General features: G+C 70.7%; 44 protein-coding genes and 3 tRNA genes (1 of these 47 only partly in view). 32 read left to right on the top strand and 15 right to left on the bottom strand.

The annotated features are described in order from the left end of the window. The 3 genes from ACFWZ2_RS30530 to ACFWZ2_RS30540 form a co-directional block, all read left to right on the top strand. A tRNA-Glu gene (locus ACFWZ2_RS30530) sits at window positions 1-56 on the top strand (it extends 117 nt beyond the left edge of the window). A gap of 31 nt (window positions 57-87) precedes the next feature. Continuing rightward, window positions 88-159 (top strand) — tRNA-Gln (locus ACFWZ2_RS30535). 28 nt (window positions 160-187) lie between these two features. Next, window positions 188-260, top strand: a tRNA-Glu gene (locus tag ACFWZ2_RS30540). Window positions 261-350: 90 nt separating this feature from the next. On the opposite strand, the gene ACFWZ2_RS30545 is transcribed toward ACFWZ2_RS30540, so the two are convergent. After that, window positions 351-1,058 (bottom strand): MerR family transcriptional regulator, encoded by a 708-nt coding sequence (locus ACFWZ2_RS30545; protein ID WP_384551125.1) that lies wholly within the window; start codon window positions 1,056-1,058, stop codon window positions 351-353. A 107-nt stretch (window positions 1,059-1,165) separates the two neighbouring features. Here ACFWZ2_RS30545 and ACFWZ2_RS30550 point away from each other — a divergent pair, with 107 nt between their 5' ends. Beyond that, entirely contained in the window at window positions 1,166-1,651 is a 486-nt protein-coding gene (locus ACFWZ2_RS30550) for a DUF4188 domain-containing protein (RefSeq protein ID WP_384551128.1), read from the top strand. A gap of 99 nt (window positions 1,652-1,750) precedes the next feature. Here ACFWZ2_RS30550 and ndgR read toward each other — a convergent pair whose 3' ends face one another. Continuing rightward, window positions 1,751-2,467: an IclR family transcriptional regulator NdgR gene (gene ndgR / locus ACFWZ2_RS30555; protein WP_058942291.1), complete on the bottom strand. Its 717-nt coding sequence runs from the start codon at window positions 2,465-2,467 to the stop codon at window positions 1,751-1,753. Window positions 2,468-2,648: 181 nt separating this feature from the next. On the opposite strand from ndgR, the gene leuC reads away from it, so the two are divergent. From leuC to ACFWZ2_RS30575, 4 genes are all read left to right on the top strand, one after another. Further along, complete coding sequence (leuC, locus tag ACFWZ2_RS30560; protein WP_384551130.1) at window positions 2,649-4,073, top strand: 3-isopropylmalate dehydratase large subunit; 1,425 nt, start codon at window positions 2,649-2,651, stop codon at window positions 4,071-4,073. Between the two features lie 5 nt (window positions 4,074-4,078). Continuing rightward, window positions 4,079-4,672 (top strand): 3-isopropylmalate dehydratase small subunit, encoded by a 594-nt coding sequence (gene leuD / locus ACFWZ2_RS30565; protein WP_384551131.1) that lies wholly within the window; start codon window positions 4,079-4,081, stop codon window positions 4,670-4,672. Window positions 4,673-4,909: 237 nt separating this feature from the next. Beyond that, a complete protein-coding gene (locus tag ACFWZ2_RS30570; RefSeq protein ID WP_384551133.1) occupies window positions 4,910-5,146 on the top strand; it encodes a hypothetical protein in 237 nt (78 codons plus the stop codon). A 162-nt stretch (window positions 5,147-5,308) separates the two neighbouring features. Continuing rightward, window positions 5,309-5,998 carry an HU family DNA-binding protein gene (locus ACFWZ2_RS30575; RefSeq protein WP_384551135.1) on the top strand — a complete coding sequence of 230 codons (690 nt, stop codon included), beginning with the start codon at window positions 5,309-5,311 and terminating at the stop codon, window positions 5,996-5,998. Between the two features lie 118 nt (window positions 5,999-6,116). Here the strand turns inward: ACFWZ2_RS30575 and ACFWZ2_RS30580 are convergent, their stop codons facing one another. Beyond that, window positions 6,117-6,320 carry a hypothetical protein gene (locus ACFWZ2_RS30580; RefSeq protein ID WP_361180435.1) on the bottom strand — a complete coding sequence of 68 codons (204 nt, stop codon included), beginning with the start codon at window positions 6,318-6,320 and terminating at the stop codon, window positions 6,117-6,119. A gap of 13 nt (window positions 6,321-6,333) precedes the next feature. Further along, window positions 6,334-6,969, bottom strand: a complete 636-nt coding sequence (gene cofC, locus ACFWZ2_RS30585; protein ID WP_384551137.1) for a 2-phospho-L-lactate guanylyltransferase — start codon at window positions 6,967-6,969, stop codon at window positions 6,334-6,336. 211 nt (window positions 6,970-7,180) lie between these two features. Here cofC and ACFWZ2_RS30590 point away from each other — a divergent pair, with 211 nt between their 5' ends. Genes ACFWZ2_RS30590 through ACFWZ2_RS30600 form a run of 3 tightly spaced genes read left to right on the top strand, consistent with a single transcriptional unit; the run spans window position 7,181 to window position 10,204 of the window. Then, entirely contained in the window at window positions 7,181-7,963 is a 783-nt protein-coding gene (locus ACFWZ2_RS30590; protein ID WP_384551139.1) for a lysophospholipid acyltransferase family protein, read from the top strand. Beyond that, window positions 7,960-8,988, top strand: coding sequence for an NAD(P)H-dependent glycerol-3-phosphate dehydrogenase (locus tag ACFWZ2_RS30595; protein WP_384551141.1), 1,029 nt, complete (start codon window positions 7,960-7,962; stop codon window positions 8,986-8,988). Before ACFWZ2_RS30590 ends, ACFWZ2_RS30595 begins: the two co-directional genes overlap by 4 nt. A 34-nt stretch (window positions 8,989-9,022) precedes the next feature. Then, the gene (locus ACFWZ2_RS30600; protein WP_384551143.1) at window positions 9,023-10,204 is read left to right on the top strand and encodes a D-alanine--D-alanine ligase family protein; all 1,182 of its coding nucleotides are present in this window, start codon (window positions 9,023-9,025) and stop codon (window positions 10,202-10,204) included. Between the two features lie 34 nt (window positions 10,205-10,238). Here the strand turns inward: ACFWZ2_RS30600 and ACFWZ2_RS30605 are convergent, their stop codons facing one another. Beyond that, entirely contained in the window at window positions 10,239-10,736 is a 498-nt protein-coding gene (locus ACFWZ2_RS30605) for a DUF3515 domain-containing protein (RefSeq protein WP_384551144.1), read from the bottom strand. A 20-nt stretch (window positions 10,737-10,756) separates the two neighbouring features. Then, on the bottom strand, window positions 10,757-10,990 hold the full coding sequence (locus tag ACFWZ2_RS30610; RefSeq protein WP_016642988.1) for an Lrp/AsnC family transcriptional regulator: 234 nt from the start codon (window positions 10,988-10,990) through the stop codon (window positions 10,757-10,759). Window positions 10,991-11,199: 209 nt separating this feature from the next. Between ACFWZ2_RS30610 and ACFWZ2_RS30615 the strand changes: the two genes are divergently transcribed. Both ACFWZ2_RS30615 and thiD read left to right on the top strand, forming a co-directional pair. Next, window positions 11,200-12,168 (top strand): thiamine-phosphate kinase, encoded by a 969-nt coding sequence (locus tag ACFWZ2_RS30615; protein WP_384551147.1) that lies wholly within the window; start codon window positions 11,200-11,202, stop codon window positions 12,166-12,168. Continuing rightward, a complete protein-coding gene (gene thiD, locus ACFWZ2_RS30620; protein ID WP_384551148.1) occupies window positions 12,165-12,959 on the top strand; it encodes a bifunctional hydroxymethylpyrimidine kinase/phosphomethylpyrimidine kinase in 795 nt (264 codons plus the stop codon). The genes ACFWZ2_RS30615 and thiD overlap by 4 nt, the downstream gene beginning before the upstream one ends. Here thiD and ACFWZ2_RS30625 read toward each other — a convergent pair. The 3 genes from ACFWZ2_RS30625 to rpmB form a co-directional block, all read right to left on the bottom strand. After that, window positions 12,932-14,200: an FAD-dependent monooxygenase gene (locus ACFWZ2_RS30625; RefSeq protein WP_384551150.1), complete on the bottom strand. Its 1,269-nt coding sequence runs from the start codon at window positions 14,198-14,200 to the stop codon at window positions 12,932-12,934. The genes thiD and ACFWZ2_RS30625 overlap by 28 nt on opposite strands. A 34-nt stretch (window positions 14,201-14,234) precedes the next feature. Beyond that, on the bottom strand, window positions 14,235-17,249 hold the full coding sequence (locus ACFWZ2_RS30630; protein WP_384551152.1) for a BTAD domain-containing putative transcriptional regulator: 3,015 nt from the start codon (window positions 17,247-17,249) through the stop codon (window positions 14,235-14,237). Between the two features lie 128 nt (window positions 17,250-17,377). After that, entirely contained in the window at window positions 17,378-17,563 is a 186-nt protein-coding gene (gene rpmB, locus ACFWZ2_RS30635; protein ID WP_030195073.1) for a 50S ribosomal protein L28, read from the bottom strand. Between the two features lie 239 nt (window positions 17,564-17,802). On the opposite strand from rpmB, the gene ACFWZ2_RS30640 reads away from it, so the two are divergent. From ACFWZ2_RS30640 to mutM, 9 genes are all read left to right on the top strand, one after another. Then, window positions 17,803-19,512: a DAK2 domain-containing protein gene (locus ACFWZ2_RS30640; protein ID WP_384551154.1), complete on the top strand. Its 1,710-nt coding sequence runs from the start codon at window positions 17,803-17,805 to the stop codon at window positions 19,510-19,512. Window positions 19,513-19,573: 61 nt separating this feature from the next. Then, window positions 19,574-21,796, top strand: a complete 2,223-nt coding sequence (gene recG / locus ACFWZ2_RS30645) for an ATP-dependent DNA helicase RecG (RefSeq protein ID WP_384551156.1) — start codon at window positions 19,574-19,576, stop codon at window positions 21,794-21,796. A 70-nt stretch (window positions 21,797-21,866) separates the two neighbouring features. Beyond that, on the top strand, window positions 21,867-22,460 hold the full coding sequence (gene rsmD / locus ACFWZ2_RS30650) for a 16S rRNA (guanine(966)-N(2))-methyltransferase RsmD (RefSeq protein WP_384551158.1): 594 nt from the start codon (window positions 21,867-21,869) through the stop codon (window positions 22,458-22,460). A 26-nt stretch (window positions 22,461-22,486) separates the two neighbouring features. After that, window positions 22,487-22,966 (top strand): pantetheine-phosphate adenylyltransferase, encoded by a 480-nt coding sequence (coaD, locus tag ACFWZ2_RS30655; RefSeq protein ID WP_384551196.1) that lies wholly within the window; start codon window positions 22,487-22,489, stop codon window positions 22,964-22,966. Window positions 22,967-23,074: 108 nt separating this feature from the next. Further along, the gene (locus tag ACFWZ2_RS30660) at window positions 23,075-24,169 is read left to right on the top strand and encodes a cell division initiation protein (protein ID WP_384551160.1); all 1,095 of its coding nucleotides are present in this window, start codon (window positions 23,075-23,077) and stop codon (window positions 24,167-24,169) included. A gap of 145 nt (window positions 24,170-24,314) precedes the next feature. Further along, window positions 24,315-25,001, top strand: a complete 687-nt coding sequence (locus ACFWZ2_RS30665; RefSeq protein WP_384551162.1) for a YceD family protein — start codon at window positions 24,315-24,317, stop codon at window positions 24,999-25,001. 2 nt (window positions 25,002-25,003) lie between these two features. After that, window positions 25,004-25,177: a 50S ribosomal protein L32 gene (rpmF, locus tag ACFWZ2_RS30670; protein ID WP_026165248.1), complete on the top strand. Its 174-nt coding sequence runs from the start codon at window positions 25,004-25,006 to the stop codon at window positions 25,175-25,177. 7 nt (window positions 25,178-25,184) lie between these two features. After that, window positions 25,185-26,015 carry a ribonuclease III gene (rnc, locus tag ACFWZ2_RS30675; protein WP_384551164.1) on the top strand — a complete coding sequence of 277 codons (831 nt, stop codon included), beginning with the start codon at window positions 25,185-25,187 and terminating at the stop codon, window positions 26,013-26,015. A gap of 135 nt (window positions 26,016-26,150) precedes the next feature. Continuing rightward, a complete protein-coding gene (mutM, locus tag ACFWZ2_RS30680) occupies window positions 26,151-27,011 on the top strand; it encodes a bifunctional DNA-formamidopyrimidine glycosylase/DNA-(apurinic or apyrimidinic site) lyase (RefSeq protein WP_384551166.1) in 861 nt (286 codons plus the stop codon). On the opposite strand, the gene ACFWZ2_RS30685 is transcribed toward mutM, so the two are convergent. Then, window positions 26,984-27,385: a winged helix-turn-helix transcriptional regulator gene (locus ACFWZ2_RS30685; RefSeq protein WP_384551168.1), complete on the bottom strand. Its 402-nt coding sequence runs from the start codon at window positions 27,383-27,385 to the stop codon at window positions 26,984-26,986. The two genes, mutM and ACFWZ2_RS30685, sit on opposite strands and share 28 nt — an antisense overlap. Window positions 27,386-27,529: 144 nt before the next feature. Between ACFWZ2_RS30685 and ACFWZ2_RS30690 the strand changes: the two genes are divergently transcribed. Beyond that, entirely contained in the window at window positions 27,530-28,120 is a 591-nt protein-coding gene (locus tag ACFWZ2_RS30690; protein ID WP_384551170.1) for a flavodoxin family protein, read from the top strand. 377 nt (window positions 28,121-28,497) lie between these two features. On the opposite strand, the gene ACFWZ2_RS30695 is transcribed toward ACFWZ2_RS30690, so the two are convergent. Next, window positions 28,498-29,382: a CAP domain-containing protein gene (locus ACFWZ2_RS30695; protein WP_384551172.1), complete on the bottom strand. Its 885-nt coding sequence runs from the start codon at window positions 29,380-29,382 to the stop codon at window positions 28,498-28,500. A 129-nt stretch (window positions 29,383-29,511) separates the two neighbouring features. Here ACFWZ2_RS30695 and ACFWZ2_RS30700 point away from each other — a divergent pair, with 129 nt between their 5' ends. The 4 genes from ACFWZ2_RS30700 to ACFWZ2_RS30715 all read left to right on the top strand — a co-directional run bounded on the left by ACFWZ2_RS30700 (window position 29,512) and on the right by ACFWZ2_RS30715 (window position 35,841). Next, entirely contained in the window at window positions 29,512-29,793 is a 282-nt protein-coding gene (locus ACFWZ2_RS30700; RefSeq protein ID WP_384551174.1) for an acylphosphatase, read from the top strand. A gap of 404 nt (window positions 29,794-30,197) precedes the next feature. Next, entirely contained in the window at window positions 30,198-30,401 is a 204-nt protein-coding gene (locus tag ACFWZ2_RS30705; RefSeq protein WP_098245029.1) for a hypothetical protein, read from the top strand. Between the two features lie 219 nt (window positions 30,402-30,620). After that, window positions 30,621-34,172, top strand: a complete 3,552-nt coding sequence (gene smc, locus ACFWZ2_RS30710; RefSeq protein WP_384551176.1) for a chromosome segregation protein SMC — start codon at window positions 30,621-30,623, stop codon at window positions 34,170-34,172. A 244-nt stretch (window positions 34,173-34,416) separates the two neighbouring features. Beyond that, window positions 34,417-35,841, top strand: coding sequence for a sugar porter family MFS transporter (locus ACFWZ2_RS30715; protein WP_384551178.1), 1,425 nt, complete (start codon window positions 34,417-34,419; stop codon window positions 35,839-35,841). A 52-nt stretch (window positions 35,842-35,893) separates the two neighbouring features. Here ACFWZ2_RS30715 and ACFWZ2_RS30720 read toward each other — a convergent pair whose 3' ends face one another. The 3 genes from ACFWZ2_RS30720 to ACFWZ2_RS30730 all read right to left on the bottom strand — a co-directional run bounded on the left by ACFWZ2_RS30720 (window position 35,894) and on the right by ACFWZ2_RS30730 (window position 39,093). Next, entirely contained in the window at window positions 35,894-36,877 is a 984-nt protein-coding gene (locus tag ACFWZ2_RS30720; protein WP_384551180.1) for an LLM class flavin-dependent oxidoreductase, read from the bottom strand. Window positions 36,878-36,992: 115 nt separating this feature from the next. Further along, window positions 36,993-37,349: a hypothetical protein gene (locus ACFWZ2_RS30725; protein ID WP_384551182.1), complete on the bottom strand. Its 357-nt coding sequence runs from the start codon at window positions 37,347-37,349 to the stop codon at window positions 36,993-36,995. Between the two features lie 271 nt (window positions 37,350-37,620). Beyond that, a complete protein-coding gene (locus tag ACFWZ2_RS30730) occupies window positions 37,621-39,093 on the bottom strand; it encodes a purine-cytosine permease family protein (protein ID WP_384551184.1) in 1,473 nt (490 codons plus the stop codon). 193 nt (window positions 39,094-39,286) lie between these two features. Between ACFWZ2_RS30730 and ftsY the strand changes: the two genes are divergently transcribed. Further along, window positions 39,287-40,519, top strand: coding sequence for a signal recognition particle-docking protein FtsY (gene ftsY, locus ACFWZ2_RS30735; protein ID WP_384551186.1), 1,233 nt, complete (start codon window positions 39,287-39,289; stop codon window positions 40,517-40,519). 105 nt (window positions 40,520-40,624) lie between these two features. On the opposite strand, the gene ACFWZ2_RS30740 is transcribed toward ftsY, so the two are convergent. Further along, window positions 40,625-41,287, bottom strand: coding sequence for a bifunctional DNA primase/polymerase (locus tag ACFWZ2_RS30740; RefSeq protein ID WP_384551188.1), 663 nt, complete (start codon window positions 41,285-41,287; stop codon window positions 40,625-40,627). Between the two features lie 460 nt (window positions 41,288-41,747). Here ACFWZ2_RS30740 and ACFWZ2_RS30745 point away from each other — a divergent pair, with 460 nt between their 5' ends. The 4 genes from ACFWZ2_RS30745 to ACFWZ2_RS30760 all read left to right on the top strand — a co-directional run bounded on the left by ACFWZ2_RS30745 (window position 41,748) and on the right by ACFWZ2_RS30760 (window position 47,859). Beyond that, the gene (locus tag ACFWZ2_RS30745) at window positions 41,748-43,220 is read left to right on the top strand and encodes a hypothetical protein (protein ID WP_384551189.1); all 1,473 of its coding nucleotides are present in this window, start codon (window positions 41,748-41,750) and stop codon (window positions 43,218-43,220) included. Between the two features lie 348 nt (window positions 43,221-43,568). Continuing rightward, window positions 43,569-44,927: an ammonium transporter gene (locus ACFWZ2_RS30750; protein ID WP_384551191.1), complete on the top strand. Its 1,359-nt coding sequence runs from the start codon at window positions 43,569-43,571 to the stop codon at window positions 44,925-44,927. Further along, window positions 44,924-45,262, top strand: a complete 339-nt coding sequence (locus ACFWZ2_RS30755; protein WP_190084750.1) for a P-II family nitrogen regulator — start codon at window positions 44,924-44,926, stop codon at window positions 45,260-45,262. Before ACFWZ2_RS30750 ends, ACFWZ2_RS30755 begins: the two co-directional genes overlap by 4 nt. A gap of 53 nt (window positions 45,263-45,315) precedes the next feature. Then, a complete protein-coding gene (locus ACFWZ2_RS30760; RefSeq protein WP_384551193.1) occupies window positions 45,316-47,859 on the top strand; it encodes a [protein-PII] uridylyltransferase in 2,544 nt (847 codons plus the stop codon). Window positions 47,860-47,960 lie beyond the last annotated feature (101 nt).

The raw sequence follows: 47,960 nt of genomic DNA on the forward strand, positions 1-47,960 counted from the left end.
GCCTAGCACGCCGCCCTCTCAAGGCGGTAGCGCCGGTTCGAATCCGGTCGGGGGTACTGTAGGTCCTAGACTTGGTCTAGACCACATTGGGCTATGGTGTAATTGGCAGCACGACGGTTTCTGGTTCCGTTAGTTTAGGTTCGAGTCCTGGTAGCCCAGCTGGATCGTGTGGCAACACAAGATCCTCGCCCCCGTTGTGTAGCGGCCTAGCACGCCGCCCTCTCAAGGCGGTAGCGCCGGTTCGAATCCGGTCGGGGGTACAGAAGCGACAAGGGGCCTTCCCATCAGGGAGGGCCCCTTCGCCGTGTCCGGGGGTGGATCTCCTCATCTCCTGATCACGCCCCGGCTGATCACCCCTCGGTCGCCTCCGCCTCCGCCTCCGCCTCCGCCTCCGCCTCCGCCGCCTCGGCCGAACCGCCCGCTCTGTAGCGGCGATTGGACTCCTCGGCCTGTGCGATGCGCCGCAGGCTCAACAGCACCGGCTCGTACAGCACCGTGAGCGCGACGGCCGCCTCCACCTGCCGGTCCGGCGACTCGTACCGCTCGATCAAGTCCAGATCGGCGACGGCCAGTTGATGCCCCGAGCGGGCATAGGGCGCCAAGTCGCCGACGGCGCACGGATATCCGAGCCGGGACAGCGTGGCCACCGCGGTCACCAGCATCCGATAGGCCGGTGACGCGTCCGCGTACTCCTGCGCGTGTGCCCAGCCAAGACCTTCGAGCAGTGCGTCGACCGTGTCGCGCGCCTCCTGCGCGGCCCGGTCGCCCTCGGTGGACTCCGGGCCGTGCGGCAGGGCCCACACGGCCGTGCCCAGGCGGGAGTTGTGGTCCAGCGACTCGTCCTCCAGAGCGGCGAGCACCTCGCGCGCCGAGGCGATCGGCACCCGGCCCACCTGTATCAGCGCCCGCACCAGGCGCAGCCGCTGCAGATGCGAGTCGTCGTACTCGGCCTGTGTCGCCGTCACACGGCGGCCCGGCGGCAGTAGCCCCTCGCGCAAGTAGTACTTGATCGTGGCCGTGGGGACCCCGCTGTGCCGACTCAGCTCCGCCAGTCTCATCGACTCGTGCCTCCCTCTTGCGCCGCCGTTTGGAGAGTGGCACTATCCAATCATGGATAGCGGAACTATCCAATGCTCGGCCAGGGCTCTACGAAGGGGGAACCGTCATGAGCAGCAAGCCGATCGAAGGGCGCATGACCGCCGACGCGCGGGACGGAGTGGTCGTCTTCCACATCGGGATGCGCATCAACAACTTCCGTGCCGTACGCAGCTGGTGGCCCGTCTTCGTCGCGATGCCGCGCATGCTCAAGGAGCTGTCGAAGGACCGGGGGAGCGGGATGCTCGGATACCGGCTGCTGTTCGGCGGCACGCGCCTGGTGTACGTCGTCCAGTACTGGGAGTCGCAGGAGAAGCTGCTGGCCTACTCCGCGGCGCAGGACAAGGAACACCGGCCCGCGTGGGCGGCCTTCAACCGGCGCATCCGGGAAGGCAAGGGGAAGGTCGGCTTCTGGCACGAGACGTTCGTCGTGCCGGCCGGGGCCCATGAGGCCGTGTACGTCAACATGCCGGAGTTCGGCCTGGGCAAGGCCACGGGCGTGATTCCGGTGGGCCGTCGCGGGGAGCGTGCGGCCGATCGCCTCAGGGCGGTCTGAGGGTTCCGCGGGGCCAGGGGGCTACGGGGGTTCTGTGGGGGAGCGTGGCCGGGAGGGGCGCCGCGGCGTTGAGGCGCCTCCTCCTGGTCGCTCCATGTGTCAGCCCGAGCGGCGCAGGGCCTCGGAGAGGCGTCCGGCCGCGTCGATGACCGCCTGCGCGTGCATACGGCCCGGGTGGCGGGTCAGGCGCTCGATCGGTCCGGAGACCGAGACGGCGGCGACCACGCGGTTCGAGGGGCCGCGCACCGGCGCGGAGACGGACGCGACGCCCGGCTCCCGCTCGCCGATCGACTGGGCCCAGCCCCTGCGTCGTACGCCCGAGAGGGCCGTGGCCGTGAAACGGGCGCCCTGGAGGCCGCGGTGCAGGCGCTCGGGCTCCTCCCAGGCCATCAGGATCTGGGCCGACGAGCCCGCCTTCATCGTGAGCGTGGAGCCGACGGGGACGGTGTCCCGCAGGCCCGAGAGGCGCTCGGCCGCGGCGACGCAGATGCGCATGTCGCCCTGGCGGCGATAGAGCTGCGCGCTCTCGCCGGTCACGTCCCGCAGGTGCGTGAGGACCGGCCCCGCCGTCGCCAGCAGGCGGTCCTCGCCCGCCGCGGCGGCCAGTTCGGCCAGGCGCGGGCCGAGGATGAAACGGCCCTGCATGTCCCGCGCCACCATCCGGTGGTGTTCCAGTGCCACGGCCAGTCGGTGGGCCGTGGGTCGTGCGAGCCCGGTGGCCGCGACCAGTCCTGCGAGGGTGGCCGGACCGGACTCCAGGGCGCTCAAGACAAGAGCCGCCTTGTCGAGAACGCCGACGCCGCTAGAGTTGTCCATGCGTCGATACTCGCGTCTCACTCTGTGAAACGCAAGTTCAAATTTCCGTGGAACGCGCCACTCTGTACGAGCGATCCGCGGACCAACGGATTTCGCGGTCGACGCGCGGTACGAGGGGTACGCGCGTCGGCGAACAGATTCTCTAGTTGGGCCGGCGAAGCGGCCGGTCGGAGGGAAAGCGATGGGTAGGACACTCGCGGAGAAGGTCTGGGACGACCACGTCGTCCGGCGCGCCGAGGGCGAGCCCGACCTCCTCTACATCGATCTGCACCTGCTGCACGAGGTGACCAGCCCCCAGGCCTTCGACGGCCTCCGCCAGGCCGGCCGTCAGGTGCGGCGGCTCGACCTCACCATCGCGACCGAGGATCACAACACCCCGACCCTCGACATCGACAAGCCCATCGCCGACCCGGTCTCGCGCGCCCAGCTGGAGACGCTGCGCAAGAACTGCGCCGAGTTCGGGGTGCGCCTGCACCCGCTGGGCGACGTCGAGCAGGGCGTCGTCCACGTGGTGGGACCGCAGCTGGGACTGACCCAGCCCGGCACGACCGTGGTCTGCGGCGACTCGCACACCTCGACCCACGGAGCCTTCGGCGCCCTGGCGTTCGGCATCGGCACCTCCCAGGTCGAGCACGTGCTCGCCACCCAGACGCTGCCGATGGCCCGCCCGAAGACCATGGCCATCACGGTCGACGGCGAGCTGCCCGACGGCGTCACGGCCAAGGACCTGATCCTCGCCATCATCGCGAAGATCGGCACCGGCGGCGGCCAGGGCTACGTCCTGGAGTACCGCGGCCCGGCCATCGAGAAGCTCTCGATGGAGGCCCGCATGACCATCTGCAACATGTCGATCGAGGCGGGCGCCCGCGCGGGCATGATCGCCCCCGACGCGACCACCTTCGACTACATCAAGGGCCGCGCCCACGCCCCGCAGGGCGAGGACTGGGACGCCGCCGTGGCGTACTGGAAGACCCTGAAGACGGACGACGACGCGGTCTTCGACGCCGAGGTCTACATCGACGCCACCGCCCTCGCGCCGTTCGTCACCTGGGGCACCAACCCCGGCCAGGGAGCGCCCCTTTCGGCGAGCGTCCCCGACCCGGCTTCGTACGAAGACGCTTCGGAGCGCAACGCCGCCGAAAAGGCCCTGGAATACATGGGGTTGACCGCCGGGCAGCCGCTGCGCGACATCAAGGTCGACACCGTCTTCGTAGGTTCGTGCACCAACGGCCGCATCGAGGACCTGCGCGCGGCCGCCTCCGTCGTCGAGGGCCGCAAAGTCGCCGACGGCGTACGGATGCTGGTCGTCCCCGGCTCGGTCCGGGTCGCCCTGCAGGCCGTCGAGGAGGGCCTGGACAAGGTGTTCACCGCCGCGGGAGCCGAATGGCGGCACGCGGGCTGCTCGATGTGCCTGGGCATGAACCCCGACCAACTGGCCCCCGGCGAGCGCTCGGCGTCCACCTCCAACCGCAACTTCGAAGGCAGGCAGGGCAAGGGCGGCCGCACCCACCTGGTCTCCCCGCAGGTGGCCGCCGCCACCGCGGTCACCGGCCACCTGGCCGCGCCCGCCGACCTGTCCGACGCCCCCGTGACCGCCGGAGTCTGAGAATCATGGAAGCTTTCACCACGCACACCGGCCGGGCCGTACCGCTGCGCCGCAGCAACGTCGACACCGACCAGATCATCCCCGCCCACTGGCTGAAGAAGGTCACCAGGGACGGTTTCGAGGACGGGCTCTTCGAGGCCTGGCGCAAGGACTCCGAGTTCGTGCTCAACAAGCCCGAGCGGCAGGGCGCCACGGTCCTGGTCGCGGGTCCCGACTTCGGTACGGGTTCCTCCCGCGAGCACGCCGTGTGGGCGCTGCAGAACTACGGCTTCAAGACCGTCATCTCCTCCCGCTTCGCCGACATCTTCCGCGGCAACTCGCTGAAGAACGGCCTGCTCACCGTCGTGCTCGACCAGAAGGTCGTGGACGCGCTCTGGGAGCTGACCGAGAACGACCCGCAGGCCGAGATCACCGTCGACCTCCAGGACCGCCAGGTCCGTGCGGAGGGCATCACCGCCGACTTCGAACTCGACGAAAACGCCCGCTGGCGGCTCCTGAACGGCCTCGACGACATCAGCATCACGCTGCAGAACGAGCCCGACATCGCCTCGTACGAGACCCGGCGCCCCTCGTACAAGCCGCGAACCGCGCAGGTCTGACACCCCGCAACACCCCCGTGTACCCCCAATCGTGGACGGTTGGGGGTACATCTGTGTGCGCTCCTCCAGGGGCCCCGATGACCTGAATGGGTGGTCTCAACTCCCTTGTTCCGGAAGGGAGAAGAGGCTTGAAATCCCCTTGTACTCGGCTTGAGCAGGTACCCTCAGGAGAGCGGCGGACGGCGGTAGTTACCCCCTGCGGAGGCGACAACTCGCCCTAGATGGCACAATCGGTGCATGGGACGTGACAGCCAACTCGAGCTCTACGGGCTCGTCGCGGACCAACTGAAGGAAGCGCACTCACGGGTGCGTGCACTGCAAGTCCCGGAGGGCGTACGGATGGCGCTGACCCGGAAGCTGCTGGTCATTACGGCCGCGGCCAAACACGATCTCGCCGATGCGGCAAGGCGTCTGGAGCGATTGATGGCGTCCCTCGACGAAGTTGACGAGGGCCGATTCCCCGAAGACGCCTGAGCCACAAGCCTCAACATGCCTTCGAGGAACTCCGAGATGGTCTAGTTCGTTGCGGCACAAGGGTGATTAGCCCGTTTCGTGTTTGATTTGCGGTATATATCTGCCTAACGTGCGAAAAAGCCGGAGTATTTCGCTCCCGGCAATGTCTCCGAAGGGGAAGACGTGAACAAGGCGCAGCTCGTAGAAGCGATTGCCGACAAGGTTGGCGGCCGTCAGCAGGCCGCCGACGCCGTGGACGCGGTCCTGGACGCCATCGTCCGTGCCGTTGTCAGCGGGGACCGCGTTTCGGTCACGGGCTTCGGCTCGTTCGAGAAGGTCGACCGCCCGGCCCGTTACGCCCGCAACCCGCAGACCGGGGAGCGCGTGCGGGTCAAGAAGACCTCGGTTCCGCGGTTCCGCGCGGGCCAGGGCTTCAAGGACCTGGTGAGCGGCTCGAAGAAGCTCCCGAAGAACGACGTCGCGGTCAAGAAGGCGCCCAAGGGCAGCCTCTCGGGTGGCACTTCCACCCGCTCGACCGTCAAGAAGGCCGCGGCCAAGAAGGCCACCGCCAAGAAGACGGCGACGAAGGCAGTGGCGAAGAAGACCACCGCCAAGAAGACCACCGCGAAGAAGACCACGGCGACGGCGAAGAAGACCGCCGCCAAGAAGGCCACCGCCAAGAAGACGGCGACGAAGGCCACGGCCAAGAAGGCGACGGCGAAGAAGACCACCGCCAAGAAGGCCGCGCCCGCCAAGAAGGCCACCGCCAAGAAGACGGCACCGGCCAAGAAGGCCACGGCGAAGAAGGCGCCCGCGAAGAAGTCCACGGCGCGCAAGACGACCGCCAAGAAGGCCACGGCCCGCAAGAAGTAAGGGCACGAGGGCACTCACGCGCCGGGCCGGACTCCCACGGGGGAGCCCGGCCCGCGTCGTGTGTCCGGACGGCTTTTCGGCGCCCCCGGAGGGCGCCTTGGGGCGTCCGGGGCCCGTCTCAGAACGTCTGCAGCGTCACCAGCGTGATGCGGCGCGCCTCGCCCTCGCCGTCCACCTCGATGCGGACGCGCTGACCGGGCCGGAGCAGCCGCAGCCCGCCCGCGTCGAACGCGGGGGCCGCGAAAGGCACCGGGGTGCCGTCGTCGAGCAGCACGCTGCCGCTGCGGGTCTCGGAGTCGTACGTGTACGCGGTCGCCTGCATGGGGGCAGCGTACTCAGTCGGCGATGAGCAGCCGGGCCGCGGCCGCCGCGGTGCGCGGGCCGACGCCGAGCGCGAGTGCGGCCCGCAGGTCGTCGCCGGTGTCCACGTCCTGGCGTACGGAATCGACGCCGTCCAGCGCGAGTTCCACCGCCCCGGACGCCGTGTGCCGGGCGCGGGACGCCCCGCCGAATACCGGCCGCAATTCCGTTCCGGCCACGGCCGAGAGCAGTGTTGTGCCGATTCCCGCGGCATCGGGCAGGAATGCCCGGGGGAATTGGGCGGCCCCGTCGAGGACCCGGGCCAATTCCAGCGGGCGCAGCGCCGGCAGATCGGCGTTCAGGGCCGCGACAGCCGCTTCGGGCCGTTCGGCGCGCACGGCGGCCGTTCCGTGCCGCAGAGCGGCGTTGAGGCCCCCTCCCGGCGCATCGGGGACGATCCGCGCGCCCAGCGCCGCCAGCTCACGGCCGGCCAGGGCGTCGTCCGTGACGACCGCCACATCCCGTACCGCGGGGCAGGCCGCCGCGGCGGCCACGGTGTCCTGCGCGAACGCCAGGGCGAGGCCGGGCCGCAGGCCGTCGCCGGCGCTCGCGGCGAGCCTGCTCTTGGCGCGCGCCAGCGGCTTCAGGGGTATGACCAGGGTCCACTGCACGAGCGCTCCGTCCTTCGCGTCGCGCCCATTGTGACCTGCTGGGGGATCCGGGCACCGAGGCCGGGGAAAGGTACGTCGCGCAGGGGCTCGTTGGAGGGGCTCATTGGAGGGGCGGTGGCGGGAGACGGGTGGGCGTACGGTGTTCTCGACAGACAGGCAGCCTGGGGCGACACTTGTGCGGCCGACCAGGTTCATGGAGGAAGGTGTCCGCGTGTCCCGCCGCAGAATCGGCTTCTGGTACCGCCTTGCGGCGGTCATCGCAAAACCGCCGCTGGTGGTTCTGTTCAAGCGGGACTGGCGTGGAATGGAACACATTCCGGCCGACGGCGGATTCATCACGGCGGTGAATCACAACTCACATATCGACCCGCTCTCGTACGCGCACTTCCAGTACAACACCGGACGGGTGCCGCGTTTCCTGGCAAAGGACGGCCTTTTCAAGGGCGGTTTTGTCGCGAAGGTGATGAAGGGCACGGGCCAGATCCCGGTCTACCGCGAGACCACAAACGCCCTCGACGCCTTCCGCGCCGCGGTCGACGCCATCGAACGCGGCGAGTGCGTCGCGTTCTACCCCGAGGGCACCCTCACCAGGGACCCCGACATGTGGCCGATGACCGCCAAGTCCGGTGCCGCGCGGGTCGCCCTGAAGACGAAGTGCCCGGTGATTCCGGTCGCGCAGTGGGGCGCCAACCTCGCACTGCCGCCTTACAGCAAGAAGCCCTCCTTCTTCCCGCGCAAGACCCTTCAGGTGAAGGCCGGAGCCCCCGTCGACCTGTCGCGCTTCTACGACAAGGAGCCGACCGCCGAGGTGCTGCGCGAGGTGACCGAGACCATCATGGCCGCGATCACCGAACTCCTTGAAGAGGTCAGGGGCGAGAAGGCCCCTCAGACGCCGTACGACCCGCGCAAGGCGCGGCGTGAGCAACGACGCAAGGCCGCGGGCCGCAGCACCCCGCAGAGCACCGAAAAGAGCACCCCGGAGGACAGCAAGTGACGAACCCCGTGAACTCGGCAGGCCCTGTGAAGGCCGCCGTCTTCGGAACGGGCTCCTGGGGTACGGCCTTCGGCATGGTGCTCGCCGACGCGGGGTGCGACGTCACCCTGTGGGGCCGTCGCACCGAACTCGCCGAAGCGGTCAACTCCACGCGGACCAACCCGGACTACCTCCCCGGCGTCGAGCTCCCGGAGAACCTCAGGGCGACCACCGACCCCGCGGAGGCCGTGGCGGGCGCCGACTTCACGGTGCTCGCCGTGCCCTCGCAGACGCTGCGCGAGAACCTCGCCGCGTGGGCGCCGCTGCTCGCCCCCGACACGGTCCTCGTCTCGCTCATGAAGGGCGTCGAACTCGGCTCCGCGATGCGGATGAGCGAAGTCATCGAGGACGTCACGAAGGTCCCCGCGGACCGCGTCGCCGTCGTCACCGGGCCCAACCTCGCCCGCGAGATCGCCGCACGGCAGCCCGCGGCCGCCGTGGTGGCCTGCCGGGACGAGGCGGTCGCCCAACGCCTCCAGACGGCCTGCCACACCCCGTACTTCCGCCCGTACACCAACACCGACGTGGTCGGCTGCGAACTCGGCGGCGCCGTCAAGAACGTCATCGGGCTCGCCGTCGGCATCGCGGACGGCATGGGCCTGGGGGACAACGCCAAGGGCTCGCTCATCACGCGCGGCCTCGCCGAGACCACCCGGCTCGGGCTCGCCATGGGCGCCGACCCGCTGACGTTCTCCGGACTGGCGGGCCTCGGCGACCTCGTGGCGACCTGCTCGTCGCCGCTCTCGCGCAACCACACCTTCGGCACCAACCTCGGCAAGGGCATGACCCTGGAGGAGACGATCGCGGTCACCAAGCAGACCGCGGAGGGCGTCAAGTCCTGTGAGTCGGTGCTCGATCTGGCCCGCAGGCACGGCGTCGACATGCCGATCACGGAGACCGTCGTGGGCATCGTGCACGAGGGCACCCCGCCGATGGTCGCCCTCAAGGAGCTCATGTCGCGCAGTGCCAAGCCCGAGCGTCGCTGACTGATTTTGGGACAGCGGGTACTCTCGACGCGATATGAGCAGCGAGAACCTCCCCCAGAGCCCTGAGCAGCGCCCCGAGTCGAGCTCTGAGCAGTCGCTCCGCAAGCCGCGTGTGGCCGTCGTGTTCGGCGGCCGCAGCTCGGAGCACGGCATCTCCGTCGTCACGGCGGGCGCCGTGCTGCGCGCGATCGACCGCTCCAAGTACGACGTGCTGCCGATCGGCATCACCACGGACGGCCGTTGGGCGCTGACCGCCGACGAGCCCGAGCGGATGGCGATCGCCGACCGCCAGATGCCGAACGTGGCCGACCTCTCCGACTCCGTCGACGGCGGCGTCGTACTGCCCCTGGCCCCCGGCAACCGTGAGGTCGTCTACAGCGAGCCGGGCTCCGTGCCCAAGGCGCTCGGCGAGGTCGACGTCGTCTTCCCGATGCTGCACGGTCCCTACGGAGAGGACGGCACCCTCCAGGGGCTGCTCGAACTCTCCGGAGTGCCCTACGTCGGCTCCGGAGTCCTCGCCTCGGCCGTCGGCCAGGACAAGGACTACATGAAGCGGGTGTTCACGTCCTTCGGGCTGAACGTCGGCCCCTACCTGGTGATCCGCCCGCGCGAGTGGCGGCAGGACGAGTCGGGCGCCCGGCAGCGCATCGCGGACTTCGCGGGCGAGCACGGCTGGCCGCTGTTCATCAAGCCCGCGCGCGCGGGCTCTTCGATCGGCATCACGAAGGTCGACTCCTTCGAGGGCCTCGACGAGGCGATCGCCGAGGCGCAGCTCCACGACCCCAAGATCCTCGTCGAGGCGCTGCTGCGCGGCCGCGAGATCGAGTGCGGCGTCCTGGAGTTCGAGGACGGGCCGCGGGCGAGCGTCCCCGCCGAGATCCCCCCGGTGCAGGCGCACGACTACTACGACTTCGAGGCGAAGTACATCGACTCGACGCCCGGCATCGTGCCCGCCCCGCTGACGCCCGAGGAGACCGCGGAGATCCAGCGGCTCGCGGTCGAGGCGTTCGAGGCGGCGTCCTGCGAGGGCCTGGTGCGCGCGGACTTCTTCCTCACCGAGGACGGCCGGTTCGTGATCAACGAGATCAACACGATGCCGGGCTTCACGCCCATCTCGATGTACCCGCAGATGTGGGAGAAGAGCGGCGTCAGCTACGAAGAGCTGGTGGACCGCCTCATCCAGGCGGCGCTCAACCGCTCGACGGGCCTGCGCTAGCGGCCCTCCAGGAGGCGGGACGGTTCCCCGGGGGTCAGGCGATCCCCGTGGGGACGGTCTTCTTGATGGGTCCGGCGAAGTCCGTGAGCGGCCCCAGGCCGTCCCCCGTCCGCTCCTTGGGCAAGGTCACCTCTACGTAGGCGAGGCGCGCCCCTGTGGTGAAGGTGTACGACCCGTCGTCGTTCTTCTGCAGCAGCCAGGCGACACCGTTCACCTTCACGCCGTTCTGCGCGGCGTAATCGGGGTCGATCATCTCGGGGGGCCGCTGCACACCGCAGCGCAGTATGATCGCCGGGTCTCCCCAGCCGGCGGTCAGCTCGGACTCGGGTCCGGGGTCGGTGCGCTCCAACCCGTCGATCTTCTTCGGGAGCTGTTCGTGCAGGTTCCGGCAGAGTCCCGCGGTCTTAGCGTCCGGGGACGGAACCGCCACTGACGCCTCGTCGTCCGTAACTGAACAGGCCGCTGTCGTGATCAACAGGGCGAGGGCGGACGTTCCTGTGAGGCAGCGGCGCCGGAGACGGGGGATGTTCACCGGGCCAGGGTAGACGGGGGCTACAAGTGCACGACCGGGCAGGTCAGAGTTCGGGTGATGCCGTCCACCTGCTGAACCTTCGCGACCACCATGCGGCCGAGCTCGTCCACGGTGTCGGCCTGGGCGCGCACGATGACGTCGTAGGGTCCGGTCACGTCCTCGGCCTGAATCACTCCTGGGATCTTGCCGATCAGCTCGGCGACGGTCGACGCCTTGCCGACCTCTGTTTGGATCAGGATGTACGCCTGTACCACGGAACCTCCAGGGCGGCCACGAGGATCATGTGGGGAGAAGGGACGCCACGGTACCGCGTCGCCGCTCGCCACGGGGAGACCCGGGTGAGCTGTGGCGCGCACATGGTGGTGGACGGACAACACAAGTTGACGGTCACGTCGACCGTACCGATGACAGTGGCGGCTCGCGACCGGGGGCCGAGCAGCGTGAAAGGGCATGGTGAGACTCGGTGAAGGGAACCGTGGGCGAGTTGGGGGAGTTCGGGCTCATCAGAGAGCTCACCTCCCGGCTCACCTCCACTCCGGCCGTACGGCTCGGCCCGGGCGATGACGCCGCGGTCGTGTCCGCTCCGGACCGCAGGGTCGTGGCGAGCACGGACATCCTCCTTGAGGGGCGGCACTTCCGCCGCGACTGGTCCACCGCGTACGACGTGGGCCGCAAGGCCGCCGCCCAGAACCTCGCGGACATCGCCGCGATGGGCGCCGTCCCCACCGCGCTGCTGCTCGGCCTCGTGGTGCCCGCCGAACTCCCCGCCAGCTGGGCCGTCGAGCTGATGGACGGACTCCGGGACGAGTGCCAGGTCGCGGGCGCCGCCGTCGTCGGCGGCGACGTCGTGCGCGGCGACACCATCACCGTCTCGATCACCGCGCTCGGCGATCTGCGCAACCACGAGCCGGTCACGCGCGCGGGTGCCCAGCCGGGCGACGTCGTCGCCGTGACGGGCTGGCTCGGCTGGTCCGCCGCCGGGCACGCGGTCCTCTCGCGCGGCTTCCGCTCGCCCCGCGCCTTCGTGGAGGCCCACCGCAGGCCCGAACCGCCGTACCACGCGGGCCCCGCGGCCGCCGGGCTCGGCGCGACCTCCATGACGGACGTCAGCGACGGGCTCATCGCCGACCTCGGCCACATCGCCGAGTCCAGCAAGGTGCGCATCGACATCCGCTCCGGAGACGTCGACGTGCCCTCGCAGATGAACGACATCGGTCAGGCCGTCGGCGTCGACCCGCTCCAGTGGGTGCTCAACGGCGGCGAGGACCACGCGATCGTGGCGACGTTCCCCGCCGACGTGAAGCTGCCCGCCCGCTGGAAGGTCATCGGCGAGGTCCTCAACCCCTCGGCGCTGCCCCAGGTGACCGTCGACGGCGCCCCGTGGACCAGCAAGGGCTGGGACCACTTCGGGGACAACGGGGACGCGGAGTGACCGCGCCGCCGCGGGTGCTCACCGTCGCCGGGTCCGACTCCGGGGGCGGCGCGGGCATCCAGGCCGACCTGAAGACGATGCTGGCCCTCGGCACGCACGGCATGAGTGTCGTGACGGCCGTGACCGCGCAGAACTCCCTGGGCGTGCAGGGCTTCTGGGAGCTTCCGGTGGAGGCGGTGCGGGCCCAGTACCGCAGCGTCGTCGACGACATCGGCGTACAGGCCGTGAAGACCGGCATGCTCGCGTCGGCCGAACTGGTCGAGGCCGTCGCCGAGTTGCTCGCGGGCACGGACGCGCCCGCGGTCGTCGACCCGGTGGGCGTCTCCAAGCACGGTGACGCGCTGCTCGCGGCGTCCGCCCTGGACTCCGTCCGCACGAAGCTGCTGCCGGTCGCCACGGTCGCGACGCCCAACCTCGACGAGGTCGCCCAACTCACCGGCGTGCACGTCGAGTCGGAGGACGATATGCGGCGCGCCGCGGCCGCCGTCCTCGCGTACGGGCCGCGGTGGGTGCTCATCAAGGGCGGCCATCTCAGCGGCGACGCCGTGGACTTGCTCACCGACGGCTCCGAAGAGCACGTGCTGCGCGCCCCGCGCCACGACAACCGCCACACGCACGGCACGGGCTGCACGCTCGCCAGCGCGATCGCCGCGCAGCTGGCGAAGGGGCAGAGCGTCCCCGAGGCCGTCATGGCGGCCAAGGAGTACGTCACCGGGGCGATCGCCGCCGGGTTCGCACTCGGCGACGGGATCGGCCCGGTGGATCACGGCTGGCGGTTCAGGGAGGCATAGCCCCGCGCGGGCTGCCGGGCGTAGTCCTTGAGCGTCAGGTCGCTCGCGGCCTTCTCGGTGAGCCTCTTGAAGAAGCCCGCCAGGAAACGGGAGCTGAGCATCCGGTACATCCGGTCGCGGCTGCGGATCTTCTTCTCGGTGGCCGGGGCGAGGAAGGGCCCCGCGTTGCCGGAGCTCTTCTGGCAGCCCTTGGCGTAGGCGCGGATCTCCGCCTCGTACGCGGCGAAGCCGGTCCGGTGGTCGCCCCGCGCGGCCGCGAGCTCACCGGCCAGGACGTACGCGGAGACCAGCGCGGTGCCGGTCCCGATGCCGCCCATCGTGGCGCCGTACCCGGCGTCGCCGAGCAGGACCACGCGGCCCTGTGAGAGCCGGTCGATGTGGATCTGGGCGATGGCGTCGAAGTACAGCTCGTCGGCGCTCTCCAGGCCGTCCAGGGCCTTTGCCGCGTGCGTCCAGCCCAGGCCCGCGAACCGGTCGGCGAGGATCTCCTTCTGCCGGCCGATGTCGTGCCGGTCGTAGTCGAGCCGTTCGGACTTGAAGACCAGGCACGCGCCCGCCGCCGACGGGTCGCCGTCATAGTTGTTGATCATGATGCTGCGGCCGGGCTCGCTGTAGATGCGGGCGGTGCGGTCGAGGCCGAGGTGGTTGGGGATGCCGAACCCCGCCACGTAGTAGCCGAGGAAGCGCAGGTACCGCGACTCGTCGCCGAAGACCAGACGGCGGGTGTGGGAGTGCAGTCCGTCGGCGCCGACGACCAGGTCGAAGCGGCGGGGAGCGCCGTGGTCGAAGGTCACGTCGATGCCTTCGGAGTCCTCGGTCAGCGAGGCGATGGAGTCTCCGAAGACGTACTCCACACGGTCCTTGGTCCGCTCGTACAGGATCTTGGAGAGCTCGCCGCGGAAGATCTCCACGTCGCCGCTCATCAGGAACGCGGGCAGATCCACCCGCTCCCGGTCGTCGGCCTCGACGATGGTCTGGCGGCCCATGTGCGTCTGCCGGCGGTGGACCTCGTCCCAGATGCCCATGCGGCGCAGCACGGTGCGGTGCACCTCGCCCCTGAAGTCGACCGCGAAGCCGCCCTCGCGCAGGGCGGGCGCCTTCTCCAGGACGGTGACGCGGGCCCCGTAGCGGGCGAGCCAGAGGGCGAGCGCGGGGCCAGCGACGCTGGCCCCCGAGATCAGGACGTTCAGGTGGGTGAGGCTGTGGGTGGCGGTCTGCGGGGTGCTCGTCGAGTTCGTCATGGGGGAAGCCTCGACGCGGCCGCTGACCGTGCGCCTACCGTTCCCTGACCGCCGCTGACCGAAGGCCGCGGCCCTGCTCGAAGGCCTTCTCGTACGCCTCCGGAGTCAGCCGCGCGCGGGCCGCCTCCTCGACGTGTACGACGTCGGGGTCACCGGCGATCAGGGTGCCGCGCAGGCCGTGCGCGGCGCCGAGGAACCGGGCGGCCTCCTCGGGGTCCTCGGCGACGGCCGCCAACGCCTCGGCGACCTCGGCCAGTTCACCGGTGTCCGAGGCCAGGACGCGGGCCTGCTCGATCCAGTCGGCGGCCTCCTCGGGACGGGACTCGGCGAGCGCGGTACGGCCCAGACCCACGAGGGTCCGCACGCTCTGCGCGAGGCTGAACCAGTTGGCGGCGTACGTCTCCAGAGCCGCTTCGTAGTGCTCACGCGCGCGTGCCGTGTCACCGGACAGGCGGGCCGCGTCACCGAGGCCGCGCCGCGCGGTCGCCACCTTGTCGGGGACACCGGTGGTGCGGGCCAGATCGGCGGCGCGCCTGTAATGGGCGGCGGCCTCCTCGAAGTCGCCCCGGTGCAGCAGGACCCTGGCGCGCTGCTGCAGCAGGTCGGCGGTCTCCTCGGGGGCCGCGAGCTCGCGCACGTACACGAGACCCTCGTCGATCAGGGCGAGCGCCCGGTCCCGCTCGCCGCGCCAGTCCGCGAACATCCCCAGCGGATCGAGGCAGTTGGCCATGCCCCAGCGGTCCCCGGTCTCCCTGAAGCCCGCGAGGGCGCTGGCGAAGGCCGCCTCGGCGGCCCCGGGGCGGCCTTCGAACTGCTCCTGGAAGCCCAGGCCGAGATCCAGCAGCGCCACACCCCAGGGATGCACGCCGACCTGGGCACGCACCCGCTCCGCCATGCTGTGGTCCGGGCCGCCCGCCACCGACCACTGCACGACCAGATGCGGCAGCCTGAGCGGCTGCTCGAGCCCGGCGACGAGCCGGTCGGCGTGGGCGAGGCGCTCCGGCTCCCCGGGGTCGTCGCCGTCGCCCGCGATCGTGTTGATCACACACAGGACGTACTCCTCGAAGAGGCCGTCCGGCGGCTCCGTGCCGACGGCGTCGAGGAGTTCGACGGCGCGCGCCCTGCGCTCCCCGTACAGCCCCCGCAGCCGCCAGAACCAGGACAGGGCGGCCAGCAGCCGGAGACCGCCGTGCGGGGCGGTGCGGGTCAGATGGCGCAGCGCGCCGTCCAGGTTGCCGCTCTCGGCGGAGAGCCCGGCCAGCCACGGCAGTTGGTCGCCGCCGCGCAGCATCGGCTCGGCCTGCTCGGCCAGGCGCAGGAAGTACGCGGCGTGCGCGTCCCGCAGCCGGTCCTCCTCGCCCGCGTCGGCGAGCCGCCGGGCGCAGAACGCGTGGATCGTCCTGAGCATGCCGTAGCGCCCGTCGGCCGCCTCCAGGAACGACTTCTCCACGAGCGAGGCGAGCAGATCCTCCGGGTACGGGATCCCGCAGACGGCCTCCACCGCGTCGAGCGTCGCCCCCGCGGGGAACACCGTCAGACGGCGGGCGAGCTCCCGCTCCTCGTCGTCGAGCAGCTCCCAGCTCCACTCGACGACCGCGTGCAGGGTGCGGTGCCGGGGAGCCTTCGTGCGGTCGCCGCGCGAGAGCAGCCGGAAGCGGTCGCCGAGCCGCGCGGCGAGCTCGTCCAGGGTGAGGGTGCGCAGCCGGGCCGCGGCCAGCTCGATGGCGAGCGGAAGACCGTCGAGGGCCGTGCAGATCTCATCGGTCAGGCGCCGTTCGTGTGCGTCGCGGGGGCCTTCCAGATCGGGGCGCACGGCCGCCGCCCGGTCGGCGAAGAGCCGGGCGGCGGGCTCGGCGGCCAGCGGCGGAACCGGCCACAGGACCTCGCCGGTGATCCCCAGACCCTCCCGGCTCGTGGCGAGGACCCGCACTCCGGAGCAGGCGCCCAGCAGCAGTCCGGTCACCGAGGCCGCCGCGTCGACGAGGTGCTCGCAGTTGTCCAGGACGAGCAGCAGCTCCCGCCCCTGCAGCGCGGAAAGCAGCCGCTCGGTGGCGTCGCCGCCCGGGGTGTGCAGGCCGTCGCGCACCCCGAGCGCGGTCAGGATCGCGTACGGCACCTGGGCCCCGTCGGCGAGCGGCGCGAGTTCCACGAAGCAGACGTCCGGCAGTACGCGGGCGGCCTCGACGGCGAGCCGCGTCTTGCCCGCACCACCGGGCCCGGTGAGCGTCACCAGGCGGGCATCCGCAAGGAGCGCACCGATCCGGGCGAGCTCGTCGGCCCGCCCGATGAACCGCGTCAGCTGCGCGGGGACGCCCCGCGGGCCGGCCGGTGCCTGCCCCCGCAGCAGCTCCAGATGGAGCGCGGACAGCTCGGCCGACGGGTCGGTGCCGAGCGCGTCGGCGAGGGCCCGCCGCGCCTCTTCGTAGACCGTGAGCGCCTCCGCGGGACGCCCGCCCGCGTGCAGCGCCCGCATCAGCTGCCCGTACAGCCGTTCGCTCAGCGGATGCCCGGAGATCAGCTCCCGCAGTTCCGGTACGAGGTCGGGGCCGCCGCCCACCGCGAGATCGGCGTCGACGCGGTCCTGCACGGCGGCCAGGCGTATCTCTTCGAGGCGGGTGACGAGGGGAGCGGCGTCCGGCAGATCGGCGAGGGCCGGGCCCCGCCACAGGCCGAGCGCCTCCCTCAGGAGCACGGCGGCCCCGGCATGATCACCGGAGCCGAGCAGCCGCCGCCCTTCGCGGGCGAGGCGCTCGAAACGGTGGAGGTCGACGTCCTCGGGGGAGACCGTGAGGCGGTAGCCGGTGGGCACGGCCTCGATGCCCAGGCCCAGACGCTTGCGGAGCCGGGAGACCTGGGACTGCAGGGCGTTCGCGGCGCCCGTGGGCGGCTCGTCCCCGTAGAGCCCGTCGGTCAGCCGCGCCACGGGGACCGTGCGGCCCGCGTCCAGGAGCAGCAGCGTGAGCAGCGCGCGGGGGCGCGGTCCGCCGGGGTCCAGCGGGGTGCCGTCGGGGGCGCGTACGTCGAGCGGGCCGAGGATGCCGAAGCGCATCCGTCAGATTCTGGCAGCAGCCACGCACGCGTGAAGGCCTGATGGGGCACGGAAGAGGGCATACGAAAAAGCCGGCTCCCCGAAGGGAACCGGCTGATTCAGCAACCAGCTAGGTGGCCGCGCTGGCGTCAGCGCGAGACCTTGCCGGCCTTGATGCACGAGGTGCAGGCGTTGAGGCGCTTCGGCGTCCCGCCGACCACGGCACGCACACGCTGGATGTTCGGGTTCCAGCGACGGGGCGTACGGCGGTGCGAGTGCGAGATGTTGTTGCCGAAGCCCGGCCCCTTGCCGCAGACGTCGCAGTTGGCAGCCACGGGTCACTCCAAAGACTTCAGATGCACTTACGGTTAAACCCGGCATGCCGGGATCAGTGCAATGATCGGAGTGGCGTTGCCAGGAGGAATGTCCCGATGCGTATCGGGCAACCGGAGCAGCATACAACGACTGCTTCGGTACAACGAAACTACCATGGCTCGCCCGGCCCCCGCCCCGGGCCCCCTGTTCACCCTGGGTCTACGCTGCGTCCATTCCGGATGGTCAAGGAGGCGAACAGGTGCCGCAGAACCTCGACGCGGTCGCGGTGCGCGCCTGGTGCCGACTGGCTCTGGACGCCCTCGGCAGGGCCCGCGAGGAGATCGACTCGATCAACGTCTATCCGGTCGCGGACGGGGACACGGGAACGAACCTCTATCTGACCGTGGAATCCGCCTCCCAGGCGGTCGACGCGGTGTTCACGGGCCACGAGCCGTCCCGCCCCTCACTGGCCGAGACCGTGCGCGCGATGGCGCACGGAGCACTCATAGGCGCCCGCGGGAACTCGGGCACGATCCTGTCGCAGCTGCTCCGGGGCATGGCCCAGGTCCTGGGCGGCGCCGACGGCGAGGACGCGAGTGAGGCAGATCACGCCGACGGGCCGACCCTGGAGCGCGCGCTGCGGCAGGCCGCCGAGTCCGCGTACCAAGCCGTCGCCCACCCGGTCGAGGGCACCGTCCTGACGGTGGCGACCGCGGCGGCGAACGCGGCCTCCGGGGCCGAAGGCGACTGCGGGGCGGTGGCCAGGGCGGCGTACGAAGGGGCCTGCGCGGCCCTGGACGAGACACCGGGACAGCTCGCGGCGCTGGGCCGCGCGGGAGTGGTGGACGCCGGGGGACGGGGACTCGTGGCGGTGCTGGGGGCGCTGGTGGGTGCCCTGTCGGGCGAGACGGTGGTCCTCAAGAGCACGGCGCCCAAGAGCGCGGCCCTCAAGAACAGCGCGGCCCCCAAGGGCGCGGCCTTCAAGAGCACCGGGAGCGGTCACGCGCGCGTGGAGGCCGTCGTGTGCGAGGACCTGCCCGGCGACGTGGGTGGTCCTGCCTTCGAGGTGATCTACCTCCTGGAGGCGGACGACACCGCCGTCGCACGGCTGCGGACCCGGCTCGACCGGCTCGGCGACTCGCTCGTCGTGGTCGGCGGCGACGGGCTCTGGAACGTCCACGTCCATGTCGACGACGCGGGAGCTGCCGTGGAGGCGGGCGTGGAGGCGGGCCGCCCGCACCGCATCCGGATCACCCACTTCGGAGTGGGCGACGCACACACAGGACCGCAGCCGCCCCGGGAACGCGCGCAGCGGGCCGTCGTTGCCGTCGTGCCAGGGGAGGGCCTCGCGGGGCTCTACGCCGAGGCCGGGGCGACCACCGTGCCCACGCGCGTGGGGGAGCCCCCGGCGAGCGGCGAGCTCGTCGACGCGATCCGCAGGGCGCACGCCCGCGAGGTGGTGCTCCTGCCGAACGACGCCGACCTGCGGCACACCGCGGCCGCCGCGGCCGCACAGGCCCGCACGGAGGGCGTGCGCGTCGCGCTGATCCCCACCCGCTCGGCGGTCCAGGGCATCGCGGCGCTCGCCGTGCACGAGCCGGACCGCCGCTTCGACGAGGACGTCGTCGCGATGACGTCGGCGGCCGGCACGACCCGGTACGGCGAACTGACCGTCGCCGAGCGGCAGTCGTGGACCATGGCGGGCATCTGCCAGGCCGGGGACGTCCTCGGCCTGATCGACGGCGATGTCGCGGTGATCGGCTCGGAGGTCGCCCGCACCGCCGCCGAGGTCCTCGACCGCATGCTCTCCGCGGGCGGCGAGATGGTCACGCTCGTGCTCGGCGAATCCGTGCCCGACACGGTCGCCGAGCAGCTGGAGAAGCATGTCCGCGAGACCTATCTGGCCGTCGACACCGTGGTCTACCGCGGGGGCCGCCAGTCGGCGCTCATGCTGATCGGCGTCGAGTAGCGCGGCCGTCGGCCGGGGGATTCGGGGGACGTACGGCGGATTGTCAGTGGCGTGGTGTGCAATGGATCTCGTGCCTGCGCTCGATGAACCCCTGAAGAAAGTGGTCGGCCCCGCCACCGCGAAGGTGATGGCCGAGCACCTCGACCTGCACACGGTCGGCGACCTGCTCCACCACTACCCCCGGCGGTACGCCGAGCGGGGCGAGCTCACCCGCCTCGCCGACCTGCCGCTGGACGAGCACGTCACGGTGGTCGCCCAGGTCGCGAGCGCGCGGATCCTGACGTTCAACGGCGGCAGGGGCCAGCGCCTGGAAGTCACCATCACCGACGGCAGCGGCCAGGTCCAGCTCGTCTTCTTCGGCCGCGGCATCCACAAGCCGCACAAGGACCTGCTCCCCGGCACCCGCGCGATGTTCGCGGGCAAGGTGTCCGTCTTCAACCGCAAGATGCAGCTGGCCCACCCCGCGTACGAACTGATCAAGGCCGAGGGCGACGAGGTCGGCGAGGCCGTCGGGTCCTGGGCCGGTGCCCTCCTGCCGATCTATCCGGCCACCGCCAAGCTGGAGTCCTGGAAGATCGCCAAGTCGGTCGACATGGTCCTGCCCAGCGCCCAGGAGGCCGTGGACCCGCTGCCGCCCGCCCTCCGCGACGGCCGCGGTCTCATCCCGCTCCCCGAAGCACTCCTGAAGATCCACCGGCCGCACACGAAGGCGGACATCGCCGCCGCCCGCGACCGCCTGAAGTGGGACGAGGCCTTCGTCCTCCAAGTGGCCCTGGCCCGGCGGCGGTACGCGGACGCGCAGCTGCCCGCCGTGGCCCGCAGGCGCAAGGAGGGCGGCCTCCTCGACGCCTTCGACGCCAAGCTGCCCTTCACGCTCACCGAAGGGCAGGAGAAGGTCTCCAAGGAGATCTTCGACGACCTCGCCACCGAGCATCCGATGCACCGGCTCCTCCAGGGCGAGGTCGGTTCCGGGAAGACGATGGTCGCCCTGCGCGCCATGCTCGCCGTGGTGGACGCGGGCGGGCAGGCCGCGATGCTCGCGCCCACCGAAGTCCTCGCCCAGCAGCATCACCGTTCCATCGTCGAGATGATGGGGGAGCTGGCCGAGGGAGGCATGCTGGGCGGCGCCGACCAGGCCACCAAGGTCACGCTGCTCACCGGCTCGATGGGCGCCGCAGGCCGCCGCCAGGCGCTGCTCGACCTGGTCACGGGCGAGGCGGGCATCGTCATCGGCACGCACGCGCTGATCGAGGACAAGGTCCAGTTCCACGACCTGGGTCTGGTCGTCGTCGACGAGCAGCACCGCTTCGGGGTCGAGCAGCGCGACGCCCTGCGCGGCAAGGGCAAGCAGCCCCCGCACCTCCTGGTCATGACGGCCACGCCCATTCCGCGCACGGTCGCGATGACCGTCTTCGGCGATCTGGAGACGTCCGTCCTCGACCAGCTCCCGGCCGGGCGCTCGCCGATCGCCAGCCATGTCGTCCCCGCCCAGGACAAGCCCCACTTCCTCGCCCGCGCGTGGGAGCGCGTGCGTGAGGAGGTGGAGAAGGGCCACCAGGCGTACGTGGTCTGCCCGCGCATCGGCGACGACATCGACGAAGCCGCCGACCCGAAGAAGGCCAAGAAGAAGGCCGAGAAGAAGGCGGAGGAAGACGCCACCGCCGAGAAGCGGCCCCCGCTCGCCGTCCTCGATGTCGCCGAGCAGCTCGCGCGCGGCCCGCTCCAGGGTCTGAAGGTCGAGGTCCTGCACGGCAGGATGCAGCCCGACGACAAGGACGCGGTGATGCGCCGCTTCGCCGCGGGCGAGACCCAGGTCCTGGTCGCCACGACGGTCATCGAGGTGGGGGTCAACGTCCCGAATGCCACCGCGATGGTGATCATGGACGCGGACCGCTTCGGCGTCTCCCAGCTGCACCAGTTGCGCGGCCGCGTCGGCCGGGGCTCCGCCGCGGGCCTCTGCCTCCTGGTCACCGACATGCCCGAGGCCAGCCCGGCAAGGGGCCGCCTCGGCGCCGTCGCCTCGACCCTCGACGGCTTCGAGCTCTCCCGCATCGACCTGGAGCAGCGCCGCGAGGGCGACGTGCTCGGCCAGGCCCAGTCCGGCGTCCGCTCCAGCCTGCGGATGCTCGCGGTCATCGAGGACGAGGAGGTCATCGCGGCCGCCCGCGAGGAGGCGGTCACCGTGGTCGCCGACGACCCGGAGCTTGAGCGGCTGCCCGCCCTGCGTACCGCCCTGGACGCCCTGCTCGACGCCGAGCGCGAGCAGTACCTCGACAAGGGGTGAGGCCCGTGCACGCCATATCGTGGGGTCAGCCCATCAACGTGGCGCACCCCAGCAAGCCAGAAGGAATCAGATGACCCGCGTGATCGCCGGCACGGCCGGCGGACGCCGCCTGGCCGTCCCGCCGGGCAACGGCACCCGCCCCACGTCCGACCGCGCGCGCGAGGGCCTCTTCTCCACCTGGCAGGCCCTCCAGGGCACGCTCGACGGGGCACGCGTACTCGATCTGTACGCGGGTTCCGGCGCCGTCGGCCTCGAAGCGCTCTCCCGCGGCGCGGGCCACGCCCTGCTCGTCGAGGCGGACGCCAGGGCGGCGCGGACCATCAGGGAGAACGTGAAGGCGGTCGGTCTGCCCGGCGCCGAGGTGCGGGCGGGCAAAGCCGCCCAGATCGTCCAGGCGGGCGCCCCCACCACCCCGTACGACCTGGTCTTCCTCGATCCTCCGTACGCCGTCGGCGATGACGATCTTCGAGAGATCCTGCTCACACTCCGCTCGGAACGCTGGCTCACGGACGACGCGCTCGTCACCGTTGAACGCAGTACAAGAGGCGGAGAATTCGGCTGGCCGGAGGGTTTCGAGCCCCTCAGGTCCCGTCGCTACGGCGAAGGGACGTTTTGGTACGGTCGCGCCGCCTCTACGTGCGACGACTCAGCGATCGCGCCATGACCGGACCGGAGAGCGAGGGACTCACGTTGCGCCGCGCCGTCTGTCCGGGGTCTTTCGACCCCATCACCAATGGACACCTCGACATCATCGCTCGCGCCTCCAAGCTGTACGACGTGGTGCACGTCGCGGTGATGATCAATCAGTCGAAGAAGGGCCTGTTCGAGATCGAGGAGCGGATCGAACTGATCCGCGAGGTCACCGCCGACTTCGGCAACGTCGAGGTCGAGTCCTTCCACGGACTCCTCGTCGACTTCTGCAAGCAGCGCGACATCCCGGCCATCGTCAAGGGCCTGCGCGCGGTCAGCGACTTCGACTACGAACTCCAGATGGCCCAGATGAACAACGGCCTCTCGGGTGTCGAGACGCTGTTCGTTCCGACGAACCCCACCTACAGCTTCCTGTCCTCCTCGCTGGTCAAGGAGGTCGCGGCCTGGGGCGGCGACGTCGCCCATCTGCTGCCGCCGACCGTCCACGCGGCGCTCGTCGAACGCCTGGGCAAGAAGTAGCCCCCGCGGACCACTGACAGTTCGTCACCCGGTGTCGGGCGGGCGCCCGCTGGCCTTACAGTCGTCCCGTCCGTCTCACAACAAGCTGTAGAGAGTGGCGAGCACCCGGTGGACGTGCAGAAGAAGATCGACGAGATCGTCGAGGCGATCGGCAGCGCCCGTTCCATGCCCATGTCGGCCTCGTGCGTGGTCAACCGCGCCGATCTGCTCTCGATGCTCGAAGAGGTGCGCCAGGCGCTGCCCGGCTCCCTCGCCCAGGCCCAGGAGCTCATCGGGGGCCGCGAGCAGCTGGTCGAGCAGGCCCGCCAGGAGGCGGAGCGGATCATCGAGACCGCGCACGCCGAGCGCGGCTCGCTGATCTCCGACACGGAGGTCGCCCGCCGCTCCCAGGGCGAGGCCGAGCGCATCCTCGCCGAGGCCCGCCAGGCCGCCGACGAGGTCCGCGTCGAGGCCGACGACTACGTGGACAGCAAGCTCGCCAACTTCGAGGTCGTCCTCACCAAGACCCTCGGCTCCGTCGGCCGCGGCCGCGAGAAGCTCCTCGGCACCGGCCCCGGCCTGGACGAGCAGGGCTACGAGGACGAGGACGCCCCCGAGCGCAGCCACGACCCCGAGACGCTGCGCCGCAACGCCGACGCGTACGTCGACGCCAAGCTCGGCGCCTTCGAGGCGGTCCTCGCCAAGACCCTGGAGGCGGTGGGGCGCGGCCGCCAGACCCTGCACGGCCGGGCGCCCGCCGACGAGCTGGGCAGCCTCACCGAGGGCGCCGCCGCCCAGCAGCACACCACCGACGCCGACTTCCTGGCGGACCTCGCCGACCCGGCGGCGGCCGTCGCAGCACAGGCCCAGCCGCAGCCCCAGCAGGCCCCGCCGCCGCAGCCGCCCCAGCAGGCCCCCCAGATCCCGGCCCAGGATCCGTACGCGCAGCCCCAGCAGACCGACCCGTACGGGTATCAGCACCAGGACCAGTACGCGTACCAGCAGCAGCCCTACGGCCAGCAGGACCCGTACGGGTACCAGCACCAGGACCAGTACGGCTATGCCCAGCAGGGCTACGACCAGAGCCATCTGCAGCAGGCCCAGGTCCAGCAGCCCCAGCAGCACGCCCAGCCCCAGCAGCCGGCCGTGCTCGACGAGACCAGCCTCTTCGACACGACGATGATCAGTGCCGAGCAGCTCCGCCAGTACGAGCAGGGGCGCTGAAAGCCCGCACTGAAGGGCCCGTAGGGGGCGGATTGGGCCGAGAGCGAAAGGTCCAGTATCCTGGCTCTTCGGTCGCGCATACGTCCGCGACCCGGGCTGCCCACCCAAGCGGCGTTTTTGCCGCATCAGTGCGGCGGCCCCTCCTATGAACTTCCAGGATCCGAAAGCAGGAAAAGCCCTGAGCACGCGCCTTGACCACCGCAACCCCCTCGTGTTCGACACGCACGAGCTGGGGCGGCGTCCCGGTGCGCAGCAGCGGCTGACCCGTGAGATCGAAGCGCCCGGTTCGCCGGACGCCTTCGGCATCGAAGGGGTCATCGGAGTGCCGCAGGGCGCCCCGGTCGAGCTGGAGATCCGCCTCGAGTCGGTCATGGAAGGGGTGCTTGTCACAGGCACCGCCCGTGCATCGGCCGAGGGGGAGTGCGTAAGGTGTCTGGAGCCGCTCGAGCTTGAGCTCGACGCGGACTTCCAGGAGATGTTCTCGTACCCTGACGCCGACGACCGGGGCCGCGCAGCGGAACCGGCCGACGACGCCGAGGAAGACGAGGGCAGGCTCTTTCTCGAGGACGGCCTGTTCGACCTCGAGCCTGTGCTGCGTGATGCGGTGGTGCTCGCACTGCCGATGCAGCCGGTGTGCCAGGACGACTGTCAGGGTCTGTGCTCCGAATGCGGAGTGCGGCTCGCGGACGACCCGGACCACCACCACGACGCCGTCGACATCCGTTGGGCGGCATTGCAGGGACTCGCCGGGACCATCCAGGACGGCGAGAAGGACGAGATGAGCGGCGACGCGCCTCGATCAGCGCACGTCGACGAGAAGCAGGAGAAGTAGCCGTGGCTGTTCCGAAGCGGAAGATGTCGCGCAGCAACACGCGCCACCGCCGGTCGCAGTGGAAGGCTGCGGTCCCCACCCTGGTTTCGTGTGAGCGTTGCCAGGAGCCCAAGCAGCAGCACATCGCGTGCCCGAGCTGCGGCACCTACAACAAGCGCCAGGTCCTCGAGGTCTGAGCGGCTGGTGAGAGGCACCGTGTCTAGCCCCAAGAAGGCGGAAGACGCCAAGAAATTGGCGGAGACAACGGCCTCGTCCCACACGCTTCTGGAAGGGCGGCTCGGGTACAAGCTCGAGTCCGCCCTTCTGGTGCGTGCGCTGACCCACCGTTCGTACGCGTACGAGAACGGCGGCCTGCCGACGAACGAGCGGCTCGAGTTCCTCGGGGACTCGGTGCTCGGCCTCGTCGTCACGGACACGCTGTATCGCACCCACCCCGACCTGCCCGAAGGCCAGCTGGCCAAGTTGCGGGCCGCGGTGGTCAATTCGCGTGCGCTGGCGGAGGTCAGCCGCGGCCTCGAACTCGGCTCCTTCATCCGGCTCGGCCGGGGCGAAGAGGGCACGGGAGGCCGGGACAAGGCATCCATCCTCGCCGACACCCTTGAAGCGGTGATCGGCGCGGTCTATCTGGACCAGGGTCTGGACGCGGCGGGCGAGCTGGTGCACCGGCTCTTCGACCCGCTGATCGAAAAGTCCTCGAACCTGGGCGCGGGCCTGGACTGGAAGACCAGTCTTCAGGAGCTCACCGCGATGGAGAGCCTCGGCGTGCCCGAGTATCTCGTCACGGAGAGCGGCCCGGACCACGAGAAGACCTTTACTGCTGCCGCCCGCGTCGGAGGCGTCTCGTACGGCACCGGCACCGGCCGCAGCAAGAAGGAAGCGGAGCAGCAGGCCGCGGAGTCCGCCTGGCGCGCCATTCGCGCGGCAGCGGACGAGCGTGCCAAGGCTGCCGAGGCCGCGGCAGAAGCGGAGGGGACCGCCGACGCCCCCTCGGCCTCGGACGCCGCTCCGGCCTGACACCTTCTTTCCTCGTGAACCCCCGCAGGACCTCGGTCCTGCGGGGGTTCACGCGTAGTGCCCCCGTGGCGGCGGCGGGCGTGGGGCACGCGATACGCTGCCGGTTCCCGCCCCGCTCTCCAGTCGAGGAGCCCCGTGCCCGAGCTGCCCGAAGTCGAAGTCGTACGGCGCGGCCTTGAGCGCTGGGTCAGCGGACGGGTCGTCTCCGACGTGCAGGTGCTGCATCCGCGCGCGGTGCGGCGCCACCTCGCGGGCGGCGAGGACTTCGGGGCCCGGCTGAAGGGGCACCGCATCGGGCTCGCGCAGCGCCGCGGCAAGTATCTGTGGCTGCCGCTCGCCGACTCCGCGCAGTCCGTCCTCGCCCACCTCGGCATGAGCGGCCAGCTGCTCGTCCAGCCCCAAGAGGCCCTGGACGAGAAGCACTTGCGGATCCGGATGTGCTTCGACGACGCGCAGGGCACCGAGCTCCGCTTCGTCGACCAGCGCACCTTCGGCGGGCTCTCGCTGCACGACAACACCGCCGACGGGCTGCCCGACGTCATCGCGCACATCGCCCGCGACCCGCTCGACGAGGCGTTCGACGACGACGCCTTCCACCTCGCGCTGCGCGGTCGGCGTACGACGATCAAACGCGCCCTGCTCGACCAGTCGCTGATCAGCGGCGTCGGCAACATCTACGCGGACGAGGCGCTGTGGCGCGCGAAGCTGCACTACGAACGGCCCACCGGCACGTTCACGCGTCCCCGCACGGCCGAACTCCTGGGCCACGTACGGGATGTGATGAACGCGGCCCTCGCCGTCGGAGGCACCAGCTTCGACAGCCTCTATGTGAACGTGAACGGTGAATCGGGCTACTTCGAGCGGTCGTTGGACGCCTACGGCCGCGAGGACGAGCCCTGCCGACGCTGCGGCACCGCGATCCGCAGGCGCCCCTGGATGAACCGGTCCAGCTACTTCTGCCCGCGCTGTCAGAGGCCGCCGCGCGCTTCGTCGTAACGCTCCTGAGCCTTCGTCACATCTCCCTGCCTGCCCTCCACGAAGTGGATCAGGGCGAGCAGTCGCTCGGCGATCTCCCGTCCCAGCGGGGTCAGCCGGTAGTCCACGCGCGGCGGGTTCGTCGGCTGCGCGTCGCGCTGCACCAGGCCGTCGCGCTCCAGCGCGTGCAGGGTCTGCGACAGCATCTTCTCGCTCACGCCGTCGACGCGGCGGCGCAGTTCGTTGAAGCGGAACGTGCCGTCGTGCAGCGCGCCGAGGGTGAGCGCGCCCCAGCGTCCCGTGACGTGCTCCAGCGTGCTCCGGGACGGGCACTGCTTGGAGAACACGTCGTACGCCAGGTCCGGGGCGTCGTCGGCGGGAGCGATGGGATCCATGCAGACACCATACTCCCGCGCAGCGCTAACTGCTGGGTTGCGCTAACCGAAAGTTAGTGCTTTCCTTCTTCTCGTGCCTCGATCGAGGCCGCCACCGCCCTGCCAGATATTTCTGGCATCTCGCTCGCGAGGAGTACCCCCGACATGACCAGCCCCGTTGTCGCGATCGCCTACCACTCCGGCTACGGCCACACCGCCGTCGTCGCCGAGGCCGTCCGCTCCGGCGCGGCCGACGCCGGTGCCACCGTCCACCTGATCAAGGTCGACGAGATCACCGAGGCCCAGTGGGAACTGCTCGACGCCGCCGACGCGATCGTCTTCGGCTCGCCCACCTACATGGGCACCGCTTCGGGCGCCTTCCACGTCTTCGCGGAGGCCACGTCCAAGCGCTGGTTCGGCCAGACCTGGCACAACAAGCTGGCCGCCGGATTCACCAACTCCGGTTCCAAGAGCGGCGACAAGCTGCACACCCTTCAGTTCTTCCAGACCCTCGCCGCGCAGCACGCCATGCACTGGGTGAACCTCGGCCTGGCCCCCGGCTGGAACTCCACCACCGGCTCGGAGAACGACCTCAACCGCCTCGGCTTCTTCTCCGGAGCCGCCGCCCAGACCAACTCCGACGAGGGCCCGGACGCCGTACACAAGGCCGACATCGCCACAGCGGAACACCTCGGCCGCCGCATCACGGAAACGGCCCGCGTCTTCGCGGCGGGCAGGGCGGCCGTGGCGGCCTGAACCGGCCGCGGAAATCCCGCCCTTCCCACCGTCGACGGGGCGCCGGTGAGGCAGGCTGAAGGGGTCAGTCCCCTGCTCGCCTGCCGGGAGGGACATTGAATTCGGCCGACGTCATCCCGATCGTGGTCGCCGCCATCGCCGTGCTCGGCGGCGCAGTACAGACGCGCCGCAGGCGCCCGATCACGCGGGAGATCCTGAAGCAGGACGTGGAGTTGCTGGCTCTCCTGCCCGAGGGCAGCGAGGCGAAGCGGCGACCCCGCTGGGTCGTGCTCGGCGGTCGGGCTCCTCATGATCGCGGTGACCCTTGCGATCGTCTGCGTGGTCCGAGGCGGTACTTGGTGGTGGCTCGGCGTCCGTTGTGACGTGGGGCCCTTGTGTCAGAAGCCGAAGTCCTGGGTCCACCACGGGCCGCCCGGGGCGAAGTGGGCGCCGACGCCCATGGTCTTGTAGTCGCAGTTGAGGATGTTGGCGCGGTGGCCCTCGCTGTTCATCCAGGCGTCCATCACGGACTGGGCGTTGGCCTGGCCGCGGGCTATGTTCTCGCCGCCGAGGTCGGAGATGCCGGCCTTCTCGGCGCGGTCCCAGGGGGTCGCGCCGTCCGGGTCGGTGTGGTCGAAGAAGTCGCGCTGTGCCATGTCCGAGCTGAACTGCCCGGCCAGGGTCGCGAGCCGGTCGTCGGCCTTCACCGGGCGGCAGCCCGCCTTGGCGCGCTCTTCGTTGACCAGGGTGAGCACCGCGGCCTCGGCCGCGCTCTCGGCGGACGGCGACTGCGGGGTCGCCGCGGGAGGCTTCGGCTTCTCCGCGGGCGTGCGCGAGGGGCTCGGCGGCGTCTTCTTCTTGTCGGCGTCGGGCTTCGGCGTCTTCGGCGCCGGCTTCTCGGACGGCGTCTTCGACGGTTCGGGGTCGGCCTTGGACGGGGTCGGCGAAGGGGCGTCGGCGCGGCCCGTGCCACGGCTCGGGGCGGATGCCTCGCCGCGCTCGGCGCTGCCGTCCGCGCCGCCCTGGGGGTCGACCGCGCTAGGGGAGCCCGCCGAGCGCACCTTGCCGGACTCGCTGCCGCCGCCCAGCTGGTAGCTGTCGCCACCGGGCAGCACACCCGACGCGACCGCGACGGCACCCATCGCGACGGCGGCGGAGACACCGAGCAGGCCCGTGCGGACGGGGGCGGAGGCACGGCCCTTGCGGCGGTGCGACACCGTCCCCGGGTGCTTCTCAGGGGTGGCGGCGGCCGGCCCAGCGCCGGAGCGTCGGTGGCGTCCCATCTCCTGGCCTTTCATCCTTACGATCAACGTGACTCACTCATACGAGTGAGGCTCATCGAGTCCGGACTGTACGCGATGGCGCATGTGGGCGAAGTGCCTCCAGAGCAATTGGCCGGTTAGCGTGCACCCATGAACGACGACGTACGACTCACCGCCTGGGTACGAGGACGCGTGCAGGCTGTGGGTTTCCGCTGGTTCACGCGAGCCAAGGCTCTCGAGATCGGCGGCCTGAGTGGTTTTGCTCTCAATCTGGACGACGGCCGCGTGCAGGTCGTCGCCGAGGGCCCCCGGGCCGGCTGTCAGGCACTGCTCGACTGGCTTCGCGAGGGCGACACACCCGGACGGGTCGATGGGGTCACCGAGATCTGGGACACACCACGTGGCATATACGAGACCTTCGCCATCCGCTGACCGTGACCCGGGCGACGGCGCCCTCACGGGGTCCGCCGACGCCCGGGTGCAGTGTCCCCGGCAACTGCCGGGGGCAGAAAAGACCTGGTGGTTGCCAAGAACCGCTTGTCGTGGCAGGCTCCCCAGGTAAGGATGATCTCCACGCCCCCAGGGCCCCGAAGGAGTAGCAGCGCCGCCCGTTCCGAGGCCGCGCGCCCCCGGGTCGCCCGCCAATACGGGGTGTGATCGTGTTGACCGTCAAACTTTTTGGTGAGACTCTGGAAGCCCCGCGCACCTTAGCTGTTTGGCATGTGAGAACGGCCAGCAAGACCCAGCAAGTACAAAGAGTGCCAAGCACCGCGGGTGCGATTCCCTCACGACCCACACCGCTTCGGTCGGTCACTCAGTGTGGAGGACCATCCATCATGGCAAAGGCGCTTCTCGGTTACGTCGGCGGCAGCGACCCGCGACTCCTCGCCGAGATGCGACGGCTCCAGCAGCGCGTCCAGGACCTGGAATCCGAGCTCGTCAGGATCCAGGCCGAGAACGACGCGCTGGCGGCTGCCGCTTCTCACGAATCGCTCCTGGAGAGCATCGACGTACCCCAGGCGGAGCCTGCGCTCACCTGACCACTGCTCGATTCAAGTACGCACAAGGCGCCTTCCAGCAAAGGCACCTCGTAGGCAACGAGTGGTCGGGCTGTCCGTGTCAGCCGCTTGTCTCCAGATCTGCAAGGGACGCTTCGGCGTCCCTTCTTTCTTGCCCCCGCGTACGCTGCTTCCTTTACCGTCTGATGTGCCCTGCACCTTCATGGGTGAAACGGTCAGTGAAAGGTAGAGTCCGACGGCGTGCATCTCAAGGCCCTGACTCTGCGCGGTTTCAAGTCCTTCGCGTCGGCCACGACGCTGAAGTTCGAGCCGGGCATCACCTGCGTCGTCGGACCGAACGGTTCCGGCAAGTCCAATGTCGTCGACGCGCTGAGCTGGGTCATGGGCGAGCAGGGCGCCAAGTCGCTGCGCGGCGGCAAGATGGAAGACGTCATCTTCGCCGGGACCACCGGGCGGCCCCCGCTCGGCAGGGCCGAGGTCTCCCTCACCATCGACAACTCCGACGGCGCGCTGCCCATCGAGTACGCCGAGGTCACCATCACGCGGATCATGTTCCGCAACGGCGGCAGCGAGTACCAGATCAACGGCGACACCTGCCGCCTCCTCGACATCCAGGAACTGCTCTCCGACTCCGGCATCGGCCGTGAGATGCACGTCATCGTCGGGCAGGGACAGCTGGACGGGGTGCTGCACGCCGACCCGATGGGGCGGCGCGCGTTCATCGAGGAGGCCGCGGGCGTCCTCAAGCACCGCAAGCGCAAAGAGAAGGCGCTGCGCAAGCTCGACGCGATGCAGGCCAACCTCGCGCGCGTGCAGGACCTGACGGACGAGCTGCGGCGCCAGCTCAAGCCGCTCGGCCGGCAGGCCGCCGTGGCGCGCAGGGCCGCCGTCATCCAGGCCGATCTGCGCGACGCCCGGCTGCGCCTGCTCGCCGACGATCTCGTACGGCTGCGTGCGGCGCTGACCGCGGAGGTCGCCGACGAGGCCGCGCTCAAGGAACGCAAGGAGAGCGCCGAGGCCGAGCTCAGGGCCGCCCTGCAGCGCGAGGCCCAGCTGGAGGAGGAGGTGCGGCGCCTGACGCCGCGCCTGCAGCGGGCCCAGCAGACCTGGTACGACCTTTCGCAGCTGGCCGAGCGGGTGCGCGGCACCGTCTCGCTGGCCGACGCCCGGGTCAAGAGCGCCACCGCGGCGCCCCCCGAGGAGCGGCGCGGGCGCGACCCCGAGGACATGGAGCGCGAGGCCGCCCGGATCAGGGAGCAGGAGGCCGAGCTGACGGCCGCGCTCGAAGCGGCCGAGCACGCCCTGGACGACACGGTCGCCCACCGGGCCGAGCTCGAACGGGAGTTGGCGGTCGAGGAGCGGCGGCTCAAGGACGTCGCGCGGGCCATCGCCGACCGGCGCGAAGGGCTCGCACGGCTCGGCGGGCAGGTCAACGCGGCGCGTTCGCGGGCCGCGTCCGCGCAGGCCGAGATCGACCGGCTCGCCGTCGCGCGGGACGAGGCCGCGGAGCGAGCGGTCGCCGCGCAGGAGGAGTACGAGCAGCTCAAGGCCGAGGTCGACGGGCTCGACGCGGACGACGAGGCGCTGGGCGAGCGGCACGACGCGGCGAAGCGGGACCTCGCCGAGGCCGACGCGGCCCTCACCGCGGCACGGGAGGCGGCGACCGGCGCCGAGCGCAAGCGGGCCGCGGTGGCCGCACGCCACGACGCGCTCGCCCTCGGCCTGCGCCGCAAGGACGGCACGGGCGCGCTGCTCACCGCCAGGGAACAGCTGACGGGGCTGCTCGGCCCGGCCGCCGAACTCCTCACCGTCGCCCCCGGCTTCGAGGTGCAGGTCGCCGCCGCGCTCGGGGCCGGTGCCGACGCGATCGCGGTGAGCGGTCCGAGCACGGCGGCCGAATCGATCCGGCTGCTGCGCAAGCAGGACGCGGGGCGCGCGGCGCTGCTGCTCGGCGGTGCCCCCGATGACGTACAGCCGGAGCGGCCCGAAGGACCGCCGTATGTCGCCGATCTGGTGCGCGGACCCGACGAACTGATGCCCGCCGTGCGGCGGCTGCTGCGCGGGATCGTCGCCGTGGGGACGCTTGAGGACGCCGAGGACCTGGTCTACGCGCATCCGGAGCTGACCGCCGTCACCGCCGAGGGCGACCTGCTCGGGGCGCACTTCGCGCACGGCGGTTCCGCGGGGGCGCCCAGCCTGCTCGAAGTGCAGGCGTCGGTCGACGAGGCCGCCGCCGAACTTGAGCAACTCGCGGCGCAGTGCGAGGAGTTGGCCGAGGCGCAGCAGCGTACGGGGGAGCGGCGCAAGGAATGTGCCGCGCTCGTCGAGGAGTTGGGGGAGCGGCGCAGGGCCGCGGACCGGGAGAAGTCGTCCGTGGCTCAGCAGTTGGGGCGGCTCGCCGGTCAGGCGCGCGGTGCCACGGGCGAGGCGGAACGGTCCGCCGCCGCTGCCGCCACGGCGCAGGACGCGCTGGACAGGGCGGTCGAGGAGGCCGAGGAGCTGGCCGAACGGCTTGCGGTGGCCGAGGAGGCGCCGTCCGAGGAGGAGCCCGACACCTCGGTGCGCGACCGCCTCGCCGCCGACGGGGCCAACGCCCGGCAGACCGAGATGGAGGCCAGGCTCCAGGCGCGTACGCACGAGGAGCGGGTGAAGGGGCTCGCGGGCCGCGCCGACTCCCTCGACCGGGCCGCGCGCGCCGAACGTGAGGCACGCGCGCGTGCCGAACAGCGCAAGGCCCGGCTCCGCCACGAGGCGGCCGTCGCGGAGGCCGTCGCCTCCGGCGGACGCCAGCTGCTCGCCCACGTCGAGGTGTCTCTCGTACGGGCGCAGGAGGAACGTGCCGCCGCCGAGCGGGCCAAGGAGGTGCGCGAGCGCGATCTCGTCGCCGAGCGCAACCAGGGCAGGGACCTCAAGGCCGAACTCGACAAGCTGACGGATTCGGTCCACCGCGGCGAGGTACTCGGTGCCGAGAAGCGGCTGCGGATCGAGCAGCTGGAGGCCAAGGCACTGGAGGAGCTCGGTGTGGAACCGGCGGGACTCGTGGCCGACTACGGCCCCGACCAGCCCGTACCGCCCTCGCCCCCCGCCGAGGGCGAGGAGCTGCCCGAGGACCCGGCGCACCCGCGCAACAAGCCGGTGCCGTTCGTCCGCGGCGAGCAGGAGAAGCGCCTCAAGTCAGCCGAACGGGCGTACCAACAGCTCGGAAAAGTGAACCCGCTGGCCCTTGAGGAGTTCGCGGCGCTCGAGGAACGCCACAAGTTCCTGAGCGAGCAGCTCGAGGACCTGAAGAAGACCCGCGCCGACCTCCTCCAGGTGGTGAAGGAGGTCGACGAGCGCGTCGAGCAGGTCTTCACCGAGGCCTACCACGACACGGCCAGGGAGTTCGAAGGGGTCTTCTCGCGGCTCTTCCCCGGCGGTGAGGGACGGCTGATCCTGACCGATCCCGACAACATGCTTGCCACGGGTGTCGACGTCGAGGCGCGTCCGCCGGGCAAGAAGGTCAAGCGGCTCTCGCTGCTCTCCGGCGGCGAGCGGTCGCTGACGGCCGTGGCGCTGCTCGTCTCGATCTTCAAGGCCCGGCCCAGCCCGTTCTATGTGATGGACGAGGTCGAGGCGGCGCTCGACGACACCAATCTGCAGCGGCTCATCCGCATCATGCAGGAGCTGCAGGAGGCCTCGCAGCTCATCGTGATCACGCACCAGAAGCGCACGATGGAGGTCGCGGACGCGCTCTACGGCGTCTCGATGCAGGGCGACGGCGTCTCCAAGGTGATCAGCCAGCGGCTCCGCTAGGGCCTGTCCGGCGGATCATGCCGCGGGGTCCGGCGCACATCACTTCAAGAGTTCAAGACTTGAACGTACGTAGCCTCGTGCTGCTCTCAAATTCACAGCAGTCCACCTATTGACTTCGAAACTTGAAGGCATAGTCTCTGCAACGTTGCTTTTACCTTCAGGTGGTGGGCGGCGTGAAGTTGTGCGCCACTTGAAGAGCTCGCCCCCACCCCCGGCAGCGTTGCCGGTGGCCCGAGGAGTACATGTGACCAGCACATCGCAGGCGCCACAGTCCGGAGCCCGAGAGGCCCAGCCGGACCATCTGGGCCATGTCATCTTCATTACGGCGGCCGCCGCGATGGGTGGCTTCCTCTTCGGCTACGACAGTTCGGTGATCAACGGCGCGACGGTCGCCATCCAGCACCGCTTCGACGTCGACGCCAACATGCTCGGCTGGATCATCGCCACCGCGCTGCTCGGCTGTGCCGTCGGTGCCGCGGTCGCCGGCCGGATCGCCGACCGCATCGGCCGCATCCGCTGCATGCAGATCGCCTCCGTGCTCTTCGCGGCCAGCGCCATCGGTTCGGCCCTGCCCTTCGCGGCCTGGGACCTGACGGTGTGGCGCCTCATCGGCGGCATCGGCATCGGCATGGCCTCGGTGATCGGCCCGGCCTACATCGCCGAGGTCGCGCCGCCCGCCTACCGTGGCCGGCTCGCCTCGTTCCAGCAGGCCGCCATCGTCATCGGCATCGCCGTCTCCCAGCTGGTCAACTGGGGCATCCTGAACATGGCCGACGGCGACCAGCGCGGCAAGCTGATGGGCCTCGAGGCCTGGCAGTGGATGCTCGGCGTCATGGTCGTCCCGGCCGTCCTCTACGGCCTGCTGTCCTTCATCATCCCGGAGTCGCCGCGCTTCCTGATCTCGGTCGGCCGCGACGTCGAGGCGAAGAAGGTCCTCGGTGAGGTCGAGGGGCACACCATCGACCTGGACGCGCGCGTCGCCGAGATCGAGGCGGGCATGCGCAGCGAGCACAAGCCGTCGTTCAAGGACCTGCTCGGCAAGGTGGGCTTCCTGCCGATCGTCTGGATCGGCATCGGGCTCTCGGTCTTCCAGCAGCTCGTCGGCATCAACGTGATCTTCTACTACTCGAACCAGCTGTGGCAGTCGATCGGCAAGGACCCGTCCAGCTCGTTCCTGTACTCGTTCGAGACGTCGATCGTGAACATCATCGGTACGGTGATCGCGATGATCTTCGTCGACCGGATCGGCCGCAAGCCGCTGGCGATCATCGGCTCCGCGGGCATGGCGGTGGCGCTGTTCACCATGGCGTGGGCGTTCTCGTACAAGACCGGCTCCGGCGACACCGTCTCGCTGCCGAACGCGCAGGGCCTGACCGCGATCATCGCCGCCAACGCCTTCGTGCTCTTCTTCGCCCTGTCCTGGGGCGTGGTCGTCTGGGTGCTGCTCGGCGAGATCTTCCCGAACCGGATCCGCGCCGCGGCGCTCGGTGTGGCCGCGTCCGCCCAGTGGCTCGCCAACTTCGCGATCACCAAGACCTTCCCGAGCATGTCCGAGTGGTCCCTGACCGGCTCGTACATCATCTATGGCGCGTTCGCCGCCATCTCGATCCCCTTCGTCATGAAGTTCGTCAAGGAGACGAAGGGCAAGGCCCTGGAGGAGATGGGCTAAACCCCCCGCTGCCCCTCCTCTTCAGGAAGCTGCCCCGGCTCAGGACGTGTTGTTACGTGTCCTTGAGCCGGGGCAGTACGTTTTCGCAGAAGTGGTGCAGGCTGCGCCAGCCCTCGTCGACGGGCATGCCGCCGGAGAGCGGGTGCAGGATCAGGCTGCCGGTGTCGCTCCGCGCGTACGTCACGCACTCGTCGGGCGTCAGGACCCGGTAGACGCCCTCCGCGCGCAGCTCGTCGACCGTCGTGGCCGTCGACTTCACCGCCGAGCGGATGTCCTTGTTCTGCCAGGAGTTGTAGGTGCGCGCCTCGTGCAGGAAGTGCCTGCCGTGCTCGGCCCAGGTCCGGTCGGGGTCGTCGGCGATGTGCAGGAGCGGGGTCTCGGCGGCGGGCATCATCGTCCAGCCCTCGGTGCCGTGCTCCGCGAGCTGCGCGGTGTAGTACGCCTCGAGGTCCGGCAGATGCGCGCTCGGGAAGAACGGCAGGCCGAGCCGGGCCGCGCGCCGGGCCGCCGCCTTCGACGAGCCGCCGACCAGGAGCATCGGGTGGGGCTGGGTGAAGGGGCGCGGGGTGATGCGCACGGTGCGGTCGCGGAAGGTGAAGGGCTCGCCCGTCCAGGCCTTGAGCAGTGTCTCCAGGAGCTCGTCCTGGAGCTTGCCGCGCCGCTTCCAGTCGACGCCGGACTGTTCGTACTCCTCGGGGCGGTAGCCGATGCCCGCGACCGTGACGAGTCGGCCGCCGCTCAGCAGGTCGAGTACGGCGATGTCCTCGGCGAGCCGCAGCGGGTCGTGCAGCGGGCCGATGATCGCGGAGACCGTCACCGCGATGCGCCGGGTGGCGCCGAAGACCGCGCCCGCGAAGGCGAAGGGAGAGGGCAGCCAGTTGTTCTCGGCGCCGTGGTGCTCCTCGGTCTGGATGGTGGAGATGCCGCGGTCGTCCGCGTACGCGGCCATCTCCAGGGCGGCCTGATAGCGCGCGTTCAGCGAGGCGGGCGTCGCCGCGGGATCGACGAGGTTGAAGCGTACGACTGTGACGGGCATGAAGAACGTCCCCCTTCACCGAGGGTGGGCGGCGGCGAAGGGGGACGCTAGTTGACGTGACGTCAGATGGGTAGTGGCGTACGGAAGTTGGTGCGGATCAGCGGGAACCGCACGGTCACCAGCCGAGGACCGGGCAGCCGGCGGGGCCGTCGCACCTGAACAGCGGGGTCTCGTACGTCTTGGTGCCGGAGGAGGTGTACATCTTCAAGTACCCGCGGCTCGGCTGGAACTTGTTCTTCTGGCCGCGCCAGGTGAAGTCCACCGCCTGGCCCTTCTTCACCGTCCGGGGGTTGGTCCAGTGCAGCTTGTTGGCCTGCTTGTAGCCGAGGGCAATCTTCGCCGGGCTGCCGCCCCGCTTGTCGTAGACGACCCGGAGCTTCTGGCGCCTGGCCTTCTCCTGGATCTGCGACATCGCGAAGTAGAGCTTGCCGTTGCCCAGGGAGGTGCAGGTGCCCGTGGTCGTCGTGGTCATCCACCACATGAGGCGACCGGAGCGCGGACAGTCCATGGGGACGTGCTTGCGTGCGACGACCGAGGGCGTCCCTGTGGCGGCCTGGGCCGGTGCGGTGATCAGCGTGAGACAGCTTGCAGCGGCCAAGCCGGCCACTGCGAGCCGAGCCACTCCCCGATTAAGCATGTGAATGCCCTTCTGGTCCTTCAATTCCATGGTCGGGGAGGACTCTAACTGCTGTATCGGCTGGTCAGATGGGGTGGGGCTGCCCCATCCGACCAGCAGTAGGCCATCAGGCGGTGGCGGTGGCGCGGTCCTCGCTGGCCTCGGCCTCGGCGGACTGCGGTGCGTTCTCGCGCGGCGTCGGCAGTACGGCGAAGAGCACGGCGGCGACGGCGATGGTGGCGGCCCAGCCGAGGCCGTTGCGGCCGACCCAGGTGGTGGCCAGCGGGCCGGTGAACCACTGGACCTTGGTGAGGCACAGGCCCACGATCAGGGCCGCGGCCCAGGCCGTCATCGCCTGCCAGCAGTAGCCGCCGGTGTACCAGTAGCGGCTGGTGCGACCGGTGTTCATCAGGTCGTCCGCGTGGTAGCGGACGGCGCGGCGGTAGCGGCGGGCCATGTCGACGGCGTAGACGCCGATCCAGGCGGAGAACGACACGGCGAGCAGCGTGAGGAAGGTGATGAACTGGCCGATGAAGTCCTTGGCCACCAGCATCATGAAGAGGCCGCCGACCAGGCTGATCACGGCGTTGATGGAGACCGCCATCGCGCGCGGCAGCTTCACGCCCATGGTCTGCGCCGTGAAGCCGGCCGAGTACATCGAGAGGCTGTTGATCAGCAGCATGCCGACGAGCGCGGTGATCAGGTACGGCACCGCGAGCCAGGTCGGAAGCAGTCCGCCGAGGAAGGACATCGGGTCGGTGTTCTGCCCGGCCAGCTTCGGGTCGGAGACCGCCATGACCCCGCCCATCAGGACCATCGGGACCAGGACGAGCGCCGCGCCGGAGATGGTCGTGGAGACGATCTTCTTGCCGGAGGCGGCGTGCGGGAGGTAGCGGGCGAAGTCGGGGCCCGTGGGCACCCAGCTGATGCCGCCCGCGGCGATGGTGCCGATGCCCGCGATCAGCATCGCCGTGCTGCCCGGTCCCTTGGAGAAGATCGCGTCCCAGTCCATGTTGGCGATCAGGTAGATGAGCACCAGGATGCTGAAGAGGCCGAAGAGGTACGTCGACCACTTGTTGCACACGTTGAGCGCCTTGCGGCCCATGCCGCTCACCAGGAAGGTGACGGCGACGAAGGCGAGCAGCGTGACGACGATCAGGACGTTGTTGCTCTTGACGTCGAACAGCAGGTCGAGGACGGTCAGGATCGCGTATGCGCCCGTGACCGCGTTGATCGTCTCCCAGCCGAACCGGGCCACCCACAGGATCGCGCCCGGGAAGTAGTTGCCGCGGACGCCGAACGCGGCGCGGGAGAGCAGCGCGCCGGGCGCTCCGCCCCACTTGCCGGAGACCGAGAGCACGCCGACCATGCCGAAGGCGACGACCGAGGCCACCGCGGCGCAGATCAGCACCTGCCAGAAGTTGAGCCCGTTGTTCACCACGAGGGCGGCGCCCATGGTGAGCAGCAGCACGCTGATGTTCGCAGCCACCCAGGTCGGGAAGAGCTCCCTCACGCGGCCGTGTCGTTCGGCGTCGGGGACGGGCTCGATGCCTCGGGTCTCGACGGCGCCTTCGGCCTGGGGAGCGGATGTCTTGCTCATGGTGCGGGGTGCCTCTCGCTCGGTGTGCGTCGTCGCAGACCGGTGGGGGAGTGATCGCGATGGACTCTACGCGCGTTGATGCGGGGAGCTCCATCGTACTTTAGTCCGAGTAGTGCCCTCGCTGGGCTTATGTTCTTTGGAGGAAAACACAATCTGGGCCTCTGGTGGGGCCATGGCCGATACTGGGTGGGTTATGGAAATCGTCATCCTTGCTGTAGTCATCGCCGTGGTCGTGATCGGCGCGCTCGGCGGGCTCGTGATCGGCAGCCGCAAGAAGAAGCAGCTGCCCCCGCAGGCCCCGTCCAGCACGCCCACCATCACCGCCCCTTCCGCCGAACCCCAGGTCGGCGACGAGGCCGAGACGCCGCGCGACGAACCGCGCCGCACGATCGAGGAGGTGGAACTCCCGCTCGCCGAGCCGTCGGCGTCGGCCCCGGTCGTCGAGGAGCCGGTCGTCGCAGAGCCGGCCGCGCCGGAGATCGAGACCCCCGAGCCCACCGCGGGACGCCTGGTCCGGCTGCGTGCCCGCCTCTCCCGCTCGCAGAACGCGCTCGGCAAGGGACTGCTCACCCTGCTGTCCCGCGAGCACCTCGACGAGGACACCTGGGAGGAGATCGAGGACACGCTCCTCACCGCCGACGTCGGCGTCGCCCCCACCCAGGAGCTCGTGGAGCGACTGCGTGAGCGCGTCCGCGTGCTCGGCACCCGCACCCCGGAGGAACTGCGCACCCTGCTCCGCGAGGAGCTCCTCACGCTCCTCGGCACGGGCGAGGGCACCGACTTCGACCGTGCCGTGAAGACCGAGTCGGGCCTGGAGACGCCCGGCATCGTGATGGTCGTCGGCGTGAACGGCACCGGCAAGACCACCACCACCGGCAAGCTCGCGCGCGTGCTCGTCGCCGACGGCCGCTCGGTCGTCCTCGGCGCCGCCGACACCTTCCGCGCCGCCGCCGCCGACCAGCTGCAGACCTGGGGCGAGCGCGTCGGCGCCCGCACGGTCCGCGGCCCCGAGGGCGGCGACCCGGCGTCGATCGCCTTCGACGCGGTCAAGGAGGGCATCGCGGACGGCGCGGACGTCGTCCTCATCGACACCGCGGGCCGGCTGCACACCAAGACGGGCCTCATGGACGAGCTCGGCAAGGTCAAGCGCGTCGTCGAGAAGCACGCCCCGCTGGACGAGGTCCTTCTCGTGCTCGACGCCACGACCGGGCAGAACGGCCTGGTGCAGGCGCGGGTCTTCGCCGAGGTCGTCGACATCACGGGCATCGTCCTGACCAAGCTCGACGGCACCGCGAAGGGCGGCATCGTCGTCGCGGTCCAGCGTGAACTGGGCGTCCCGGTCAAGCTCGTGGGCCTCGGCGAGGGCGCGGACGACCTGGCGCCGTTCGAGCCCGAGGCGTTCGTGGACGCGCTCATCGGGGACTAGCGATCGGTCGTACGCGATCGTTGACCGGTCGTACGCAGTCGTACGCGAAGAAGGGCCCTCTCGCACGGTGCAGATGCGAGGGGGCCCTTCCGTATCGCGGTGGCGTTATGCGGGGGACCGGTGTGCCACGTAGGCCAGGGTCCCCAGGAGCAGCCGCGCCTGCGGCGGGTTCGTCGCCGTGTCGAGCGCGGGAGGGCGGAGCCACTGGACCGGGCCGAGGCCGCCGCGGTCGGACGGCGGCGCCGTGATGTGGTCGCCCGGGCCCAGGCCGTGCAGGTCGAGCGCGGCGTCGTCCCAGCCCATGCGGTAGAGCAGCTGGGGGAGTTCGGTGGCGGCGCCGGGGGCGACGAAGAACTGTGCCCTGCCGTCCGGCGTGACCGCCACGGGACCCAGGGGAAGGCCCATCCGCTCCAGCCGCACGAGTGCCCGCCGCCCCGCGGGCTCCGCCACTTCGATCGCGTCGAAGGTGCGGCCCACGGGCAGCAGCACCGAGGCGCCGGGGAACTGGCCCCAGGCGTCCGCCACTTCGTCGAGTGTCGCCCCCGCGGGGACCTCGGGGGCGAAGTCGAGCGGGTGGGCGCCGGGGGCCGCGCACTCGGCGGTGCCGCATGAGCACGCGCCGTCCAGTGCACGGGCGCCGGGCACCGCGGTCCATCCCCACAGGCCGGTGTACTCCGCCACTGTGGTGCAGTCCGACGCGCGAGCGCGTCGCCGTGATCCGGTCCGGGGCTTGTCGGTTCCCCGGATGCCGCCGATCGTGAAGCCCATGCCCCCTCCAACGGGTCGAGCGTGCCGCGGTTACGTGACGGAATCGGATCGTGACCCTCTGTTCTCGCGACGGCGCCCGGTGGTCTCACGGGTGGTGCGCCCGGTGTCATGCGCCCTGGCGCACTCCGCTCCGCCCACTTTCTGTCGTCCCATGTCAAGTGAATCGCTTGTAGCGGCAAGGGAGTTCATTCGAAGGGGTGGCGAATGGTGGCGTTTCCGGGATCGCCCTCGCCGGAGGGGTGATCGTAGGATTACTTTCAGTGCACGGCCCCGGGAGTTCGAGCACCCGTGGGTATGCCGGAGGCAAGTCGGTTTCCTGTTCGATGGGTGACATTCTCCGGACGGACAGCCGCAATAGGCGGCATTCTGTTAGGGCTTGGCGTGGACAGCGCACAGGCGGTGGACAGTGCACAGGCGTGGACAGCGCACAACAGATGTCTTGAGGGATGGGGGCCTTCCAGTGGGCGGCAATGGCGGAGGCGGCATGAACGCTGAGAAGCGCCCCAATGAGATGCTCACTTCCTGGTTCGTGCGCAGCGGCTGGTCCAAGGGCGAGCTGGCGCGCCAAGTGAACCGCAGGGCACGGCAGTTGGGTGCACATCACATCTCGACGGACACCTCACGGGTGCGCCGCTGGCTCGACGGCGAGAATCCGCGCGAGCCCATTCCGCGCATCCTCTCCGAGCTGTTCTCCGAGCGGTTCGGCTGCGTCGTCGCCGTCGAGGACCTGGGCCTGCGCGCCGCCCACCGCACCCCCGCGTCCTCCGGCGTCGATCTGCCCTGGACGGGACCCCAGACCGTCGCACTCATCAGCGAGTTCTCGCGCAGCGACCTGATGCTGGCCCGCCGCGGCTTCCTCGGCACCTCGCTCGCGCTCTCCGCGGGCCCCGCCCTCATCGAACCCATGCAGCGCTGGCTGGTGCCCACCCCGTCGGCGCCGCACGAGGACCCCGAGCCCGCCGCGCCGCGCCGCCCGGCCCGCCTGTCCAAGCCGGAGCTGGACCTGCTCGAGTCCACCACCGTGATGTTCCGCCAGTGGGACGCCCAGTGCGGGGGAGGGCTCCGGCGCAAGGCCGTCGTCGGTCAACTGCACGAAGTGACGGACCTGTTGCAGGAGCCCCAGCCCGAAGCCACCTCCAAGCGCCTCTTCAAGGTCGCGGGCGAACTGGCCGAACTGGCCGGCTGGATGAGCTACGACGTCGGCCTGCAGCCCACCGCCCAGAAGTACTTCGTCCTCGCCCTGCACGCCGCCAAGGAAGCGGGCGAGAAGTCGCTGGGGTCGTACATCCTCTCCAGCATGAGCCGCCAGATGATCCACCTCGGGCGGCCCGACGACGCCCTCGAACTCATCCACCTCGCGCAGTACGGCAGCCGTGACTGCGCGAGCCCGCGCACCCAGGCGATGCTGTATGCGATGGAGGCCAGGGCGTACGCCAGCATGGGCCAGCCCGGCAAGTGCAAGCGGGCCGTGCGGATGGCCGAGGACACCTTCGCCGACGCCCTCGACTTCGACGAGCCCGAGCCGGACTGGATCCGCTTCTTCTCCGAGGCCGAGCTGAACGGCGAGAACGCCCACTCGTACCGCGACCTGGCCTACGTCGCGGGCCGCAGCCCCACCTACGCCTCGCTCGCCGAGCCCGTCATGGACCGCGCCGTCGAGCTCTTCGGGAAGGACGCCGAGCACCAGCGTTCGTACGCCCTGAACCTCATCGGCAAGGCCACCGTCCACCTGCTCCAGCGCGAGCCCGAGCAGAGCACGATCCTCGCCGGGCAGGCCCTCGACATCGCCAAGAAGGTCCGCTCGGAGCGGGTCAACACCCGGCTCCGCAAGACCGTCGACACCGCCGTGCGCGACTTCGGGGACGTCGCCGAGGTCCTGCAGATCACCGAGCGGCTCGCCATCGAGATGCCGGAGACCGCGGAGGCGGTCTGACCCCGGCACGACCGGCTCCGGCCGCGGCAGGACCATCCCTAACAGCCCGACTCGGCTCCCCCCACGCCAGGTCAGCCGGATGGCCGCCGCGGCCGGTTCCATGCGTCCGCGCAGGGTAGGAAATCCCGCCCCGCGTGACCCGGCAGTTCATGGGCGCGTAACACGTACGACCTCTTCGTCACTGCGGTGAAACACCGAGGGGCCCCCGCCGAAACCGCGCTGCGTCAATGTCTGGCGCATAACCGGCCCACCCCTTCCCGGGGCTCCCGAGTTCCCCGGGACCAGGGGCCCCTCGGTACCGCACAGGGTCCGCCCGCACGGGCCGCATACGACGACGAGGAGACGCCGATGCCCCCAGGCATCACGATTGCCGCAGACGCCCCCGAGCTGTCTGCCGCCAACACCGGGTTCATGCTCATCTGTTCCGCCCTGGTGATGCTGATGACGCCGGCCCTCGCCTTCTTCTACGGAGGCATGGTCCGCGTCAAGAGCACCCTGAACATGCTGATGATGAGCTTCATCAGCCTGGGGATCGTCACCATCCTGTGGGTGCTGTACGGCTTCTCCGTCGCCTTCGGCACCGACCACGGCAGCCTCTTCGGGTGGCAGAGCGACTACGTGGGGCTGAGCGGCATCGGCCTGAACCAGCTCTGGGACGGCTACACCATCCCGGTCTACGTCTTCGCCGTCTTCCAGCTGATGTTCGCGGTCATCACGCCCGCCCTGATCAGCGGCGCCCTCGCGGACCGCGTGAAGTTCACGGCCTGGGCGCTGTTCATCGCCCTGTGGGCCACGATCGTGTACTTCCCCGTCGCCCACTGGGTGTGGGGCACCGGCGGCTGGGCCTTCGAACTCGGCGTCATCGACTTCGCGGGCGGCACGGCCGTGCACATCAACGCCGGAGCCGCGGCCCTCGGCGTCATCCTCGTCATCGGCAAGCGCGTCGGCTTCAAGAAGGACCCGATGCGGCCGCACTCGCTGCCGCTCGTGATGCTCGGCGCGGGCCTGCTCTGGTTCGGCTGGTTCGGCTTCAACGCCGGATCGTGGCTCGGCAATGACGACGGCGTCGGCGCGCTGATGTTCATCAACACCCAGATCGCCACCGCCGGGGCCATGCTCGCCTGGCTCGCCTACGAGAAGATCCGGCACGGCGCGTTCACCACCCTCGGCGCCGCCTCCGGTGCCGTCGCCGGACTCGTCGCCATCACCCCGTCCGGCGGCTCCTGTTCGCCGCTCGGTGCCATCGCCATCGGTGCCATCGCCGGTCTGCTGTGCGCCATGGCCGTCGGCCTCAAGTTCAAGTTCGGATACGACGACTCCCTGGACGTCGTCGGTGTCCACCTGGTCGGCGGCGTCGTCGGCTCGCTCCTCGTCGGCTTCTTCGCCACCGGCGGCGGGCAGTCGAAGGCCCAGGGCCTCTTCTACGGCGGCGGCCTGGGACAGTTGGGCAAACAGCTCGCGGGCGTCGGTGCCGTCCTCGCGTACTCCCTGATCGCCTCCGCGGTCCTCGCCCTCCTCATCGACAAGACGATCGGGATGCGGGTCGGCGAGGACGAAGAGGTCGCGGGCATCGACCAGGTGCAGCACGCGGAGACCGCCTACGACTTCAGCGGGGCGGGCGGCGGCACCGCACCCCGCACGACGGCCGCCCCCGCGCACGTCCCGGACGGCGCACCGGCGCAGAAGAACAAGAAGGTGGACGCATGAAGCTCATCACCGCGGTCGTCAAGCCGCACCGGCTCGACGAGATCAAGGAAGCCCTGCAGGCCTTCGGCATCCAGGGACTCACCGTCACCGAGGCCAGCGGCTACGGCCGCCAGCGCGGCCACACCGAGGTCTACCGCGGCGCGGAGTACACCGTCGACCTCGTACCGAAGATCCGCATCGAGGTCCTGGTGGAGGACGACGACGCCGAACAGCTCGTCGATGTCGTGGTCAAGGCCGCCCGTACCGGCAAGATCGGGGACGGCAAGGTCTGGAGCGTCCCGGTCGACACGGCCGTGCGGGTGCGCACCGGTGAGCGCGGCCCCGACGCGCTGTGAACCGGCCGGGCGGGTTTGAGCGGTACTGAGCAGGACTGAACAGGAGCTGCTGGGTGACGAGTGTGGACGTACGAACCGAAGCGGAATCGGAAGACTCCGGACCCAGCGGCTACGCGGCGGCCCGGCTGCGGCTCCTCCAAGGGGAGTCGCGGTCCGGGCCGCCGCGCCGTTCCGCGCTCTCCGACCTCACGGACGAGTGGCTGACCGGACTCTTCACGGCCGCGGCGGTGCCCCGCGGCACCGCCCTGATCGCGGTCGGCGGCTACGGCCGCGGTGAACTCTCCCCGCGCAGCGACCTCGACCTGCTGCTCCTGCACGACGGCAGCGCGGACGGCGCGGAGCTCGCCGCCCTCGCGGACCGCCTCTGGTACCCCGTCTGGGACCTCGGGCTCGCCCTCGACCACTCCGTCCGTACGCCCGCCCAGGCACGCAAGGCCGCGGGCGAGGACCTCAAGGTGCACCTCGGGCTCCTCGACGCCCGGCACGTCGCCGGAGACCTGGGGCTGACCGCGGGGCTGCGCACCACCGTGCTCGCCGACTGGCGCAACCAGGCCCCGAAGCGGCTGCCCGAACTGCGCGAACTGTGCGAGGAACGCGCCGAGCGGCAGGGCGAGTTGAGCCACCTCCTCGAACCCGACCTGAAGGAGGCGAGGGGCGGCCTCAGGGACGCCACGGCGCTGCGGGCCGTCGCCGCGTCCTGGCTCGCCGACGCCCCGCGCGAAGGGCTCGCCGACGCGCGGCGGCGGCTCCTCGACGTACGGGACGCGCTGCACCTCGCCACGGGCCGGGCCACCGACCGGCTCGCCCTCCAGGAACAGGACCAAGTCGCCGCAGGACTCGGCCTGTTGGACGCCGACACCTTGCTGCGTCAGGTGTACGAGGCCGCGCGCGTCGTCTCGTACGCCAGCGACGTCACCTGGCGCGAGGTCGGGCGGGTGCTCCGGTCGCGTGCCGTGCGGCCGCGGCTGCGGGCCATGCTCGGCGGGCGCGGGGCGGTCGCCGAGCGGACGCCGCTCGCCGAAGGCGTCGTCGAGCAGGACGGCGAGGTGGTGCTCGCCCGGGCCGCGCGGCCCGAACGTGACCCCGTGCTCCCGCTGCGGGCCGCCGCGGCCGCCGCGCAGGCCGGACTTCCGCTGTCGCTGCACGCGGTGCGGCGGATGGCGGCCGCGGCCCGGCCCCTGCCCACGCCGTGGCCCGCCGAGGCGCGCGAGCAGCTCGTCACGCTGCTCGGCGCGGGGCGGCCCACCGTCGACGTGTGGGAGGCGCTGGAGGCCGAGGGGCTCATCACGCGCATGCTGCCGGACTGGGAGCGGGTGCGGTGCCGGCCCCAGCGCAACGCCGTCCACACCTGGACGGTCGACCGACACCTCGTGGAGACCGCGGTGCGGGCCGCCGAACTCACCCGGCGTGTGGGGCGGCCCGACCTGCTGCTCGTGGCGGCGCTGCTGCACGACATCGGGAAGGGGTGGCCCGGGGACCACTCCGTCGCCGGGGAGATCATCGCCCGGGACGTCGTGGCGAGGGTGGGGTTCGACCGGGCGGACGTGGCCGTCGTCGCCTGCCTCGTGCGGCACCATCTCCTCCTCGTGGAGACCGCCACGCGGCGCGATCTCGACGACCCCGCGACGGTACGCGGGGTCGCCGAAGCGGTCGGGTCCGTCGGGACGCTGGAGCTGCTGCATGCCCTGACCGAGGCGGATGCCCTGGCCACCGGGCCCGCGGCCTGGTCGGCGTGGCGGGGGGCGTTGGTCGCCGATCTGGTCAAGCGGGTGGCGGCGGTGCTTGCGGGCGACGGGCCCGAGGAGACCGTGGACGCGGCGCCGACCGCGGAGCAGGAGCGGCTCGCGGTGGAGGCGTTCCGTACGGGTGGGCCGGTGCTGGCGTTGCGGGCGCAGACGGAGGGAGTGGGGGTGGGGGCTGGTTCTGGTTCTGGCTCTGGTTCTGGTTCTGGTTCTGGTTCTGGCTCCGATCTCGGCTCGGGTGCTGGTTCTGGTTCTGGTTCTGGTTCGGGTGCTGGGGAGCCTGAACCGCTCGGGGTGGAGTTGCTGATCGCCGTTCCGGAGCAGGCGGGGGTGCTGTCCGCGGTGGCCGGGGTGCTCGCGTTGCATCGGCTTGCCGTGCGGACGGCGGAGCTTCGGGAGGTCGCGCTGCCGTCGGGGGTGGACGGGGCCGTTCTGCTGTTGAACTGGCGGGTCGCCGCGGAGTACGGGTCACTGCCGCAGGCGGCGCGGTTGCGGGCCGATCTCGTGCGGGCGCTGGACGGGTCGCTGGACATCGCGGCGCGGCTCGCGGAACGGGACGCGGCGTATCCCCGGCGGCGGGGGACCGTGGCGCCTCCTGCCCGGGTGACGGTGGCGTCGGCGGGGTCGCGGGTCGCGACGGTGATCGAGGTGCGGGCGCAGGACGCGCCGGGGCTGCTGCACCGGATCGGGCGGGCGTTGGAGGCGGCGGGGGTGGTGGTGCGGAGTGCGCATGTGTCGACGTTGGGGGCGAATGCGGTGGATGCGTTCTATGTGACGGGGGTTGAGGGGGCGCCGTTGTCGGGGGAGCGGGCGGTGGGGGTGGCTCGGGGGGTCGAGGGGGTTTTGCGGGGGTGAGGGTGCTGGCGGGGGCGCCTTCTCGTTGTTCTTGGGGCGGGGCCGTGGGGGTATGTGCGTACTCGCTATCCCGTGGCGGATGCCTCGGTCAGTGTTTGCCG

The sequence above is a fragment of the Streptomyces sp. NPDC059002 genome, assembly GCF_042740435.1.
Classification (GTDB): Bacteria; Actinomycetota; Actinomycetes; order Streptomycetales; family Streptomycetaceae; genus Streptomyces.

Coding starts and splice junctions, on each gene's coding strand:
- ACFWZ2_RS30545 (WP_384551125.1), bottom strand. CDS start 1,058: ATGAGACTGGCGGAGCTGAGTCGGCACAGCGGGGTCCCCACGGCCACG.
- ACFWZ2_RS30550 (WP_384551128.1), top strand. CDS start 1,166: ATGAGCAGCAAGCCGATCGAAGGGCGCATGACCGCCGACGCGCGGGAC.
- ndgR (WP_058942291.1), bottom strand. CDS start 2,467: ATGGACAACTCTAGCGGCGTCGGCGTTCTCGACAAGGCGGCTCTTGTC.
- leuC (WP_384551130.1), top strand. CDS start 2,649: ATGGGTAGGACACTCGCGGAGAAGGTCTGGGACGACCACGTCGTCCGG.
- leuD (WP_384551131.1), top strand. CDS start 4,079: ATGGAAGCTTTCACCACGCACACCGGCCGGGCCGTACCGCTGCGCCGC.
- ACFWZ2_RS30570 (WP_384551133.1), top strand. CDS start 4,910: ATGGGACGTGACAGCCAACTCGAGCTCTACGGGCTCGTCGCGGACCAA.
- ACFWZ2_RS30580 (WP_361180435.1), bottom strand. CDS start 6,320: ATGCAGGCGACCGCGTACACGTACGACTCCGAGACCCGCAGCGGCAGC.
- ACFWZ2_RS30600 (WP_384551143.1), top strand. CDS start 9,023: ATGAGCAGCGAGAACCTCCCCCAGAGCCCTGAGCAGCGCCCCGAGTCG.
- ACFWZ2_RS30625 (WP_384551150.1), bottom strand. CDS start 14,200: ATGACGAACTCGACGAGCACCCCGCAGACCGCCACCCACAGCCTCACC.
- ACFWZ2_RS30630 (WP_384551152.1), bottom strand. CDS start 17,249: ATGCGCTTCGGCATCCTCGGCCCGCTCGACGTACGCGCCCCCGACGGC.
- recG (WP_384551156.1), top strand. CDS start 19,574: ATGGATCTCGTGCCTGCGCTCGATGAACCCCTGAAGAAAGTGGTCGGC.
- rsmD (WP_384551158.1), top strand. CDS start 21,867: ATGACCCGCGTGATCGCCGGCACGGCCGGCGGACGCCGCCTGGCCGTC.
- ACFWZ2_RS30665 (WP_384551162.1), top strand. CDS start 24,315: ATGAACTTCCAGGATCCGAAAGCAGGAAAAGCCCTGAGCACGCGCCTT.
- ACFWZ2_RS30685 (WP_384551168.1), bottom strand. CDS start 27,385: ATGGATCCCATCGCTCCCGCCGACGACGCCCCGGACCTGGCGTACGAC.
- ACFWZ2_RS30690 (WP_384551170.1), top strand. CDS start 27,530: ATGACCAGCCCCGTTGTCGCGATCGCCTACCACTCCGGCTACGGCCAC.
- ACFWZ2_RS30695 (WP_384551172.1), bottom strand. CDS start 29,382: ATGGGACGCCACCGACGCTCCGGCGCTGGGCCGGCCGCCGCCACCCCT.
- ACFWZ2_RS30700 (WP_384551174.1), top strand. CDS start 29,512: ATGAACGACGACGTACGACTCACCGCCTGGGTACGAGGACGCGTGCAG.
- ACFWZ2_RS30705 (WP_098245029.1), top strand. CDS start 30,198: ATGGCAAAGGCGCTTCTCGGTTACGTCGGCGGCAGCGACCCGCGACTC.
- ACFWZ2_RS30720 (WP_384551180.1), bottom strand. CDS start 36,877: ATGCCCGTCACAGTCGTACGCTTCAACCTCGTCGATCCCGCGGCGACG.
- ACFWZ2_RS30725 (WP_384551182.1), bottom strand. CDS start 37,349: ATGACCACGACGACCACGGGCACCTGCACCTCCCTGGGCAACGGCAAG.
- ACFWZ2_RS30730 (WP_384551184.1), bottom strand. CDS start 39,093: ATGAGCAAGACATCCGCTCCCCAGGCCGAAGGCGCCGTCGAGACCCGA.
- ftsY (WP_384551186.1), top strand. CDS start 39,287: ATGGAAATCGTCATCCTTGCTGTAGTCATCGCCGTGGTCGTGATCGGC.
- ACFWZ2_RS30740 (WP_384551188.1), bottom strand. CDS start 41,287: ATGGGCTTCACGATCGGCGGCATCCGGGGAACCGACAAGCCCCGGACC.
- ACFWZ2_RS30750 (WP_384551191.1), top strand. CDS start 43,569: ATGCCCCCAGGCATCACGATTGCCGCAGACGCCCCCGAGCTGTCTGCC.
- ACFWZ2_RS30755 (WP_190084750.1), top strand. CDS start 44,924: ATGAAGCTCATCACCGCGGTCGTCAAGCCGCACCGGCTCGACGAGATC.